This is a genomic window from Paenibacillus sp. cl123, assembly GCF_900101595.1.
Lineage (GTDB): Bacteria > Bacillota > Bacilli > Paenibacillales > NBRC-103111 > Paenibacillus_G.
The window spans coordinates 115,343-173,013 of sequence record NZ_FMYY01000010.1 but is presented as its reverse complement, the minus strand read 5'-3'; the positions used below and the strand labels follow the sequence as shown (position 1 = coordinate 173,013).

At 57.2% G+C, this 57,671-nt stretch carries 39 protein-coding genes (2 of these 39 running past the window's edge); 12 read left to right on the top strand and 27 right to left on the bottom strand.

Going from position 1 to position 57,671, the window contains the following annotated elements; all coding sequences use genetic code 11:
• The 8 genes from BLR08_RS17560 to BLR08_RS17525 all read right to left on the bottom strand — a co-directional run.
• On the bottom strand, positions 1 to 3,048 hold the 5' portion of the coding sequence (locus BLR08_RS17560; protein ID WP_143014396.1) for a DUF5011 domain-containing protein. 2,367 nt of this gene lie to the left of the window's left edge; only the first 3,048 of its 5,415 coding nucleotides appear in the window; it begins with the start codon at positions 3,046 to 3,048; its stop codon lies beyond the left edge, outside the window.
• Between the two features lie 780 nt (positions 3,049 to 3,828).
• The gene (locus tag BLR08_RS17555) at positions 3,829 to 6,588 is read right to left on the bottom strand and encodes a GAP1-N2 domain-containing protein (RefSeq protein ID WP_072333059.1); all 2,760 of its coding nucleotides are present in this window, start codon (positions 6,586 to 6,588) and stop codon (positions 3,829 to 3,831) included.
• A complete protein-coding gene (locus BLR08_RS17550; protein ID WP_072333062.1) occupies positions 6,585 to 7,850 on the bottom strand; it encodes a TRAFAC clade GTPase domain-containing protein in 1,266 nt (421 codons plus the stop codon). The genes BLR08_RS17555 and BLR08_RS17550 overlap by 4 nt, the downstream gene beginning before the upstream one ends.
• Before the next feature lie 22 nt (positions 7,851 to 7,872).
• The gene (locus tag BLR08_RS17545; protein ID WP_072333065.1) at positions 7,873 to 8,508 is read right to left on the bottom strand and encodes a hypothetical protein; all 636 of its coding nucleotides are present in this window, start codon (positions 8,506 to 8,508) and stop codon (positions 7,873 to 7,875) included.
• A 161-nt stretch (positions 8,509 to 8,669) separates the two neighbouring features.
• Complete coding sequence (locus BLR08_RS17540) at positions 8,670 to 9,956, bottom strand: vWA domain-containing protein (RefSeq protein WP_072333068.1); 1,287 nt, start codon at positions 9,954 to 9,956, stop codon at positions 8,670 to 8,672.
• On the bottom strand, positions 9,956 to 12,388 hold the full coding sequence (locus BLR08_RS17535) for a hypothetical protein (RefSeq protein ID WP_072333071.1): 2,433 nt from the start codon (positions 12,386 to 12,388) through the stop codon (positions 9,956 to 9,958). Before BLR08_RS17535 ends, BLR08_RS17540 begins: the two co-directional genes overlap by 1 nt.
• 77 nt (positions 12,389 to 12,465) lie before the next feature.
• Positions 12,466 to 15,855 carry a tubulin-like doman-containing protein gene (locus BLR08_RS17530; RefSeq protein WP_072333074.1) on the bottom strand — a complete coding sequence of 1,130 codons (3,390 nt, stop codon included), beginning with the start codon at positions 15,853 to 15,855 and terminating at the stop codon, positions 12,466 to 12,468.
• Between the two features lie 25 nt (positions 15,856 to 15,880).
• On the bottom strand, positions 15,881 to 17,632 hold the full coding sequence (locus tag BLR08_RS17525; protein WP_072333378.1) for a vWA domain-containing protein: 1,752 nt from the start codon (positions 17,630 to 17,632) through the stop codon (positions 15,881 to 15,883).
• A 240-nt stretch (positions 17,633 to 17,872) separates the two neighbouring features.
• Here BLR08_RS17525 and BLR08_RS17520 point away from each other — a divergent pair, with 240 nt between their 5' ends.
• From BLR08_RS17520 to BLR08_RS17510, 3 genes are read left to right on the top strand one after another with little or no spacing between them, the layout of a single operon-like run.
• Positions 17,873 to 18,055 carry a hypothetical protein gene (locus tag BLR08_RS17520; RefSeq protein ID WP_072333078.1) on the top strand — a complete coding sequence of 61 codons (183 nt, stop codon included), beginning with the start codon at positions 17,873 to 17,875 and terminating at the stop codon, positions 18,053 to 18,055.
• A 31-nt stretch (positions 18,056 to 18,086) separates the two neighbouring features.
• Entirely contained in the window at positions 18,087 to 19,106 is a 1,020-nt protein-coding gene (locus BLR08_RS17515; RefSeq protein ID WP_072333081.1) for an RNA-dependent RNA polymerase family protein, read from the top strand.
• A complete protein-coding gene (locus BLR08_RS17510) occupies positions 19,103 to 20,821 on the top strand; it encodes a hypothetical protein (RefSeq protein WP_072333084.1) in 1,719 nt (572 codons plus the stop codon). Before BLR08_RS17515 ends, BLR08_RS17510 begins: the two co-directional genes overlap by 4 nt.
• Positions 20,822 to 21,148: 327 nt before the next feature.
• On the opposite strand, the gene BLR08_RS17505 is transcribed toward BLR08_RS17510, so the two are convergent.
• Complete coding sequence (locus BLR08_RS17505) at positions 21,149 to 21,385, bottom strand: hypothetical protein (protein WP_072333087.1); 237 nt, start codon at positions 21,383 to 21,385, stop codon at positions 21,149 to 21,151.
• A gap of 132 nt (positions 21,386 to 21,517) precedes the next feature.
• Here BLR08_RS17505 and BLR08_RS17500 point away from each other — a divergent pair, with 132 nt between their 5' ends.
• Both BLR08_RS17500 and BLR08_RS31185 read left to right on the top strand, forming a co-directional pair.
• Complete coding sequence (locus BLR08_RS17500) at positions 21,518 to 22,141, top strand: DedA family protein (protein WP_072333090.1); 624 nt, start codon at positions 21,518 to 21,520, stop codon at positions 22,139 to 22,141.
• Positions 22,142 to 22,322: 181 nt separating this feature from the next.
• Positions 22,323 to 22,469 carry a hypothetical protein gene (locus BLR08_RS31185; RefSeq protein WP_176835546.1) on the top strand — a complete coding sequence of 49 codons (147 nt, stop codon included), beginning with the start codon at positions 22,323 to 22,325 and terminating at the stop codon, positions 22,467 to 22,469.
• A gap of 74 nt (positions 22,470 to 22,543) precedes the next feature.
• Here BLR08_RS31185 and BLR08_RS17495 read toward each other — a convergent pair whose 3' ends face one another.
• The 5 genes from BLR08_RS17495 to BLR08_RS17475 form a co-directional block, all read right to left on the bottom strand.
• Positions 22,544 to 24,106 carry an ABC transporter substrate-binding protein gene (locus BLR08_RS17495; RefSeq protein ID WP_072333093.1) on the bottom strand — a complete coding sequence of 521 codons (1,563 nt, stop codon included), beginning with the start codon at positions 24,104 to 24,106 and terminating at the stop codon, positions 22,544 to 22,546.
• Positions 24,107 to 24,176: 70 nt separating this feature from the next.
• A complete protein-coding gene (locus BLR08_RS17490; protein WP_072333096.1) occupies positions 24,177 to 25,061 on the bottom strand; it encodes a carbohydrate ABC transporter permease in 885 nt (294 codons plus the stop codon).
• Positions 25,062 to 25,079: 18 nt separating this feature from the next.
• Positions 25,080 to 26,021 (bottom strand): ABC transporter permease, encoded by a 942-nt coding sequence (locus BLR08_RS17485; RefSeq protein ID WP_072333099.1) that lies wholly within the window; start codon positions 26,019 to 26,021, stop codon positions 25,080 to 25,082.
• A 225-nt stretch (positions 26,022 to 26,246) separates the two neighbouring features.
• Positions 26,247 to 27,845, bottom strand: coding sequence for a helix-turn-helix domain-containing protein (locus BLR08_RS17480; RefSeq protein ID WP_072333102.1), 1,599 nt, complete (start codon positions 27,843 to 27,845; stop codon positions 26,247 to 26,249).
• 12 nt (positions 27,846 to 27,857) lie between these two features.
• The gene (locus BLR08_RS17475; RefSeq protein WP_176835545.1) at positions 27,858 to 29,621 is read right to left on the bottom strand and encodes a sensor histidine kinase; all 1,764 of its coding nucleotides are present in this window, start codon (positions 29,619 to 29,621) and stop codon (positions 27,858 to 27,860) included.
• A 316-nt stretch (positions 29,622 to 29,937) separates the two neighbouring features.
• Between BLR08_RS17475 and mgrA the strand changes: the two genes are divergently transcribed.
• Positions 29,938 to 30,930: an L-glyceraldehyde 3-phosphate reductase gene (gene mgrA / locus BLR08_RS17470; protein WP_072333109.1), complete on the top strand. Its 993-nt coding sequence runs from the start codon at positions 29,938 to 29,940 to the stop codon at positions 30,928 to 30,930.
• 161 nt (positions 30,931 to 31,091) lie between these two features.
• Here the strand turns inward: mgrA and BLR08_RS17465 are convergent, their stop codons facing one another.
• The 3 genes from BLR08_RS17465 to BLR08_RS17455 all read right to left on the bottom strand — a co-directional run bounded on the left by BLR08_RS17465 (position 31,092) and on the right by BLR08_RS17455 (position 38,980).
• Entirely contained in the window at positions 31,092 to 36,350 is a 5,259-nt protein-coding gene (locus BLR08_RS17465; RefSeq protein WP_072333112.1) for a lamin tail domain-containing protein, read from the bottom strand.
• 392 nt (positions 36,351 to 36,742) lie between these two features.
• Positions 36,743 to 38,125, bottom strand: a complete 1,383-nt coding sequence (locus BLR08_RS17460) for a discoidin domain-containing protein (RefSeq protein WP_083537332.1) — start codon at positions 38,123 to 38,125, stop codon at positions 36,743 to 36,745.
• 255 nt (positions 38,126 to 38,380) lie between these two features.
• Positions 38,381 to 38,980: a nitroreductase family protein gene (locus tag BLR08_RS17455; protein ID WP_072333115.1), complete on the bottom strand. Its 600-nt coding sequence runs from the start codon at positions 38,978 to 38,980 to the stop codon at positions 38,381 to 38,383.
• A gap of 266 nt (positions 38,981 to 39,246) precedes the next feature.
• Between BLR08_RS17455 and BLR08_RS17450 the strand changes: the two genes are divergently transcribed.
• On the top strand, positions 39,247 to 39,861 hold the full coding sequence (locus BLR08_RS17450) for a DedA family protein (protein WP_072333118.1): 615 nt from the start codon (positions 39,247 to 39,249) through the stop codon (positions 39,859 to 39,861).
• A gap of 101 nt (positions 39,862 to 39,962) precedes the next feature.
• A complete protein-coding gene (locus tag BLR08_RS17445; protein ID WP_072333121.1) occupies positions 39,963 to 40,481 on the top strand; it encodes a metal-dependent hydrolase in 519 nt (172 codons plus the stop codon).
• 27 nt (positions 40,482 to 40,508) lie between these two features.
• Here BLR08_RS17445 and BLR08_RS17440 read toward each other — a convergent pair whose 3' ends face one another.
• Both BLR08_RS17440 and BLR08_RS17435 read right to left on the bottom strand, forming a co-directional pair.
• A complete protein-coding gene (locus BLR08_RS17440; RefSeq protein WP_072333124.1) occupies positions 40,509 to 41,114 on the bottom strand; it encodes a rhomboid family intramembrane serine protease in 606 nt (201 codons plus the stop codon).
• 27 nt (positions 41,115 to 41,141) lie between these two features.
• Entirely contained in the window at positions 41,142 to 42,098 is a 957-nt protein-coding gene (locus BLR08_RS17435; protein ID WP_072333127.1) for an AraC family transcriptional regulator, read from the bottom strand.
• 246 nt (positions 42,099 to 42,344) lie between these two features.
• Between BLR08_RS17435 and BLR08_RS17430 the strand changes: the two genes are divergently transcribed.
• The gene (locus tag BLR08_RS17430) at positions 42,345 to 44,336 is read left to right on the top strand and encodes a beta-galactosidase trimerization domain-containing protein (RefSeq protein ID WP_072333130.1); all 1,992 of its coding nucleotides are present in this window, start codon (positions 42,345 to 42,347) and stop codon (positions 44,334 to 44,336) included.
• 93 nt (positions 44,337 to 44,429) lie between these two features.
• On the opposite strand, the gene BLR08_RS17425 is transcribed toward BLR08_RS17430, so the two are convergent.
• The 8 genes from BLR08_RS17425 to BLR08_RS17390 form a co-directional block, all read right to left on the bottom strand.
• Entirely contained in the window at positions 44,430 to 45,371 is a 942-nt protein-coding gene (locus BLR08_RS17425; RefSeq protein ID WP_072333132.1) for a glycoside hydrolase family 43 protein, read from the bottom strand.
• 28 nt (positions 45,372 to 45,399) lie between these two features.
• Positions 45,400 to 47,067, bottom strand: coding sequence for an MGH1-like glycoside hydrolase domain-containing protein (locus BLR08_RS17420; RefSeq protein ID WP_072333135.1), 1,668 nt, complete (start codon positions 47,065 to 47,067; stop codon positions 45,400 to 45,402).
• Between the two features lie 88 nt (positions 47,068 to 47,155).
• The gene (locus BLR08_RS17415) at positions 47,156 to 48,514 is read right to left on the bottom strand and encodes an ABC transporter substrate-binding protein (protein WP_072333138.1); all 1,359 of its coding nucleotides are present in this window, start codon (positions 48,512 to 48,514) and stop codon (positions 47,156 to 47,158) included.
• A gap of 49 nt (positions 48,515 to 48,563) precedes the next feature.
• Positions 48,564 to 49,397 carry a carbohydrate ABC transporter permease gene (locus BLR08_RS17410; protein ID WP_072333381.1) on the bottom strand — a complete coding sequence of 278 codons (834 nt, stop codon included), beginning with the start codon at positions 49,395 to 49,397 and terminating at the stop codon, positions 48,564 to 48,566.
• Positions 49,398 to 49,461: 64 nt separating this feature from the next.
• Positions 49,462 to 50,370 carry a carbohydrate ABC transporter permease gene (locus BLR08_RS17405; RefSeq protein ID WP_072333141.1) on the bottom strand — a complete coding sequence of 303 codons (909 nt, stop codon included), beginning with the start codon at positions 50,368 to 50,370 and terminating at the stop codon, positions 49,462 to 49,464.
• Positions 50,371 to 50,460: 90 nt separating this feature from the next.
• Complete coding sequence (locus tag BLR08_RS17400; RefSeq protein WP_072333144.1) at positions 50,461 to 52,071, bottom strand: response regulator; 1,611 nt, start codon at positions 52,069 to 52,071, stop codon at positions 50,461 to 50,463.
• A complete protein-coding gene (locus tag BLR08_RS17395) occupies positions 52,064 to 53,866 on the bottom strand; it encodes a sensor histidine kinase (RefSeq protein WP_072333147.1) in 1,803 nt (600 codons plus the stop codon). Before BLR08_RS17395 ends, BLR08_RS17400 begins: the two co-directional genes overlap by 8 nt.
• A 182-nt stretch (positions 53,867 to 54,048) precedes the next feature.
• Positions 54,049 to 54,933 carry an SMP-30/gluconolactonase/LRE family protein gene (locus BLR08_RS17390; protein ID WP_072333150.1) on the bottom strand — a complete coding sequence of 295 codons (885 nt, stop codon included), beginning with the start codon at positions 54,931 to 54,933 and terminating at the stop codon, positions 54,049 to 54,051.
• Between the two features lie 385 nt (positions 54,934 to 55,318).
• Here BLR08_RS17390 and BLR08_RS17385 point away from each other — a divergent pair, with 385 nt between their 5' ends.
• The 3 genes from BLR08_RS17385 to BLR08_RS17375 all read left to right on the top strand — a co-directional run.
• Positions 55,319 to 56,095: an ABC transporter ATP-binding protein gene (locus BLR08_RS17385; protein WP_072333153.1), complete on the top strand. Its 777-nt coding sequence runs from the start codon at positions 55,319 to 55,321 to the stop codon at positions 56,093 to 56,095.
• A 151-nt stretch (positions 56,096 to 56,246) separates the two neighbouring features.
• Complete coding sequence (locus BLR08_RS17380; RefSeq protein WP_072333156.1) at positions 56,247 to 57,113, top strand: ABC transporter permease; 867 nt, start codon at positions 56,247 to 56,249, stop codon at positions 57,111 to 57,113.
• Between the two features lie 117 nt (positions 57,114 to 57,230).
• On the top strand, positions 57,231 to 57,671 hold the 5' portion of the coding sequence (locus BLR08_RS17375; RefSeq protein ID WP_072333159.1) for an ABC transporter permease. The gene runs 417 nt beyond the window's last position; 441 of the gene's 858 nt are visible here — the first part of the coding sequence; it begins with the start codon at positions 57,231 to 57,233; its stop codon lies off the right edge, out of view.

The window sequence follows — 57,671 nt, the reverse complement described above, 5'->3', positions numbered from 1 at the left end:
CGTGCCGTTTAGCGAAGCGTCCGCAGGAATTCGGTATTCGTATCCACCGATACTGCCTTCATTTCCTTCTACAGAAGTATAGGCGCTATCGTCTCCAGGTCTGGCAGAGCTATCATGGAAGGCATATTTTACCTCGTAAGGCAGCGCAGTCAATGCCATGATCCCCAACCCGTAGGCCGAGCCAGTTACAGTTGGTGCATAGGTCGAGTACGTAACCGAGCTTACCGTTAATGGAACAGGACGGTTCAGGTAAAACGTCACATCATGACTCTGAACGAACGCTGTCCCCGAGTTGTTCGAGAAACTGCCCTTCACTTGGGCGGTAGAATCTACTTTGGCCGGTGAGCTCAAGGCATTGGTCGATTCATTGCCCAATACATCGGTCGCTTTAATATGAAGGATATAATCGCCGTCCTCAGGCACTTCATTTCTGGTGCCTACGGTAAACTGTCCCCCGCTCAGCATAATCGGCTTCCAGTTGATATCTTCCGGCTCGCTTCCAGCCTTCGCCCATTGGTAGTAGCCTTCTTTGAAGCCGCTATGTTCGTCGGTTATGGTGGTTGTGACTTCCACATTCGCGGTGCCGTCATTCAATTTGTTTGACAGCTGAATCGAAGGGCCTTTGTTGTCAATCAGGATCGGAGCTGATTTATAAGACCAGTTCGAGTCGTCCTGACGGAAATTTTCCAATGGCCACAGCTGCATATCTTCATATTGTGCTGCCGCAATCAAAGCCTTGTTATTGGCATAAAAAATCTTGTCGGCTTCCGAGCCGGAGAATTCATCCATCCAAGCCTTATACTGCTGCGGGTATTTGGTCGGAAAGCTTCTCATGGCCGCATACTGCATAATTTCTCTGGCCGTATCCCAGGTCATATCCGAGGTCCAGGTATGCAAATACCAGGTTCCGCTGCCCGCTTCAGTGAACGCTTCTGCAGGAGGAGCGATCATATTGGTCTTGTTATTGACTACACTTAGATTGAAGTTTTCAAAAGCAGGCACATTCGGATACAAATCTTCCTTCGGCTGCTTGGCTGTCAGGGAAAAGCGCTTGATAGCCGCATAGTGTTCCTTCGCGATATCGGCAGGAACCGTATCACTCCGAGACCACATGTAGTAGACCAGCCCGACTGCCGGCGAGGCCGGTCCCGACATATTCGAAGGACGGTAAATCCCCCGGCTTGGTCTTTCAAAATTGGTAATTGGCTCATAATCCGGATCAAGCGTCGGAATCGGAACCGGAGGATCGTTGACGTCGATCGTAATCTTGCCGCGCTTTTTGTATAAAGTATCCGTGGCGCCGTCATTCTCATAGTGGAAATCGATGATCGGGTCCGTATTATCCACGGAGAACTTGGCCCAGTCGATCAAGGAATTGACATTGGATGTATCCCCGTCTACATGAACACCCAAGTAATTAGCCGGCTGAATGAGCAAATTACCGGCATAGTCCTGGATCACTTCTTTATCTTTTGCCAAGAAATCGGTGTCCGGATAGTTATCCTTCCGATCATGAGTCAGAGCCAACACCTTGAGCAGCGGGGTCTCCACCTGCACGCCGTCCGGAATCACCATCCGGAATCTGACGTTTGGCGTCTGGTAGCCTAACTTCTCCTTGGCCGCATCATTGTCTCCCTCATAATAGTAAGCTCGCATCCCATTGTTGAATAACAAGTATACTTTATCATCCGCATAAGCAGGAGAAACGCCTTCCCGTCTGGCGATGACTTCTTCGGAGAATTGAACCGTGAAGTCCATCACATCATGGTTGTTGACCGTTGCACCGGTCACAACCTCCGGCTGAATGCCATTGCCGACCCGTGAATACTTGGGAGCCACTGCGTCGACGATAACCCGGTAACCGGAACCTTTATGGTCGAAAGGATTTACAACATTACCTTTCAGGTTGGTCAAGCTTGAATTGCTCGCCTTAACGGGCAACGTAATCGGCTTGGCTACATTGCCTGCCGCGTCTACAAACACGGCGTCATTGAGCTTTTCTTCCATACTATAATCGATAGGCCCGCGATTGATGCCGGGTAAGCCATCCGATGCTTTCATACGAGGCTCGAGCGGCAAGTTGTCGCTATGATGATATTTCTGGGCCGTATAGGTATAATTGATCTCTTGTTTCAGCGGAACATTAAGAAAATTACCGGAGAAATCCGAGGCCTTATACGTTCTGTTCGTCATAAACTGTTCCAGATTGGCTGTCGGAAGTCCGTCAGAAGGGGTCGTAAACAGCGAGTGACGCAAGAAATGGTCATGGTAGCCGGAGGACAATGCCGATGGCCTGACCGGCTCGCTGAAGTTATATGTAAGGGAAATATCTTCTCCAGCTTTGGCATAAAGCTCATATTTTTGTTTCTTATTGACTCGCTCTACCCCTGTACCATTGAAAGTATAGCTGCTTAGCTCGGGGCGTATTTTGTCTTGGAATTTAATGAAGATTCCTTTGACAGCAACATCTTCGTCTTCGATCTTTACATTGATTACAATTGTAGAATTAGGTTTAATTGTTGCTGTTGTTTCCGTATAACCTATGGTACGATCATCATCACCACTATGTCCCCTTAACACTTCAACACCATCTACATAAAAGTAAGCTTCTGTAACGGAAGTGGAGCAGAAGACAAGGAAGCAGCTTTCATCAAATTGAAGCTCATCCCAGCCCACCACGATTTCTGCCTCTCCGCCTGCAGCGACCGCTTTAAGAACGGGATTATCCAGAACCTTGACTTCAAAAGTAACGGACGCTTCGTCATCCGCAGTCATCGTCCCATCTGCATAAATCGTGATATCTTTATCCTGCTCCGTCTGCTTGAAGCCCGGAGAGCTGGCAAACCCGCCGCCACTGACATTAAAATTCCGAAATGCATTGTCGGCCTCTACAGTCGCATTGCCAATTTTCGTACCATCCATCAAAATCGTTTTATCCGATTCCGCTCCATAGACGGTTACCGGCATCCATGCCGATAGCATGGATACCATCATGCACATGATCAAAAAGACGGATGTCCATTTGAATAACCAATTGTTCTTAATCACGAACAAGATCCCCCTCTTAAGTCTTAATAACTAGTTCTTAGGACACAATATATCATTCGGGATTTAGTAGGCATAAAGACTAACCGATACCTAACATAACAATTGGCCTCCTTTTTACTCATGCCCTCGATGAATTCTAACCAATCTTTTCTTGCATTATAAACAATCGGCACTAAACATTTTCTAAACAACCAGGTCAAAACAACTGTAATTAACCGGATTTTTTTAAATTATAATCGAAATTTGTCGTTTAAATCGGCAATATCAATAAAATTTAATACTTCACGCCTATCAAAATCGCAAAGTTCCTCGAAACTTATCACTCCAGCAACAAGCAGCCTTAATTGATGTTTACAATAGTTTTATTTCGTTGAATGCAAAAAAACACAATGCGCGAATGAAGTCGCATTGTGGAGAGAATGACCTAATAGATTACAAACCTAGAGATTAGACTTGAAATATGCAAACGTGCAAAGGACTTATTTATGTTATATGAACAATTATAAATATGAACGGTTACAAGCAAAACTAAACGGCCTCAGTCCGATAAAATTCAGAACAAAGGCCGCTTACCTGAAATAATTGAAATTACCCCAGACATCTTTGTATTAATTATATAAAATTGATTAGGCTTTCTCACACTACTCTTTGCTGTCCAGCTTGTTTACCATTATACAATACATCGGGACAATGGCAGAGAGCCGGAACGGCTTGCAATGCCGGCAAAAAAAAACAGCCCTCCGCTCCATTCAGGAAGGCTGTTTACAAGGGGTATCAGCGTCATCGGCTCCCCTTCGGAGGCGTCGACTCCCCTTTCACGTTAGACGTCTCCGTGCGGGCAGTATCTGAACCCGCCGCTCCGCCGGCGCCGTTTGTCGGCCCGGCGGCTGCCGGAGGCGGCAGCTTCGGTCCGATCGCAGGCTCCAGAATAACGGTGCGGGTCACCGTCTCGGGGCTGCGTCCGTATTTGTTCTCCGCTTTGACCGTAATCGTATTGATGCCCGCGGCAAGAACAACCTCGCGGCTTACCTCGCCTTGGCCGGCGAGCACGCCGTTGACATAAATTTTCGGCATCCGGTCGTAATTATCCGCGGCTTGCGCCTTCACCGTTATGGTATCGGATGACGTCCTCTCGGGCAGCTCGGCTACTTGCAGCTCCGGCACAGGCCGCGTGATGAACGCCCCGACCGGCGTCCAGATCAGCGGGAGCACGATCAACAGCGCAGCTGCCAGCAGCGCCGCCAGTATAAGCGGCTTGCGCCGCTTCCACAGAAGACGCTGCCAGCTCGGCGCTTGACGGGTATTGATCTCGCGGAACAAGGCGACGAACGCCGGGTTCCCTATAGCCATCAGGCGCTGCCTGACCGGCTTCTGGCGCAGCGCGCCGCTGTCATATCTGTCGAAGTAACGGTTAAGCGCGGCCCGGTAATGCGGATCGATACCGCCGCTCGGACCTGTAAACCGTTCATCCGACGCACTCCATTCGATAAATGCATATACCGTCTCCTTGCTATCCGCCGACTCCGCCACATAATCCAGCATCGGATCGAAATCGAAGGAGCCCCAGCCGCCGTGCTCAGCCCCTCCCCGGTAGAAGCTGTACGCCACGCCGGAGAAAGCCGTGCGCGGCATTCCGTTTCGCCATACTCCGCGCAGAAAGGCCTGCGCCCGCTCCAGCTCCAGCGGCCCGAGCTTGGCCAGCGCGGCCGAAGCTTTGGCTTCGCCGCCCCGCTCCAGCGTAAGCACCCGATATACCGCCGCCCACAGCTCCAGCGTCAGCCGATGACCCTTGCTCAGATGCGGCAGCAGCTCCGGCGCCGGCGGATCGAGCATAAAGCCTAGACGCGACACATGCTCCGCCTCCAGCTCGGCCAAAGGCACCTCTTCCAGCAGCATCAGCTGAATTTCCAGCTTGAGCAGTTCGCAATAGTCGGCGTAACGCTCCAACCCCCGCTGCTCGGACAGTTCATCGAAGAAGCGGAACAACGCAGCGCCGGTATCCACCTTCCGAGCCGCCCCTTCCTTAGCGAGCAGGCGCTTAACAGCCGCGACCGTCTCTCCCGCGAAGAAGTTTAGCGAAAGCATATCCGCGTTTGTCAGCCAAAAGGCCAGGGCCGACTGCAAGACGCGCGTGTTGTCCGCTCGTCCGATCGCATATGAAGCGCAGCTTTCGGCGGTTCTCGGAGACAGCCCGGACAGCTCCCGGAAAACGGAGCGGAACAGCTCCGGCTGCCGCTGGATCGGCTCCAGCAGCGGAGCGGTCGCAGCCGTATCCCCTGCCGAAGCCGCACGCATCACGAAGAGAGCGACGGTCCGGCAGAGCAGCGCCCGCTCCCCTCGCTCCGCATAAGCTTCGCAGCCAAGCATAGCGTCGATCACCTGCGGACTGCCGGCTCTCTTCACATCGCCGGTCTCCAATCGGAGCAGCCGGACAACAAGCTCATGCAGCCGAGTCTTAGCGGTCTCCTGCGTTTCCCCTTTCAGATAGGTGCCTAGCGACCGCCAAACGCGGGCTCGATCGGCGTCATACAACGCGTCTCCAGCCGATCCGCCCTGCTCGATCGTAAACAGCGTACACAGCTCCTCGTAGGAGGACAAGGATAAGGACAAGCCGGGCTCCAGTCCCGCAAGCGCCTGCTCGCAGAAATCGAATAATGCCTGAAGCCGTTCCGGCTCCTCGCGCAGCGTCCAGATCGTCTCCAGCCACCGGCCCGCCACAGCTGCGGGTTCCGCTCCGGCGAGCTTGCCTGCCGATAGATCGAACACCATCTCGCGTTCAAGCTGCCGGTCGGATTGCCGCAGGGCGCCCTTTTCGAGAAAGGTCACATGCAGATGCTGCTTGCCTTCGGCCTCCCCGGCAAAAGTTAGGACGCCAAGGCGCCTGCGGAACGCATAAGGCATGCAGCTCCAGAGCAGCCGCATCAGCTGGCGTGCGTCTCTCTCCGCCTGGGCCGGTTCTCCGTCCAGCACAATATATACTTTGCGCCGATTGGTCACCGAAGCCATCACCGAGACGAGCAGCTGCTCGAACGAATCGCGCGTCAGTCCGAGTCCGGCCAGCAGCTGATCAGGTTCCGGACTAGCTGCCGCTCCAGGCGTCGGCGGCTCTTGCAGCTCGGGCAGTTCCTTCCCTAGCCGGGCATCATGATGCACGGCAAACTGCTCAGTGGCGAATATCCGCTCCGGATAACGCACCCACTCATCCTTGAGCGCCGCAGGGACGACATACTGATGGGTGAAGAAAGCGCTGCGCTGTCCGGTAAAATCAGCCGGCACATACACGGTCTGTCCGACCACGAGATCCCCGTTATCCGCATGGTACACAGCGAGCGCAGCCGGATACTCGGCCCCTTCCGCCCCGTCCGGCTTCTCCCGCGGGCCTTTATAATAGCAATACGGATGAAGCGCCGACTTGATAAACAGCGCATCCAGGCCGGGCGATGCCGCCACCGTATCGAAGCCTTCATTTGTCCGGAAAACGCCCTCGCGCGCACGCGTAAAATAATGCTGCTGAATGCTGCGCTGTCCGTTCGCGATCACGTGGCATCTCTCCTGTCGATGTAGTCGAGCTGGTTCAGCAGCCAGATGAACGGCTCATCCACCCGCACGGGGCTGATTACGCCCGTCACCTGCCGGTTCACCGGGTTCGTGCCCAGCGCTGAGACGGCAAAGTACGCCGTGTTGCGGAAATAAACATCAACCGCATCCTTGAACGGCCGGTCTACCTTCTCGATAAAGCGGCGAATTTCGCCGTTAATATTTTCAAACTCGGTGCGATCCAGATATCCCCTGTGCCTTACATCGCGGAACACATTGCTGTTAGGCTGGATATAGTCGCTGTCTTCTTCCTGGAGATGCTGCAGCATATCGCTTTTGGTCAGCACGATAGCGGTCGGAATATCGGTTTTGCCGCTCTGCTGATGAGAGATGAAGTTCTCGTACAAGGAGATGACGACCTCCCTCGGCTCATCGTAGCGGCTGGCAAACTCGCCTTCGTCCTCGCCCAGATTCAGCCGGATCTTATCGCGGATCGTACGAACCTGGAGCGGATCGACGAGGAACAAAATGCCCGAGGAATTCTGAATATGAGACGCATAGATGTCCAAGTACGCCCGTTCGACCATTCCCTCGCCCGCCACGTCGAAAAACACGAGCAGCAGCGGCGGCTTCGTCTCATCCTTGAACACGAATTGGAAAATGAACGGCTCCTGCTGCTCATTCGGATTCGTCGACTGCAGCATGCTGCCTCGTTCGAAGATCGGCTCGTGATAATAATGGCGGAACTTGCGGGAGATGTCGGCGCTCAGAGGCATGCAGGCCGCCTGAAAGTGAGCGGCGGTCTCGGTTTGCAGCGTGTGGATGAGCGAAGTCATATAGACCGACTTGCCCACTTGGGAGGCGCCGACGATCGAAATAATATTGCTGGGCACTTGTCCGGCCGTGATCGGAAGCTCATTATGGCAGCTCGGACACAGCCTGCGGCGCGTTGTCACCCCATACCGGTCCGTTACCGCTACCAGCACTTGCCCGGCATAGATCCGGCTGTCCTCCGGAATCGTCTGAGGATCGATGACCGCCTCCATATCAGGCAGCGCCAGGCGGAACTTCCGTCTCCATTCATTCAGCCGCTCGTCCTCCTGCAGCGCGAATTCATCGTCGTTCTCCTTCACATGGGCGGCGCGGAACACGACATCGGCCGGCTCGCATTTGGCGAAGCAGTAGGGACAGACGATGCTGTAAAACGGCGGTCTTTCCTTGACAGGAGGCTTCTTATCGAATAAATTTTTGAAAAAATCCAGCATGCATATTTCCTCCTTACCCCTTTTATTCGGGCACAACCTCGAACTGGTCGCCGTAGCTCCTGCCGTCCGACAGAAAGACGCGAACATGCTCGGAGCGCCCGACTTGAATCTCCGGCATCTCGCTGCGTCCGGCAGGCAGGTCCCTTAGCAGCGGATACCTGGTGCCGTCATCCGGATGCAGCGGCACGGAGCCATGCTTTTTGACGTAGCACAGCGCCTCCTTGGGCACCGGAATCTCGCAATGCAGCCGAATATGTACAGATCTATGCTTGCCGAACCAGCCCAATCCGTACTGGATGCTGTAGCGGATTTTGGCGCGTCCCCCGCTCACCCGGGCGAGATTGTCAGCATCGCTTTGCCGGTACGCCAGCAGCTCGCCCTGCTCCATCCTGCACGCATAGATCCGGAAAAATCTGGACCCGATAAAGTCCGCCGGCAGCCGATACCCGCCGCGGACCTTGTATTCTTCTCTGGTGTACAGCTTCATGCCCTTTTCGTCCGGCTCCCGGCCAGCTTCCTCCCCGCCCGGGCCGAAGCTGTGAATATATACATACGGAATGTCGGCAGGCCAATGCCAGGTAACCAGGCATTCTCCTTCCGCAAGCCGTGACGAGGCTTTCGTGATGCGATGCCGGTCATCCGGCGTGGTCCACAACATCTGTGTGCTCCTTCCTACCAGTTCCAGCCGGGGGCGCGCCGGCTTACCGCCGCTATGCGCCTCCAGCCTCTGGCGGCATGATCGTCGCCGCCTGTCGCCGCTTCCGCCTATCTCTCACAGATCACTTCAGACGCAGTACAGCACAGGCTCCCTAAATCCCCTTACCTGAACCGCTTGCCTGTCCGGCTGGCCGGTGCTCCGTCCGTACGTTCCGGCAAACGGCCGTAGCCTCCCCTGCGGAAGGGCGAAAGTCCTGCTCCGCCCCCGTTTTCCTTTACGGCAAACAGCACCGTTGACAGGGTCAACAGCAGCACCAGCGCCAGATCGGCTATCGCCCGGACGAATGCCGGTTCCATGGACGGCAAGCCGCTTTCCAAGGCCCATCCGGCGAGCAGCCCGGCAATCAAGCCGCCGAGCAAAAAGCTTTTGGCCAGAAACCGGTTGTCGAACACAATGCCAAGCGCAAGCCCGAGCAGGCCGCCCAGCAGCAGCAGCGCCATTACGCGCAGAGCCGCTCTGAACATGCTGTCCTCCGCGGCCCCCGTCCGCTCGCCCAACAAATGCCAATGCTGCTGGTTCGCGTAGATGGTCCCGATCGCTTCCGAGATGCCTTCCGCATCCTGCACCTTGCGGTATGTGCCTCCCGTCGCCTCGGCAAGCTGCTGCAGCAGCCGGTTGCCCTGCTCGTTGCCCGCCGAATCGAGACCGACGGTATATATCCCGTAGCGCTGGGCCACATATGGAGCCGTTACTTCAGCCAGATTCATCTCGCTGTACCCGTCCGAGATCAGAATGACGGCGCCGCGGCCCTCCTGCGTGCCGGAGGACTTCATCTGCTCCATCGCTTGACCGAGCGCCTTGCCGATATCCGTCTGGCCGACAGGCTCGGGCGCGCCGGTCAGCTTGTCGGCGATAAGCTGACGCGAGGCCGCATCCCGCAGACTGGTCAGCGGCTGCAGCCAGGTCGTATCTTCATTAAAGATAGCCACACCGGCTCTCTTGTCGCCCGACATGCCGGTCACAAGCAGCGCAGCCGCTTTCCTGCTCTGATTGTCCGGATCGTTCTGCTTCATGCTCTCCGATGTGTCGAGCAGCAGGACATAATCCCGCGGAGCGGATTTCCTGCCGAGCTCCAGTCCGTACAGCCATTGAAACAGCGCGCCTCCCGCGAACAGCAGCAGCAGCGAAGCCGGGACCAGCCATTTCCAGCCGTCGGCGGCATAGCGCAGCTTCCAGTTCGCTCCGTTCAGGCGCGGCGACAGCGTTTCGGCGAGCAGGCAACCCGCCGCGACGAACAGCGCAAATACGCCAAAGTACAGTCCCATCAGAACGGTTTCATGAACGCTCCCGGTCAGTCTGTCCAGCATCCATTCGCCGGCAGCATAGCCTGCAAGTCCGCCCGCCAACCCTAACGCGACGAGCAGACCGTTCCATTTGCGACGCTTCATCAGTCACCCCTTCTTTCTCCGTGCTCGTGCTCCGCGGCACCCTCCGGCTGTCCCGCTGCAGCAGCCTCCGGTGCTGCCGGCTCCCAATCCGGTTTATGAAAACGGTAGCCGCTCTCCGCATACGTCTCATAAAAACGCCGGCCGTTGCGGTAAATCATCAGATCGTCGCGCCGGAAGCCGCCCATAAGCCTGAGCAGCTCCACGCCGCCGCCTTTGCTTACATGAACGCAGCCCAGCTTGGATTCCCCAAGCTCCCCCGCGTCCATCGCGTACCGGATCAGCTCGCTGTCCGGGTCCCCGAACAAATAGCTTTCCTCGTGGCGATGGCGGTGCGTGAACCGGTATACATCGGCCCGTACGGCCGATTCCTTGTCCAGCGCGCGGCACAAGTCGCGGTACAGCTCCTCCTTGGTGAGCACCTGACGGTTGTCATAGCTGACCGTCACATTCGCACGCTCCAGCAGCTCCTGTTCGAAGGCCTGACTGAACAGGGGATGAGCAAACCAGTCATTCTGCGCCGTCTGCATCAGACGGGCGATATAGGCGTCGTCTCCCTGCTCCAGCAAGCCGGCAAGCGAGCCCATCCGCCGCTCGTCAAACTCAAAACGCTCGCCCCATCGAGATTCCAGCTCGGCCGAGATTCTATCAACCGCCTGCTTGTAATACTCCTCGACGTTGCGGCCCATCTCATCGTTTGCTTCCCTTATGCTCAGCCGGCATGCCTCCGCTAGCCTGCCGGTCAGCTGCTCCAATCGATCGACATACCGCTTAAGCAGCCCGTGCAGCTCCTCCAGCATATGCTCGTAGCGCAGCAGCAGCTCGCGCTTCAACTCCAGAAACAGCAGCTCGCGCTTCAAACCGTACACCCGGTCCAGCAGCGCGCCGACCGTGGTTTTCAGTCCCGCCTTGGCTCCGCCGAACAACCCGAACAGACCGCCGCGGCTCCCGGGAAGCCCGTCCGCGCTTTCTTCATAGACCGCTTCGAGCTCCTCGCGCCCTGCGGCAAGACGGCGGTCGTTCTCCAGCCGCCATTCGCGCACCGCGCCGATCAGACCATGACGCTCATCCGGCGACGTCCAGCGGCAGACGGCATAAACGCCGTAACGCGAGTCTTCGACCAGCCGCTGCCAGATAGCCTGGCGCAGCCTGTCCGCAGGCGCGCCCGCGGACAGGCTCTCCTTCAGCCGCTGGCTCTGCCGGCCGAAAAAATCCCGGGCATTGCTCCCGAACAAGGCGTTCTCGGCCTGACGAAGCGTTTTGCCCCGCAGCGCCGCCGGAGACAACGGCTCATACAGCAGGCCATGCATTTCCTCCACCGGATCGGGCAGCCGGTCCATCGCGGCTTGCGCCAGCGAATCCGTCTGGCCCGCTTCCAGACCAAGCGTCTCGAGCACCTCACGGCCGCTCATGCCCGAGCCGTTTTCCTGCAGCAGTGCGAGCAGTCTGCGATGCAGCGCCAGCAGAACCGTCAAGGCCACCGCCCTGTCCGGCCGCGTGACCTCCGCAAGTCCCGCCGAGGCATAATACGCCTCAGCCGCACCGGGAGGCATCATGCTTTGGCGGAACAATTGATGATTGTAAGGATGAAGACGATTCTCGCCGTCTGCCGTCTGCCGGCAGCGCAGGAAGCTCAGCCGGCAGATGATTCGCGCGCATGCGAGCGTGTCGTCCTCGGCGAACAGCCCCCGTTCGTCCTTGTCGCCCAGCATATAGGCCGTATCGAACAGAGGGCCCGGCCCATAAGCGGATGGAAGCCTGAGACCGTCGCTTGTCACCTGCAAATCCGCTTCATACCTGAAGCTCCGTCGCTGCATGCGATCCAGCTCGTCTAGGAAGGCGACGCTAAGCGCCGCATCCAGCGCATAGCCGCTCTCGGATTGCTTCTCCCGCAGCAGCGTGAACAGATCGGCCGACACAGACCGGAAGCTCTCCCCAAGCACGGAGCGCAGCAGCACCATCACCTCGGGAAGCAGCGCATTCGCCGGGTCCTCGGCTCTGGTAAGCACGGCGGCGTGCACCTGCATCAGCGAGCCGTACAGCCGGCCTCGTTCACCGATCCGCCCGACGAGCTGCCGAAGAACGAGATTCAGCTCCTGCAGCTTCTCCGCGCTGCCGATCATGGCGCGGGACAGCTCGCTTCTGGACGTACGCTTGTCCTGTGCGTCTGCGGACGGCGGCTGCCAGCACAGCAGCTGGCTTCCGGGCACACCATCTGGCGTTCCTGTCCCAATGTATATATACAAGATCCCGTCGGCATGTGTCCACTGCGCCCGGTTCATCTCGAACAAGCGCTCCAATGCCGTCTTCGACCGGTCGCCGACAGCCAGAAACACCAGCGGATGACGGAGATGCCTCCGCTCATCCTCCCCCGGGGACGCGCCGTCCCTCCGCCCCGCATACCGATCTGCAAAGGCTGTCAGACGCTCCTTCATACTCGCTACCTCCCTTGGACCGGACTGCCTGCTTCATCCGGTCCTCTCTCCTACCACTATATAAAGTTTCCGCGCCCCTATTTAAGGCTCCTCACCATCTCGTTTACCTTAACGGCCAGTTCCTTGTAGAAGCGGTACATCTCTTCGCCGTCCGCATAATCGCCGCGGTCATAGTCGAGCGCCGACTTGGCATCCTGATAAACGCCCGCCATATCCTGCAGCTTGGCGACCAGACCGGATACGTCGTCCGAAGCCGTCAGCTGCCGGATGCGGTCGTCCGCCTTGCGCTTCAGCTGCGCCAGCCGCTTGGGCTCAAGCGCCCGTAGCTTGCCGTACATTTCATAGTCCACGAAGCGGCCTGCCTGCATAACGTTCGCCAGCGGCTCCCACGCGTCTTCCTCCGCGCTGTGATCGTAGACATACAGCGCGCCGCGGCGGGTAATCGTACCGGTGTAGATCGCTTCGATATACTGCTTCAGCAGACGCTCCTCGTCCTGATGGGCGGCCAGCACCTGCTCCAGCGCCTCCAGCCGTTCGCGGATTCGCTCATACTTGGCCAGCTCCTCACGCACTTGGCGGAGCTGCTCCGGCGAGCGGATCAGATTCTCCTTCGCCATCTCCTCGCTCACGCTGCCAAAAATATCCTTTACGCTCTCCGTTTCCAGTCCGCGCTCCAGCAAACCGCGCAGCTCCGACACGCAGCGCTTGATCTCGCCGAGATTCGGACGTGCGTCCTGCAGCCGCATATCGTAGCCGGCCAGCCTGCGGTCCAGATCAAACGGTCCGCTCACCGCGCATTCATACCGGTGAATCGTGCCCGAATCGGCCGTTTTCTCCCGGATAATCCCCTGCTTGACCGCACGGTCGAATACGCCCCGAACCTCCGCGTTGTAGCTGCGCACCCGATTGTTCACATACGTATCGCCCCACGACCGCTCGGGAATCGGCGACGGCAGATACGTCCAGTTGATCCGGTCCGTCTGCACCAGATGGCGTCCGATGCCCTCCGGCTCCAAAATCGAGCGTTCGTAGCTTTCCTCATATACCTTAAGCGGCGTATAAAGGAACAGCGGTACGCCGTTTTGCGTGTTCAGCCAGAAAATCCGGTTCTTCACTTCGCTTTCCTTGATCGTAAAGCGCGAGTTCGCGATCGCATTATCCTGGAACGCCCGGATGCCCTTGAATATATTCGGCGCCTTCACCGGAACCGACACGAAGCCCCATGAAGGAAAGTTGAAGTGGCCGGACGAGTTCGACAGATGGAACACCGGCTTCGCTTCCTCATACAGCCGCCCGGCGATGCGCTGCTCCACCAGCTTCTCGATCGAGTCCTCATGGCCGTATTGAATCACGAGGTACTCCTCCATCGACTTGGTGATCAGCTCGCCGAACTGCTCCGTGAGGAAATCCGAGATCGAGCCGACGATATCTACCTCCTGCTCCTTTACCCACTGGTTGGCCTTGGCGAGCAGCTCCTGCGTAAAGTCGCGGATCAGCTCCTGCGAATTGCGGTCCTCCGTCATCCGGCTGATCATCTTGGCCATATCAGGCACGCTGACTACATTCCAATAATACGTTTTATTGCCTTTATGGTCGACCTGCTCTTCCCCGTTCATCAGCAGCTGGCCGTTCTTCTCGAAAATGCGGTTCAGCTCGTTCAGCAGCTCGGTGAACACTTGGTAGATCCGGTTGTTGTCGTTGTTGATCAGCGTATACAGGTCTTCGTAAAATTCGATCATCTGCTCCATTCGCTCGCGGTCGGCATGCATCATATATTCCTGAATTTTAGCTTCGATGTAAGCATCCTTTTTGCGGTCTCTGGAAATAAACGCGCTTTTCGCTTCGCCCAGCTTGTCCCGGGAGCTTTCCTGAGCGGCTTCCAGATCCTGCGGCAGACGCAGCAGATTTTCCTTGAGCGCCTCGATGTACGAGGAGATCAGCTTCAGCAGGCAGAAGCCCTTGTCCTGCAATATGATCCGCGACGCATAAAACGGCCCCTGCTCCGGATGGAGAAATACGCGGGTAATCTGCTCGGTGAACTTTTCCTTGATCTCGCCCGGCAGCTGCTTGCGGCACTTGATATACTCCTCGCGCGCCCGAGACAGGTAGCTCTGCTCCAGCTCGGTGTCGACGTTCACAACCTGCTGCTTCACCACATTCGTATAGCTCAGGCGTTCGCTGTTCTTGTGACCCGGCAGCGGCTCCGGCACCCGCTTGTCGAACTCGCGGTGGATGGAATCCGGATCAAGGCCCAGCTTGTGGGCCAGCTTCTCGACATCCTCCTGCGTAGGACCGGCCTTGAACATCTGATCCATCCGCTGAAACACCTTGTAGGCGAGGAACGTCGTCATCTCCTCAATCGGCAGAACGGCGGACGAAGCGCCCAATATATTGTACTGATAGTTCGCCGCATACGCCTTCGGCATCTGGTTAATGTTCGTGCGGATGTTGCTGATATAGTCATGAATGGCAAATTCTTCGCCCGACGCCTTCTGCTCGCTCGCCATGAAGTTCGTGATGTTCTCCGCCGTCACATTCATGCAGTAGTCGTAGGCGTTCTCCAGCAGCTTGCCTTCCAGATTTGTCGCCGAGATCAAATGGGCCAGATTGAACGGCGGCATCGGCGATTGGACGTTCAGGATGTTCGCGTACTGCTGGCGGAACCGCTCTCCGCGCTCGTCCACGTTCATCCAGTAGTCCAGCTCTTTGAGGGCCGCATAGCCGTTTTTCTTGATATATTCGCGGGAATGCTCAGTCAGGCTTTTGTTGGCCAGATTGACGTCCGGCGTGAACAGATAGCCGAGAATGCCGACCTTGTCAACGCCGGCCGAGCCGTAGTCGCGCTCCAGAATCCCCCGGACGATATACGAAATGTCCAGGAAGCATCCGCTCCCCGTGCCGCCCGACAGGCCCGTCAGGACGAACACCATCAGCTTCTTGTTCGTGCCGACCATCAGCGACTTGATCTTGCGCTCGATCGTCTGGACAACCTGCACGATCTTGGTAAACAGCAGCAGGCGGCCGGCTTGACGGACGCCGGAGGCTCCGTTGATCCCGTCCGTGATTGTCAGCTCAGGCGACAGCCATTCCTTGATGTACGGCTCCAAAATGCTGCGGTTCTGCAGCACGCTGCCGATCTCGGCGTTCGCCAGCAGGACGAACTCGGTCATCGGGTCCAGCCCGACTCCCTTGTAGCGCTTGCCGCGGTCATGCTCATTCGTCTCGAAAGCGAGGAACTCAATATTGTCCGGCTTCTCGCGTTTCTTCTTCGTATGCGGGTCCTCCGGAAGCTTGAAGCGCCGGTTGACCTGGTACTTCAGGCGCAGCAGCGCGTCGATGCCCGTACCCCCAAGACCGATGACCAGCATCGGATTGTCTATCGTGTCGACCCGGATCTTCTCGCTGACGATCCCTCCGCCCAGCGAAACGTCGAGCTGTTGAATATGTTCTCTTACGACTGCTTTCATCGCGCAACCCCTCCTGTGGGAACATTCACTTGATATATTCGAGTGTCACCGAACGGTGAACGCCTCCTAGCATGATGCGGATGCGATCGCCGGCCCGCAGCTCCTTGCCCTGCGCGGCCTCCAGCACGCGCCCGCCCTTCTCGATGACGCAGGCGGTCCCGTTCTGCAGCAGCAGATTGTCCCCCGGCGCCGGGCGGAAGACGATATCCTTCGTTTCGGCGAATTCGGGCGCGAGCTGGAGCAGCTGATGCAGCGTAACCTTGCCCTTGAACGTATTCAGCTTGCGGTACTGCGGCGATGTCCGCTCGCCCGTATCCTCATCGCGCACCTCGATAACGACTTGTCCGACGAAACCCTTATTGGCTTTGCGCCACTGGCTCAGCGCATACAGCGCCGCTGCCGCCAGGACCAGCACGCCCGCTCCGACGGCCGCCCATCGGCCGGCTCCAAGCCCCTTCTCCGCCGCTTCGCCGCCCTCCGCAGGGGCCGGGCTTGTCGGCTGCGCCGGTGCGCCGGAGAGCGCCGACAGCTTGACCGGTTCAGTCTCCCTGACGTAACCCGCATCCTCCGCTTTCACCACGAGCTCATACTCATGCGCCTCGGGGAGCTTGTAGCTTCCCGAGATGCCTTGGGCGCCGGCTGTCAGCGGTATCTCCTCCGACTTGCCGCTCTGGATATCCTTAACCACGAGCGTTGCTTTCAGGTTTTTGTATAGCTCCGCATCTGCGGCCTTCTGCCCGCCGGACTCCAGATACGCCTTGACTGCAACATCTTCCCCCCGTTTCCACGTCTTAGAGGGCAAAGGCTCCATTTGCAGCTTCAGATCGTAGTTATAGACCAGGCTGATCTTGATTTTATCCTTGGGCAGGCCTTTGACCTGCAGCTTCCAGGTTCCTTGCGCCGGCTGCACGATCTTGAGCAGCGTGTAAGCCTTCGAGGAGGTATAGACGACCTTGTCCGATGGAATCGCGACCGCCTTGCCCTGAGGATCGGCCAGCTTCACCTCGACCGGAGAGCCGGATATGAGCGAGATGTTAGCCTCCCTGACGCTGGCATTCGGAATATCGATTGTGACCTCCTGATAAGCGCCGTTAGCCGTCAGATCCTGGACCGGCACCACCTTCAGATTCAGATGGCGGGCATAAATTTCGCTGAGAATGCCCGGCAGATCGTCGGCCGAGCTCGTGACGAACGACTTGGCTCCGGTGTCGGCGGCAATTTTGTCCAGCACGGCTTTATTCAGCTGCCCGTCGGCGTTCAGGCCGATCGTGTAAACAGGGATGCCCTTTGCCTTGGCGCGCTCCACCGCAGCCGCCAGCTCCTTATCCGACTGCTCCTGCGTCCGGCCTGCCGGCAGCGAGTTGTTGCCGTCGGTGAGGAGCACAACGACCGGGGTGTGAGCCGGATCGGCGCCGTTTTCCAGCACCTTGACCGCCTCGCTCACGCCGACGGCCAGATCGGTGTAGGGGCCGCGGTCCAGCTGGTCGATAAATCCCTTCAGGCTCTGCTTGTCCGCCGCCGACTTCATCTCCAGCAGCGCCTTCTCGCGCATAATGCGGTCCGTGTATGCAACGACGCCGATCTTGTCGCCCTGCACCGACGCCATATCGACGAACAGCTTCACGGCTTCGAAGCTGACCTTGTTCACATCGCTCTCATTCATGGATGTGCTGACGTCGACCGACAGCACGGCATCCATTCTCGCATCTCCGGCCGGAGAAGCGGCAGTCGCCGCAACAGCCTGCAGAGGGAGCAGGGCCAACAGCAGCGGCAGCATGGCACGAAGCCATAAGCGGTTTATATTCACAGCGGTTCATTCCTCCATCGCTGGCGCCCCTTGATGTCAAGCGCCGGTCTTGTAGTATTTTGCCGAATACGGTTGTACAATGAGTAGGACTACCGTTTGTAACTTTATATATTATCTGGTCCTAAATTAAAACGCTACTTAAACATTCCTTAAAATTTGCTAAAGATTTTCAGGAGCATATTTCCATATTCGACCGAAATGGAGGTTCTCATGCTGACTTTGCTCGTTTTGCTGGCGGCCGTCCTGTTCGCAGGGTTCCGGCTGCTGACGTTCGTCTACTACAAAAAACACGATATTTCGCTTTCCCGCATCGACAGCGAGCTGGCCGAACGCTTCGCTCATCCCGATAGCGCCGATCGTTCCGAAAGCGGCGATCCGGGCCGGATATCTTGAGTCTAACCGAACCTCATGACGGAGGGAACCCATGAATTCGAAAAAAACCGTACGTTTTAGTAAGACGGTGCGAACGGACTATTTGTTTCAACGTTTGCGCCAATGTTCGCGCTGCGGCTCCTATACCTCCCTCGAGCAGGAGGACTGCTCCGGGTGCGGCTCCCGGAGCTCCTGGATGACCCTGCCGAAGCCTGCCGAAGCAGCGGCCCGCCAGCGCGGCTACACGGATATGCTGGTGATCGGCATCCTTGCCGCCGCCGGCGTCATCGTGGCCCGCAGCTTCACGGAGATCGCGGCCGCTCTGGCCGGCGGACTTATCCTGATCGCGGGATACGCCAAAATTCGCCATGCGTACGAGCCCTATATCTTTAGACGTACGTTATCCCGCCTACTCCTGCAAGAGCATGAACAAATTCGTCTCGGCCTGCTGCAGGACATCGACAAGGCGGAAACCGCTCTGAAAGGCGAGGACTTCAAGACGGCGTATGAGAAGTTCCGCGAAATCGGCTATTTCATCCCGGACAACCCGATCCGGCTGCTTAAGCTGATGTGCCTGGGCCGGTTTATTTTGCGCAGCGACATGGAGCTTGAGCTGACCACGCTCATCCCGAACCGGTTCGACACGGACTTCACCGCCTATTTGCTGGATGTCGGACGGATCAAGCCCCGGCTGATCGAGCGCCCGGCTATCGATTACGTCGTCAAGTACCGCAGCGAGATCGAGCGGCTGCCGTACGGAGCGGAGATTCTGACGGCGGCGGCGGGAGCCGCGCTGCGCATCAAGAGCCATCTGCTCCAGTATCGCGGGCTTGTGCTCGACTACATCGATCTGCTCCCGGATGAACGGCTCCAGCGGCTTCAGCGGCTGGCGGCCGAGCTCGCGGCTGACCATCCAGAGCTGCTCCAGCGCGTGCAGCAGGCAGCCAGCCGACGCTCCGGCGGCTCGATTCCCGCCGGCGGTGAAGCCGGTCCAGCCGCTTCTCCGAGCGCCGACCCGGACGCGGAAGCCGGCGGCCATCACCAATATGATCAAAGGCGGGAACGTTTGTGAGTGGTTTTACGTATCAACGTGCGTACCGTTTCAGGAAGGCGGCGACCGTCCTGCTGGCCGTCACCGCTGCCGCCGCCGGCTGGAAAACCTATGATGCGGCCCAAGCCGCGCGCGCCTTCGATCAGGCGCGGTCGCTGCATATGGCCGGGCAGCTGCCGGAAGCCGAAGCGCTGTATGTGAAAGCCGGTTCGATCCGGGGCTTCGACTATCACCGGGACGAGATCGCCTCCGCGCTGGCCGAGCTGCAGCCCATCGTCCATATGATGCGGACGGTACAGAGTCTGTCGCAAGCCGCGGCCTCCGCAGCAGCCGCCAAAGACGTCTCCGCGCTGGCGAAAACGCATAGCGATTGGCAAGCGGCGAGGCAGCAGATAGCCGCGCTGGGAGCCGCGCACGCGGAGCGGTTCGCCCAGGCTGTGCAGGAAGCCTCGCTGGAAGCCCAGCTTGCCACCGGCTTTGCCGACGCCCGCAAGGCGGCGGAGAAGCGGATCGCCGGCGCCAAGGCCGCGGACGATGTCAGCACGGCCGCAGCCGAGCTGATCCTCATTCCAGCCGTGTACTATGGAGGCGATCCAGCGAAGCTGAAGGCAATCAACGCGCTGCTGCAGCCGCGCGATATCGCCCGGCTGGACACCTTGGCCCGGACGAAGCCGTATGTGGAGGTATGGAAGCAGGGCGAGGAGCTTCGGACCTTCTACGAGCGCCAAGGCTGGGAAGCGGCGTGGATGGCTCCGAAACTGGAGAAGCTGGCCCTCGGTACGCTTTCCATTCTGGAGAAACAGGATCTGGAAAAATTTCTCGAAGCTGCCCGTCAGCTGAAAGCTTACCCCGTCTGGGCCGGACCCGGCAGCAAGATCGAAGCGAACGTTCAGTCGGTCGTCGAAGCCCGGATGAAAAAAGCGGCTTCCCTATCGGCCGGCGGCAAGCATGCGGACGCCATCGCGCTGTACAAGACGCTGGGCAGCTACCGGGACACGTCGGCAGAGCTGCGGGCGGCGGAGCTTCAGCAGCTCGCAGCCGACCCGGCGAAGCTGCTGACGGCGGCGGGCGCGGACGGCAAGCTGACCGCCGTCACTGCCCTGAAGGCCGCGGCAGGTCAAGTCCAGGCGGCTGCGCTGGACGGCGCAGGGACGCGTCTGCTGCTCGCCCAGCTGGCAGCAGACGGCGGCCTGTCGCTGCACGAGGCTGCCCTCGATACCGCCGTCCGCCAAGTGACTATCCGTTATTCCGAGCTGAGCGGTCCGGACGGCAGCAAGCTGCTGCTGCTCGAAGGATCATCCGCTCGCCGCAGCGCCAGATATGTGCTGCTGCTGGTCGCGGAGAACGGCTCGCTGCGCCGGGTGCTGGACGTGGAAGCCGACGCTTTGTCCTCGAACGGCAAGGGAGAGCTGACCGCTACGCGTCCCTGGATCGCCCCGGATTCTTCCGGGAACGTCCAGCCGGATCGCGGGCACTACAGATTCGAGGATGACCGGTACCGGCTCATCCGCACCGAATCCGAGCCTCGCGAGCCGGAAGACAACCGCAGCGGCCGTCCGTCCTCCGACTCTGCCGCGAACCCTTCACCCGGCTCGCCCCCGGCCGGCGGCCCGGCGGAGCCCGGCGGCGGCAACCGGCAGAAGCCGCCTCGGGAAACCGCCGAGCCGGGAAGCCCGGCTTTGGACACGCCGGCCGGCGGCAAGCCTGCCGCAAGACGGGATGCGCCGGCCGGGTGAGCGGCCGTACCCGGCCCCCGGCGCAGCGGGATAAACGCCTTACGGCGTCTTATAGATGCCGTGCGTCTGCTAAAAATCGGACAATCATTAAAGTCTATTTCTGTCAATTTAAGAAAGCCTGACGCAAAGAAAAACGTGAGGCTGATGGTGCGGAACTGTATCGGAACTGACTGACTCTTAAAGCCTCCCGCGACTTTGTCATTCTTACGGAACTCAGCGACCTTACTCGGGCAAATAGAGCGAAAAGGGAATTCCGATGACGCTGCCCCGGAATTCCCTTATGTGGCGCCTGTACCGGTCTCCCGGTCGGCCAGGTATGTAATATCGTCAGCCGTGATCGGCGGCGGCCCTGAGCTGCAGCGCCGAGCGCATACATACACGCCTCAGCACACCGGGACGCTCATTCGCATCCATTCGCAGGAAGTCGTCATGCGTCCAGAGCTGCAGCAAGGCGTTTTTGGCCGCACGGACCGCCATGTCCTCACTGCGCAGAATCATCAGGCATATCGCGTAGCAATCATTCTCATGCTCTCTCAAGATGGATAATCGGTGATCCCTGTTCATGCCGGCTTCCCTCTTCTCCTTAACCCTTGCTCGCATCAGTGCATGCTTGAAGCCATTGTAGAATGTGGATCGCCAATCTGTGTAGTACTATCTTTATCTAGTACCTTTTATATACCGCTTAAGGAGGTCTTCATGCAAAACTGGATTACAGCTTTCATGGAGCAGTACGGCTATGCCGGCATCCTGTTCATGATTGCGCTGGAAAATGTATTCCCGCCCATTCCTTCGGAAGTCGTGCTCACGTTCGGCGGCTTTATGACGACGACATCCGAGCTGACGGTCGCCGGCGTCGTCGCAGCCGCGACCGCCGGCTCCGTGCTTGGCGCCGTCATCCTGTACGCGATCGGACGAATTCTCGATGTGGAGCGATTGGAGAGCATCGTTGACCGCTGGGGCGGCTGGCTCCGCGTCACCAAGGACGATATCCGCAAGGCGGACGCCTGGTTCGACAAGTATGGGTACTGGACGGTGTTGTTCTGCCGGATGATTCCGCTGATCCGCAGTCTGATCTCCATTCCCGCCGGTATGTCCGGCATGAACTTCTGGATGTTCCTGCTGTTCACGACGATCGGAACGTTTATCTGGAACATCGTGCTTGTCTCCGTAGGCGCCGCCGTCGGCGATTCCTGGGAGCAAATCGTACATATGATGGATGTGTATGCCAATATCGCTTATGCCCTCATCGCCCTTGGTCTGCTGGCTGTTCTGTATATGCTGCTGCGCCGCCGGCGCGGTGCCGGGAAGCCGCGGAAGTAGGCGCGCAAAGCTGCTTTCGGACGGCACCTCGGTGATTCGGGCCATAGTCATGGCGGGCCGGCGGGCTTACCTTGGGTCGCTCAACCGCCGAAGGAGCCCGGTCCCTTCAGCATCGGAGCGCATAAGCTGAAGCAAGCACCGGCTATTCGCTCAGCCCGCTCCGGGAGGCAGGTGAACCGCCATGATCAAATTCGAGCATATATTGAAAGTATTGGCCGACGACAAGGACATGCAGAAGATGTTCAAGGATATGGAGAAGCTCGAGAAGGAAATGACCTCGCTGCACAAAAGCATGCAGGCATTGATCAATAAACAAAAATTGTCCTGACTGGCGCAGTGATCCGTCCGCGCCAACGGGCAACAGGGCTGCGCGATTACCGCGCAGCCCTGTCTGTGCTCTGCTTATTTCTTCTGGGTTTTGGCCCATTCGTCCAACTGCCTCTGCTTCTCGGCGATGATCTTGTCCAGGCCGGCCGCTTTCAGCTTCTCCACGAATTTCGGGATGTAGACCTCCGGATCGAGCGTACCTGTGTACAGACCGCCGGTGAATTCAGTAACGACGTTATTGGTGGCGGCAATCTCGTTCTTGACCTTCTCCGGATCGAAGACGAAGCCGAGAGCGATGGATTTTTGCGCGCCTTCGTTAAACTTCTTGTATTTATCCCAGATTTGCGGATCTTCTGTCTTCCAGATGTAAGAGTTCAGCTGGTTGCCGAACATCCACGGCAGATTCAGATTGTAACCGACACTGGCGGCATCCACGCCCGGCGGATAATCTATTATGTTATCGCCGGCCTTGGCATAATGCTTGCCTTCGATCCCCCAATCCAGCAGGTTCAGCAGGTATTTGTCCGTGTACAGCAGGTTCAGGAACATCATCGCTCTGTCCGGATCCTTGGATGTGTTTGGAATGGCGAACATCGCGCTAGTCGTATCGCCTGTCGTCGTGTATGGCTTAGTCAGCTCGACCGTCGTCATCGGCATGCCGGTATTGCGTGTTTCCTGCATATCGAAGCCCGGCTTCATGGATTCCCCGTAAGCGAATGCTTTGCCAGCCTTGACCGCCAGGAACTCGCTGTCTTTATTCGTAGAGCCGTCTTTGTTAATGTAGCCGAGCTTATACCACTTGTGCATCAGCTTCGTCGCTTCCAGAAACTGCGGAGTTTCAAACATATTGATAACCTTCAGTTCCTTGCTGTTGCGGTCGAGCACGCCCGGACCGTCCCCAAGCATATCGAACATGCCGTAGCCAAGGATAGCGCTTGCCGGAGAGCGGTCGCTTTTAACCTGCAGCGGGGTGATACCGGGCTCGGATTCCTTGATCTTCGCGAAGATCGGCTCCAGATCCTTCAGCTCCTTCACGGCCGTCAGATCGAATCTATATTTCTCGACCAAATCCTTCCGCATGACGACGCCCTTCGTAGCCGCAAACTCCTTATTCGCCACTACGCCGTAAGACTTGCCGTTCAGCTTGCCGCCTTCGACATAAGCCGGGTCGAGCACACTCTTGATGCCTTGGCCGTGCTTGGCAATCAGATCGTCAAGCGGGATAATCTGGCCCTTGGCCGCCTGCTGGCCAAGACCGTACCAGGATGCGGTGAACATCAGGTCGAACTGCTCTTGCGAAGCGAACATCAGGTTCGTCTTATTTTGCCATGCGCCCCAGTCGATCGGACGGATTTCGATAGTTGCATTGATTTTTTCGGTCAAATACTTGCTCATTTCGTCCTGGACCAGAGGCAGGTCCTTAGGCACGACGCCTGACGGGAAGATCATGACCAGCTTGTAAGGCTTAAGATCCGATCCGGTTCCGGTTTGCGCCGAATTCGCCGTCGTTTTCGGCTCTTCCTTGGCCGGAGCCGAGCCTTGCTCGGCAGGTTTGGCCGTGCTGCAAGCAGCCAGCATGGTGGACCACAGCAGCATGGTGGATAGAGCCAGCTGAGTCCCTTTTTTGATACGTAACATGGAATAACCCCTCCGTCAACTTGAAATTGGCTGATCCTTTTCTATGATAAACCGGCCGGTTAAGCCGGCATTATCCTTTCACAGCGCCTACCGTGAGGCCTTTGACAAAATATTTCTGGAAGAACGGGTAAGCGAGCACGATCGGACCGATTCCGATAATCGCCATCGCCATACGGACCGTTTCGGTCGGGAGACTGGCAATAATTTGCGAAGCGTTATTGTTGCGCGTGTTCTGGGCCAGAAATTGAATGTTCAAAAGGATTTTGTTCAGCAGGTACTGCAGGCTGTACAGCTTCGAATCGGTCAGAAAGACCAGAGAGTTGAACCAGTCATTCCAGTAAGACAGCGTATAGAACAGTCCGATCGTGGCGAGCACCGGCGTCGAGAGTCTTATGACAATTTGGAAAAATATCCTGAATTCCCCCGCTCCGTCCATGTAGGCCGATTCGATAAGCGCCGGCGGAATCGAAGTGCTGAAGAAGGTGCGCATAATCAGGATATAGAAGCCATTGATCAGCAACCCCGGGATAATGAGACTCCATACGGTATCCTTCAAGTTAATCAGCTGCGTGAAGACGAGGTACCAGGGCACCAAGCCGCCGTTGAACAGCATCGTGAAGAAGACGAAGAAGGCCAGCTTGTTCCGGTAAGGGAAGTCGCGCCGGGACAGCGGATAAGCAAGAAGAGCCGAAAGCAGCAGCCCTGCCGCCGATCCTGCGATCGTCACGAAAATCGTTACGCCGTAAGCCCGGACAATCGTCATCGAATCGAGAAACAAATAACTGTAGGCCTCCAAGCTCAGCTTCTCGGGGATAAATGAATAACCGTTGCGGGCAATCGTCGTCTCGTCCGTAATCGAAACCATAAAGACGAGCAGAATCGGCAGAATCGTCGAACAGGCGATCAGCCAGAACAGGACATGCAGATACCACGGCGTTTTGCCTTGATGCTCCATGATGTTGAGCTCCTTTCTCTAAAATAGCGCTTGATCGCGGTTCACGCGGCGGACAATCAAGTTCGAGCACATGACCAGCACAAAACCTACGATCGACTGATAAAGACCTGCGGCGGAGGACATTCCCAGATCCCCGAGCTGCAATAACCCTCGGTATACATACGTATCGATAACGTTCGTTACCGGAAGCAGCGTTCCCGAATCGAGCGGCACCTGGTAAAACAACCCGAAGTCCGAGTAGAAGATGCGGCCGATCTGCAGCAGCACCATCGTGATGATGACCGGTGTTACAAGCGGCAGCGTAATGTGGATAATCTGCTGCCATTTGCCGGCTCCATCCATGACGGCGGCTTCATAGTACTCATAATCGATGCCGACGATCGCCGCGATGTAGACGACGCAGAAGTAACCGACGCTTTTCCACGTATTGACGATGATCAGAATATACGGCCAATACTTCGGTTCGTGATACCAGAGGATCGGATCGATATGGAACCAGGCCAGGATGTACTTGTTGATGAAGCCATACTCGGCGCTCAGCATGCTGAAGGTCAGATAGGCGACGATAACCGCGGAAAGGAAGTACGGCAGCAGCAGCGCGCTCTGATAAAACTTTTTGGCCAGGCTGCGCTTCACTTCATTCAGCAAAATAGCCAGCCCTACGGAGCAGGCAAGGGTAATGACGATGAAGGCGAAGTTGTACAAAATCGTATTGCGCGTGATGACAAACGCGTCCGATGTGCCGAACAAATACTCGAAGTTTTTCAAGCCGACCCAGTCGCTTCTCCAGATTCCCTTGGCGTAGTTGATGTCCTTGAAGGCAATCAAGGTGCCCAGCATCGGCACATAGTTGTTTAGCAGCAGATACACGGCACCCGGCAGGACCATGACCCACAGGGCCCAAAATCTGCGCATATGCTTGAAGCCTCGCCCACGGCGCGCCGTGTTGGTTGCATTCATGCCTTTTCCAGCTCCTTTCTTTTCCGATTCGTTTTCTGATTGTTACTCTTTCTTCGCTTGCTCTTCTTTAATTATAGATGGGGCAGTTTGAGCCACCTACCACTATTGAGACATGAAATGACATGATTGTGACTACTGCGCGGCCGCTGCCTGGGAAGCTGAAGCCGGCAAACATCCGGACAGCACAAGGCCGCACGAATTTCTCCATGCGGCTCCTGTCTAACGTTATTTTTTGCGGTATTCCTGGGGAGTGACGCCATACACCCGCTTGAACATCCGGGCAAAATGCGAGAAGTTGCCGTAGCCGAGGTGAACGGCTATCTGGCTGACCGGCTGATCCGTTTCGAGCAGCCAGTCAGCGGCCAGCTTCATCCGCTCCTGCAATACGAAGTCGGAGAGCGAATGCCCGGTTTCCTTGCGGAACAGCCGGGATATGTAGGCCGGATTCAAGAAGACATGCGCGGCCAGATCCTCCCGCGAGAAATCCACATGCAGGTTCTCCGAGATGTAGGCCTTCATCTTGTCCACGATCGAGTTGGTCGGACGCTTCGCGGACAGCAGTCCGTCGACAGTCACGACCATGCTGCGCATCCATAGTCCGAGTTCGCCTAGCGAGCGGGTGGCATGCGCGATTCCGGGCAGCGCCCCTTCCCGGTGCAGCAGCTGCGCATCGATCCCTTTGCGGTGCAGCACATAGTACACCACCTGCAGGAAGCTGTGGTACAGATCCTCCAGCGCTTCCACTGAAACCTGCCGGCGTCCGAGCTCATGCAGCGTCTCATCGATCAGTCCGGTTAGCGTCGCCAAATCTCCCTTCTCGAACCAGTCGGCCCAGTGCAGCAGTTGTACCGGAGCACGGGAAGCGCCCTCCGTTCCTTCCCGGCTTCCTCCGTACACCAGCACGCTGCCGAGCCGCGTCACATTGCGATGCTCCCAATCCAGCAGGCTGTGATACGATTCCATCATGTTCTGCAGCCGGACAACCTCACCGATATAGCAAGAAAGCGTCGCGTACAAATACCGGCTGCAGGAAGCGATGTACGCTTCGCACGCCAGCGCCGTTTCATCTGCGAGGCGCGAAGCTTCATCGGCCGACGCATAGAGGAAAATGACCATGTTCCCCCGGTGATCCTCGACGACATGCCCCGCCCGGCTGCCTACGATCATCTCCTCGGCCGCATTGCGCAGCGCAAAGGTCATAATTTCCTCGTCCCGCTCGTTGAACGGCTGCGACCACTGCTCGACGCTGACCAGCACGAGCAGGATATGACGGCCCAGCTCGACAGGCAGCTGGTAGTCCGTCATCGCGCTATCGAAGGTCTTCTCGCTCGGCAGCAGCCGTTGGCTCAAAATATCCTGCCAGAACCGCTCGATCAGCGCCGTCTTCTTGTTCTCCCAGAGGCTGCGGTATTTCTTCAGATGCTCCGTGGATTCGATACTCTCCCGTTTCTCGCGGATGCCCTCCAGCGCCTTGGCCACCACGTTCTCCAGCTCGCTGAAAATGACCGGCTTCAGCAGATAATCGTAGCTGCCGAGCTGGACCGCCTTCTGGGCAAATGAAAATTCCGCATGGCAGGTCAAGAAGATGACCGTGACCTCCGGCTTATGAGCCCGCACCCACTCGACCAGCTGCAGCCCGTTCTCCTCCGGCATCTCGATATCGCACAGCATCAGATCGATGGACAGCTGCAGCAAGCTTTTCTTGGCTTCCTCGGCGTGATAAGCCTCGATCACCTCCGAGATGCCAAGCCGCTCCCAATTGACGCCGGACATCATTCCCTTCACCGCAAATAACTCGTCGTCGACCAGCAATACCCTGTACACGATGTCTCCCCCTTATTCTTCTTCTACAAAGCGCGGCACGCTCAGCGTAACGACTGCACCGGAGATGGCGCCGTTCTCGATTGCCACGCGCACGCCGGATTTGTAATAAAACCTGCACCGCCTAACGACATTCCACAGCCCGATATGCTCATCCGGCTGCGAGTCGAAGAACGACGAGGACTGCAGCCGCCCCAGCGGCTCACTCCCGAAGCCCCTGCCGTTATCCCGCACCTCGATCAGCACCGCCGAGTCTCGGGTTTCGTCAGGCTTGACGCATACCTCGATCGTAAACCGCTCGCCGGGCTTGACCGTAAAGCCGTGGACCATTGCGTTCTCCACGAGCGGAAGAATGGTGGAGGGCGGAATCCGGCAGGAAGCGACGTCTTGGTCCAGGCGGATGGTGTAATCAAGCTTTTCGGGAAACCTGACCTGCTGAATGCCCAGGTAGCTGGCGATATGCGTTAATTCTTCCTCCATCGTCATGGATGCGGCATGCGTGCGGATAGCGAACCGGAAATATTTAACCAGATGAATCGCCATCTGCTGGATAATATCGAACTGACGGGTTTGCGCCAAATTGTAGACGATATTGAGCGAGTTCATAAAAAAATGCGGATGAATCTGCGCCTGCAGATGCTGCAGCTCGGCCCGCTGCGTACGGATTTGCTCCTCGTAGACGTCGATCTTCAGCACCTCGATCTGCTTGACCATCGTATTGAACGTTTCGCCGATGACCCGGAATTCCATCAGCCCGCTATTGGTAAACCTAACCGACAAGTCACCTGCGTAGATGCGCCGCATCCCTGTAATCAGTTGGGTAATCGGCTTGTAAATGGAGCGCTGCAGAAACAGCAGATACAGCGCCAGGATCAGCACGGCCAGCAGCGGCACATAATACGTCAGCCGCTGGAACCAGGCCAGCCCCTCCAGCAGGTTATGCTCCGGAATCATCACGACAAGCTGAATATCGGCTTTAGCGGAAGGCTGGATGACGAGCAGAAATTTTTCCCACAGCTGAACGATCTGGTACGGCTTGCCGCTCTCCTTCCCGGTCTCCTTCCCGCTTTCCTTCCAGACAGCTAGCGGTGCGTCTCCGTTGAAGCGGGGATCTGCGGCATGGGTCAGCGGAATTCCTTCCTTGGACAGGAATAGAGCTTGACCGTCCGTGCCCAGATGCAGCAAATTAAGCGGGACCATGAGCCTCGCGATATCTACCCAAGCGCCGACATACGACTTGTAGCCTGTGTCGACAACCCGGACCAGCGAGTACTGGCCGTCATGCTGAATAAGCAGCCACGAGCGAAAAAGCTGTTCGCCGCCCTGCTCGCCCTCAGCCATCAATTGGTCCAGGCGTGCCTTGATCGACTGCTTGCGTTCATGGGCGACATCCTGCTGGGTCGCCATCAGCAGCTCGCCCTGCTTGGCGTTATAAGCGAACAAAGCGTCCACGTTCCGGTAATAGTTCGTATTTATATACAAGTTATTCAATGTCCGGACCTTGGCCAGGTAAGCATCCGGGTTGTCCTTGTCGTACGTGCTGAGCGACAGCAGCTCATTATCCTGGCTGGCCGTCTTAAACACATAGTTTTCAAGGTCTTCCAGCACCTGATCGATTTGACTCATATACATGCGGGTCAGGTTTTTGTTGGATAAGGATACCTGCGAATGCACCACATCCATCGCATAGGTGTTGTTCCACAACAGCAGCAGTACTAGCGGAACGGTAATGTAAGCAAAGCCGAGGATCAGTCTCGAGCGAAGGGTCGCTCTTTTCATGCCCTTCCCTTCTTTCCTTGTTGTACGGTTTTCCCGATTTGAATCGACGTATTCGACACGCTCCCCATAAACCCTTTTTTTACCATCCAAAGAATAAATGTCAGCCGCCGGAGAATGCGATCCCGGTGTCATGCTTCCCCTCTTCCTCGAAGCGCTGAAGGAAGCGGCATGGATAAAATGATAGAAGAAACGCAGCGACAACTAGACGAAAGGGCCAAAAACCGATAGGATATGAAGAGGTGCCTGGCCAACCTGGTCCCGCTCCAAGGAGCCGGGGCTTACAGGTACAAACCAACGAGCAAAGGGGAATGAACGAATGCCTTATCTGGCAAATCCTAACCGATACGATACGATGCAATACCGCCGCACCGGACAAAGCGGCTTGAAGCTGCCGGCGGTCTCGCTCGGACTCTGGCATAATTTTGGCGGGGTTGATGTTTATGAACGGGGACGCGAGCTTGTGCTTCGCGCTTTCGATCTCGGCATTACCCATCTGGATCTTGCCAACAACTACGGGCCGCCTCCCGGCAGCGCCGAAGAGAATTTCGGCCGTATGCTTCGCGAGGATCTGCGTCCTTACCGGGATGAGCTGATCATCTCCACCAAGGCCGGATATTATATGTGGCCGGGACCTTACGGCGAGTGGGGCTCGAAGAAATATCTCGTCTCCAGCCTCGATCAGAGCCTGAAGCGGATGGGATTGGATTACGTCGATATTTTCTACCATCATCGTCCAGATCCGAACACGCCGCTCGAAGAAACGATGGCTGCGCTTGACCTGATCGTCCGTCAAGGCAAGGCGCTGTACGTCGGACTATCCAACTACAAGCCGCAGGAAACGCGCGAAGCCGCTGCCATTCTGAAACGTCTGGGCACGCCTTGCCTGATCCATCAGCCGAGCTATTCGATGCTTAACCGCTGGATCGAGGACGGTCTGCAGGATGTGCTGGATGAGGAGGGCATTGGCTCCATCGTGTTCTCTCCGCTGCAGAAGGGCATTCTGACCGACCGTTACCTGAACGGCATTCCGAAGGATTCCCGGGCTGCGGGACAAAGCGTTTTCCTGAGGCCGGAGGACTTGACGGACGAGCTGCTGGCCAAGGTCGCCAAGCTGAATGACATCGCCGCCGGGCGCGGCCAGAAGCTGTCGCAGATGGCCGTCGCCTGGATTCTCCGCGGAGGACGGGTAACGTCCGCTCTGATCGGCGCCAGCAAGGTGAGCCAGATCGAAGACGCCGTAGGCGCGCTCGCGAACCTGGAGTTTTCCGATGCGGAGCTGGCCGACATCGAAGCCGTGCTGCACGGCTAATGGTTCAGGTCTAGCTTCACAAGCAAGCCTGCATAATAAAAAAAGCGGAACCAGAAGTCGCTGCCACCCGGTTTCAACCTTTGGAGAAGGTGAAGCCGGAGCAATGCCTGTCTGAGTTCCGCTATTTTTATGCAATCCTTGCGGGAAGTTCCGCTGCCCCGTTATTTGAACAGCGCATTGAACAAGGCTTGCGCGCATTCGGCCCGCGTCGCTTCCGATTGCGGGTCAAACCGTCCCTCGCCTTTGCCGCTCAGCAATCCGGCGCTAAGCGCCTTGGCTGCCGCTTCGCCTGCCCACCCGGCAATATCCGCCGAATCCGCAAATGCTGCGTTTGCGTCCCGCTCGATCACATGAAACTTTCGTTCCCATGCCCGTACGAGGAGAACGGCCATCTGTTCGCGCGTAACCGGTTCGTTCGGAGCAAACCGATCTTGCGCCACGCCTTCCACAAGCCCATGCTCGACAGCGGCGCCGATAGCCTGACTGTACCAGGCGCCGGCCTCCACGTCGGAGAAGTCGGCGGCGCCTGAGGCCGAAAGACCGAGAGCCCGTACGAGCATTGCCGTCAACTCCGCTCTTGTCACTACCGCCTCAGGGGCGAAGGTATGCTCCGTTACCCCTTCGGCCACATGCTTCGCCGCAAGCACTTGAAGCGCCTCGCCGGCCCAATGGCCTGCCGGAACGTCCGTATAGGACTTTTTATATTCCAGCACCACATAAGTGCCGAGCTCGTTCAATTCCGCGGTCAGGACCTGGTCCTTCACCGTACCGCCGACATACGCCAGCGAGCCGTCTTTGTTCACGGCGTACAGTCCGAGCAAACGCGGATCGCCCCCGCCATCTACCTGCAGAGCTATTTGGACAGGCTGCTCCGGCAGCTTCACCGCGGCTTCGCTTTCGCCTGCCTTGACGGCCGACAGGCCAAAGGTAAACGCCCCGCTGACCGCCTTATATCCGCCCGCATTCTTCGGCGCTTCGGCCCGCTTGACCTGGACGACAAGCTGAGATTGCGAGCCGTCTGAACCAAGCGCCGCCGACGCAGCCTTCAGCCACTCCGCCGGAACGGTCAAGCTCGCTCCGTCTTTTTTGACTTCAAGAGGCTTCTCTTTCAGAGAAGTCAGCACATCTGCGCCGATGGCAAGCTCGGATTTGCCGTTTTCCAGCTCAAGCTGCGAATTTCCGCCTTCTGTCTTGATGTCGCCAGGCACGATGACTTGCCGGTCCGGCTTGTCCTCCTCCGGTTGTCCGGGAGCCAAGCCGCCGCCGACAGTCGTACTTCCTGTATCGCTGCCGCCACCATTGTTATCGCCACTCGCGGTGACGCGAAGAGAGGCAGTCAACGCTTGACCGTGTTCCGATGTGCCGGTGATCACGACGCTGCCCGGCTTACGAGCCTTGATGCGTCCGCCCGCGCTGACTTCGGCTACGACAGGATCGCTGCTGGTCCACGTATAGCTGCCGGTTACCTGCTCCGGCGGGCTGTACCCCCGGCTTGCCTGCACGTTGGCCTGCGCTTCGCCCCCGGCATGCAGCGACTGAGGGATGCCCGTTAAAGTTCGGGTATCGTAGCTCCGCGCCATATCAAGGTTCAGCTTAATGAGCCGGTCCATGGAATACGACGACATGTAGCGGAAATGGTTGGCGCCCGATTCGAAATTGACATACAGATGATCCGCTCCGTTCTCCCGGCGGATAAACATGTTCTCGGAAGAAGTCGGAACCATGATGGAGCCGGTGCTGTTCAGGCTGTCCAGGAACCAGACAGGAACCACAGCGCCTCCGATGTTCACTTGCGTATCCTTGGTCGACAGATCCGATATATCCGGCATCGCAAAGCGGAGGATGGAATTGTAAGGCCGCCCGTAGTTGTAGGTCAGCAGCACCTCTCCTTGGTTGAACTCAACCCCTTGAATTTTATCGCCGATGCTCAGCACGTACTCCGGCACATACTTCACCATGCTCTCCTCCGAGAAGCTCGGCGTGTTTGCAGGAAGCAGATCGTTTCCGTCAAGCGGATACCCGGCGATCCAGGACAGATGCGTTTCTCCGCTCCTGTTCTGCAGCGTATGCGATGCAGGCGTCGTATACGACGGCGGATTGCTGTACTCTCCGACCCATAGAATGCCGTCGCTGTAAGCGGCAAAGGAGGAATTCGTGACGACGCCGAACGAATCGGCGAATTGGGCGAAGCCTCCGTCTTCCGCATCGATGAGCTTTTGCACCGGCAGCCGGTACATGCGCTTGCCGGAGGACAGCCATATGTTTTCCCGGCTTACGGCAACGCCCCCTGCATGACCGACGTAGACCGAGCCGTCCGGATTTTTCAGATTGACGTATTTCACCATCTCGCCTGTCCGGGCATCCACAACAGCCAATGTGCTCGGGTCGCCGTTGTACTGGTAGGCCGCCATCAGAATCCACTCACGCTCGTCATCCGCGTAGTAAGACATCCCTTGGGGAACATGGCCCTGCACCAACCCAGGGATGACAGGGCCAGGCTGCTCCTGAATATCCCAAGCCATCCGGAATCTCTCCCGCGTCAGCTCATTCGCCGGGCTTGACGGCCGTTCCGTTTGCGTCATGACCGCGTAGGCAGGCGTAGCGGACGCCGTTACGCGAGGCGACTCATTGCCGGCCGCATCCACTGCGCTAAGCGCGAACTTTACGGCAACCTCCCCCGGCAATGACAACGCCGTGAAGGAAGTTTCGCTTGCAGGCAAGGTCAGCTCCAGCTGGCCGTCCTTGTACAGCCGGTACCCGGCCAGGTCGGCATCGGTATTGGACTGCCAGCTGACGGTTGCCTCTCCAGCGCCGGGCGCTGCCTGAAACCCGGACGGAGCTGCCGGAGGCGTCCGATCCTCGCCCGCGTCGCGAGGGACTTGCGCCGGCTCCGCCATGCCCGGAGTCGTCGGCTGCAGCACGCCCGCCATGCGCATCATATGGCCCCCGAACATCGGATAGGCGAAGGTAATGCCTTTTTTCTCGCCAAATTGCCCTGCCGTATATTCAGCCGCAATAAGCACGCTGCCGCCAGGCTCTACGATCTCGATCAGGCCGCCGGAGTTATTCAGTCCGCCTGCGCCGTCAGCCAACAGGATAGCGGATTCCGGGACGTATTTCTGCTCCTGGAAGCCGTAATACGAGAAGTTGAAGCCATCCTTCTTCAAGTATTGGAGTCCTGCGGGACGCACCCATACGTGAACGGTCCCTTTGGGCTCAAGGATCGTCGTTTCTTCGATCGTCCACGACCAGTTTTTCGTCGAATCGCTCGGCTGGGTGAAGCGGACTGTTTTTCCTTTCAGATCAATCGCATGCGCACCGGCGTTGTACAGCTCGATGTATTCGTAAGCATCGTAAACATCGCGCGCTTCGAGCGGCTCCGTGTTCCATGTATCCGGCACCACCTCGGTAATGAGCAGAGCCGGCACCGCATCGGCGACAGGAGTCACGACAGCCGGCGCCGTGAGAGCCGATTCTCTTCCAGCCGTATCGACCGAGCTCAGCTGCACGGATACCGCAACGCCGTTGTCCAGGCCGTCGATCACCGCTTCATGCTGCGGCATGAGCAGCTTTTTCTGAACGACGCCATCGAGATACACGTTCACGTAGGCAACGTCCGGCTCAAGCGCAGCGGGGTCCCATGCCGCCTTTACGCCGCCCGCTCCGGGAGTGATCTCCACACCCGCCGGCGCAGCGGGAGGCAGCTTGTCGGCAGGGTCGGCCACATACTGAACCGGATACAGGTACCCGGGATTCGCCTGGGCACTGAATCTTTCCGCCGATACCGCCCCGTTATTACGGTCGGGAATAAAATTGGCCGTGATGCTTTCGCCGATATCCGCGACCTCATAGGCCACGTCGCTCAGCACGATGCCGTCGGGGTCCAGAAACTTCACGCCGCGCGGAGCGGAGTTCGACATGCCTCCATTGATGACGGTGAACAGCTGGTCTTCCGTAATCGAGCTGCCGTAAGCGATGTTGAATTCCGTCAATCCGACATGCTGAACGCCCGTATTTTTGAACCAGATAATAAATGTTCCCTGCGGCGGCACAATTTTGTCTTCCGAAATGACATATTCACTGGCTACTGCGCTGTACTTCAGCTTGAAGCCCTTGAGGTTGATCGGAGTGCCGGTCGTATTGTATAACTCGATAAATTCGAAGGCGTCGGTTCCGCCCGTTTTATAATCGCTGTTTTTCGTATTCGGCGCCATTTCCGTCAACACGAATGAAGGAGCCGCCTGCGGCTTCTGCGTAACAACGGCCGGCTGCACGGACACAAGGCCCGTCGAGCTTACGCCGTACACGGCAAAGGTAACCGGCTCGCCATTGGTTAGTCCCGTGACGTTATACGACGTTCCTGTGATGGTGCCTGGCAGCCGTACCCCGTCCCGATAAATATGGTAGCCGGCTGCATCGATCGACGAATCCCAGCTCAGTCGCACCGCTCCGTCGCGCGGAAGCGCCTGCAGGCCGGCCGGAGTTGCCGGGATGACCGGAATGCCCGCTCTCCCCTTCACCGGAGCAGAGGCGGGAGACACCTGGCCGTCCTGATAAACCGACGATACGGTAAATTCATACTCGCTGCCGTTGCTCAGGTTTGTGTACGTATACGTGGCGCCTGTTACGGTAGCTGCCGGGAGACCGTTTCGCGAATATATCTTGTATCCCGCAATATCCGGATCGCTGTCCGGCGTCCATGACAGCGTCAGGCTTTGCTCGCCGCCTGCGGCCGTGATCTGGCCTGGCGCAGCGCCCGAAACTTCGTCCGCAGCGACGCGTCCCGGGGTTGCCGTCTTGTTGCCGCCGTTGTGCAGCATAGCGAGGCCGCCGGAAGGCTGCTTGAACGAGATGCCTTGGTTTTTGAATGTATCATCCGCGCCGCTCAAGAAATAGGTGGCGGTTACGATTTCCGTGCCCTGCTGATCCAGCAGCGCGATTTCGATATCTTGTTGGGTTGCGCTTCCGTTGTACAAGCCGGAAACATTTTTCAGCATATGAATACGCTCGTCCGGCAAATCGGCTGCAGAAATGCTGTAGTTGATGCGGAATTGATCGCGACTCAAGGCGGCGTCCGATGAAATCCCGCTTGCTTGGGTCCAGATCAGCACGGTTTCACGGGGAGGGATGATGACATGACCCAATGTGCCTTCCCAGGTGCCGCTTCCCGTCTTTACATTCCCTCTCAGCTTGTAGCCCGTTAAGTCCAGCGCCGTGTCGGTGGCATTGTAAAGCTCCACATACTCATAGCCGTCCAGGGAACCTATATTCTCCGAATCAGGCACCAGCTCCGTAATCAGCACAGCCGGAGCAGGCGATACCGCTTCAGCGCCGGCCGGGGGCAGCCCCGCCGCCGCCGAGGCGGCCAGCATCGACAGCACCGTCGTGCGCGCTGCCGCTTGTTTAAACCCGCGTATCATAAGTCTCCTCCTTGGTCCTATGAAATTCTGTCTGCTGAACCGTCAGAAGACGTCAAAAAGCCGGATGTCCGGGAAGCAGACATGGCAAAAAAAGCTCAGGCTTCCCCCGGCCCGACAAGCACGCGCATTAACGCGCATGCTATCTGGCAAGGAATAGACGCCTGGGCTTTCTCACATGTCTCCACCCATGATCATCCGGCTAAACAAGCTGCAAACGGTTTCAGTAGGACTATTATCGGTCCTATGCGGAAAAAATGCAACTACTTTTTGCCAAGCACTTAAACAACTCGCTTCAGCAGTCCTGGAAATCGCCGCCTGAGAGCTGCAAATTTCCTCATCCCGCCTGTAATCCGGGCACTGGCAGCCAGCCGGAGATCAGCATGGCAAAGGCTTTACTTCACCCAAATTTCCGCCTCGGTGATGCTGTTCCAGGTGTTTACGCTATTGCCGTGCCCGACGATTCGGATATGGCCCGCCAAGGCGTCAGGGAAATCCACCGTTTCCAAGCCGGTCGTCCCTCCGCTGCTTGTGCCGCTGTACACAGTCGTCCATGTCGACCCGTTCATTGAAAGTTGAATATCGAAGGAAGAAGTTCTGGAGCTTCCTTGATGCCAAGCCAGCTTCACATAATCGACCGTCTGCGCTGCGCTCAGCTGATAGGCGATCCATTGCCCGTCTCCTTGGGCCGACCAGCGGGTAGCGAGACTACCGTCTATGGTGTTGCCCGGTACATTGCCATCATGCGTGCTGGCCGTCACGCTGGAGGCCGTCAATGCCGCCTTGGATGCTCCGGAGGCGCTTGCCGTCACGTTCCCCTTGTACATGTTGCCGGAAGGGGTCCGCGTATTGCCGGAGGCCGTGGCGGTGGCGCCGGCATCCGCATTCACCACATAGGCGGCCGAATTGTCCAGATGCAGGACGTTATCGACGAAGCTGGCGTTCTTCCCCCATCCCGTGACGCGTTCATGTACTTGAAAGGCATCGACGATCTTGCTGTTGCCATTGCGGTAGCCCGTATTTCCGCGAATCACGTCGCCATTTCCCTTCACATCGATAAAACTGTCCGCATAGTTCGCCCCGCTGATTCCGGTACCGTTGAATATATTATTCTCAACCAGCGTCCGCTCCGACCCTTCCTTGATATCGATATGCTCGGCCGTTACGCCGGGACCGATCGTATTGCCCACAATCCGGTTGTCATTGGTGGACTTGTTGAAGGTGGACCATTTGCCTTGATCCGAGCCGACATAGACGCCTTCCCCAAACCCGGCATTCACCAGTCCCACATCATGAATATAGGAGTTTTGAATCGTATTATTGGAGCTTCCATCCCGATAGTGGACCCCCTCCTCGCCGATCTGAAACACCTCCGCCCCATCGATCAGCGTATAATTGGCATGATCCAGCACGATGCCCTTTTTCGCATTTTTCACTTTCAGATTTTTAATCACCCAGTGATCGCCGGTCACATGCAGCGTATAACCGCTGCCTGTCCCTCCTCCGTCAAGGGTCGCTTTGTTGGAGACGCTTGCACTTTGCAGGGTGATGGGGGCGGCGGCAGTCCCGTTGGCAGCGGCTACAAAATTTCCATTGAGCTGGGCGCCGGCAGCTAACGTGATCGTGTCACCCGGCGCAGCATTGGCTAACGCGGTCTGCAGACACGACGAGGTGCTGCAGGTGACGGATGCCGCATCGGCCGGTGAAGCGGCAGACATCAGACCCGAGACGGTCAGCAGCAGGGCGGCGGATACGGGAAACAAAGGGTGAATTTTCATGATCATACCTCCTCAAAATGAATGGCAATCCGTTGCTAAACAATCGTTGCTTGAACAACCTCCTCACTTTTTGATAGCGCTTACAAATTGAATTTTATATCATTTCGTTTTGGTCCGCTTGTGATATTTTTATCCTCTATTGGTATTTTTTTGTTTCCGGCAAAAAAAATCAGCAAGCCTGCGTCCGTCCAATCAACGGACCGCTAGCTTGCCGATCGATAAACATCTTCCTTCGTTCTGCGATGCGGATTCCTATTACTTAAACACTTTCAAACGCTCGTCAACCGGCTTGAACTCCTTGTCGCCAGCAGGAGCCGTCGGCTTGCCGAACACGAGCTGAGCAACGAGCGACCAGTTCTCGGGAAGCTTCCACTCCGATTTGACCTGCTCGTCGATCAGCGGGTTGTAGTGCTGCAGGTTCGCGCCCAAACCTTCGGCCTCAAGCGCCGTCCAGATAACAAACTGGTGCATAGCGCTGGTGTGCTGGGACCAGACCGGAAAACGGTCCTGATAAGTTGCGAAAGCTGCCTGCAGTCCTTGGATAACCGACTCATCCTCGAAAAACAGCACGGTGCCGTAGCCGCCGCGGAAGCCATCCATTCTTTGCTTGGTCGATTCAAACTGATCGGCAGGTACGATCGCTTTCAGCGTGGCGGTTGTAATATCCCACAGCTTGTCATGCTGTTCGCCCAGCAGCAGCACCAGACGGGTGCTTTGCGAGTTGAAGGCGGAAGGCGTATGCTTGATGGCCTCTTCAACAATCTCCTGAATTTTTTCATCCGAAATCGTCGATTCCTTGCTAAGCGTATAAATGCTGCGTCTTCCTTTGATTGCTGTCCAGAAATCTGTAGCCATGTTCTTATTCCTCCGATATAGTCAGATATTGGTAGTCCATTAAGAATTATAACCAAGCGGCTATAAAAAATAAAGTGAAACATTTTTAGTCAATGACTAACTAATTGCGTCATGCGTCTGACAAGCGCGATGCCCTCGTCATAGAACTTCCCAAGACCAAAGTCCAGCTGCCAACTAAACCATGGACCGTTATGGTATTCCCTAATATTAGCTACACTATGTAAGGAGAATTGAAACAACGAGACGGTTTAAGGAGAGCAGCTTATATGGAATGGATCACCGCACTTTCTGAGCAGTACGGATATATTGTCTTGTTGCTCGGCTTATTCGCCGAGTCGCTTGCACTGCCTTTTCCGGGGGAACTCGCGATGGCCGTATTCGGACATCTGACGTCGCTCGGCAGCCTTCATCTGCCGGTTGTCATGCTTTATTCGTATGGAGGAGCGCTTGCCGGAACGATGCTTACCTATTATCTGGGCTATCGGCTGGGCACACCGTTCTTCGATAAATACGGCAAGTTTTTTCTGCTTAACGCCAAGCGGATCGAAAAAGTTTCAAGCTGGTTTGCCAAATACGGGGATAAAATCATTCTCATCAGCTATTTCGTTCCGGGCCTGCGGCATTTTACCGGTTATGTGTCCGGCATGCTGAAAGTGCGCTTTACGACGTTGCTCATTTATAACGGCTTGGGAGGAGCGCTCTGGGTTACCCTTTACGTGATGATCGGCAAGCTGTTCGGCCACCGGATCGGCGAGCTGCTGCACCAGATTTCCCAGTATTCCGCCGCGGCTGTTGCAGGATTGGCCGTACTGCTCATCGCCGCGTTCGTAGTTAAACAGAAAAAAACGGCCATTACCAAATGGTTAGGCCGCAATTTATAAATGGAGTCCGACATTGCAAAGTTCGAGGTATTCCCTTAAAATGAAAACTGATACTATGGGAACTGATGTTCCAGTTTGATTTCAGGGAGGTATCGACAGCTTTGCTCCAACCGACACATGGCGCTGCGGGAGTGCTTGCAGCCGAACTCGTACTTCTCCAATTCGATATTCCCCTGATGTCCTGGGAAGCGGCAGCCGGCGTTCTGATCGGGTGCATTGCCGGTCCTTTGGCGGATATTGACAAGCAGGGCTCCATCATGGCCAAAATCTTTTTTCCCGTATCCGCCCTGCTTCGCGTGCTGAAAATCAAGCACCGGACTTTTACGCATTCGCTGGCTTTTCTGCTGGTGCTCGGCGTGCTGGCCGTTCCTATGCCACCGCTCTATTACTGGATTTTTCTGGCCGCGTACGCGTCCCATCCTTTGATCGACCTGTTCAACGAACAGGGGGTGCAGCTGCTGTGGCCCCTGAAGCTCAAGATTCGCCTGCTTCCCCGTTTCATGGCGGTAGACACCGGCTCGACCGGCGAAGTCATGTTCCGCTGGCTGCTGATCGCGGCAGGCGTCTGGCTGATTTTGCAGGATGCGGGGCTGGCATTTTTTACTGAAAACATGCGCTGAAGCTTTTGCCGTAAGGCTTAAGAGGAATCACCTTCTCAGGCGAACCGTCCAGGCCAGCAGCGCGGAAGCCAGCAAGCCTCCGGCAAATCCCCCCGCATGCGCATACAGATCGACGCGCGGGACGATGATCGAGTAGACGAGACCGACGATCACAATCGTCCGTACCGTCTGCTTCGTCTGGTAATCGATCAGATCCTTACGGAACACCGACAGGAACAGATAAGCCCCGTATACGCCATAGATGGCCCCCGACGCTCCCGCTCCGATATACGGCCCCGACTGCAGCCAGGCGCTGACGATATTGCCCGCTATCCCGCTTGCCACATAAAGCAGGATATACCTGCCCGATCCGAGCAGCCGCTCAAGCGGCGCAGCGAATACATACATGGCGAAGCTGTTGAACAGCAGATGCTCGAAGCCGATATGGACAAAAATAGCGGTCACATAACGCCATAGCTCCGGCTGCAAATCCGGCGCTCCGTACATAGCGCCAAATTCCAGCAGCGTCGCATTATTCCGCGAAGAGCCGTACCACTCCATCGCCAGCCAAACGAGCAGCTGAATGGCGATCAAGGAGGCATTGACGGGATACAGCTTGATGTACTGCTTTAAACTTTCTCGTCTGACAAACATATCCTCTCCCCTTCCACGCTTGCCTCGTCACAGCTTTTTCGTGCGAAGCTCTTCCGCATGAGCTTCGTCAGGCGCACCCAGACTGCGCGCCGCCCGGCGGTAAGCTCCCGGCGCCATCCCGACCGTCCGGCGAAACAACCGGACGAAGTAATTGCAGTCCGGGATGCCGACTGCGGCGCCGATCTCGGTTACCGTAAGGCCGCTGTGCGCGAGCAGACGCTTCGCCTCCTCCACCCTCAGCAGCTGCTGATACTGAATGGGACTCAGTCCGGTATGCTTTTTCAGACAGCGGGCCAGGTAATCGAAGTCAAAATGCAGCCGCTCGCTCAGCTGAGCCGCGCGAAATGGAGCGTCCAGCCGCTCGCGCAAATAGCTTTTCACCTGCTCGGACAGCAGATAGGAGCGGCTCTCGCTCCTGCGCCCCTTCAAGCCGTCCTGCAGCTTCGCCAGCAGGCCGTTCAGCGCCAGCTGAAGCTGGATCGCATGCTCCATCGTCAGGCTGTCCCGCAGCTGCAGGATCTGTTCCAGCAGCGGAATAAGACCATGCATGGCGACAGGGCCGTATTTGGGCAGAAACAACGACTGCCGCGGAGGCGTCAGATCATGATCGGAGCCCCGATTCACGAGATCATGCCACGGGATGCTCTGGATGCCGGGCAGACGCCGAAGCGGACGGTTATGCTTGAAGTGGACCCAATAAATTTCGGTCGGCTCCTCCGTCGGCTTATGTCCCGTGTGCAGCTTCCCCGGCTCCAGCAGCAGCGACTCTCCGGCCTTCACCTCGTAAGCCCGGTTCTCTTCGGTCATATACATCGTACCGCTGCTCACCAGCAGCAGATCGTATACCTCAAAACAGCGGGAAAAATGCTGCATTCCCGGCTTCCAGACAGCTCTCCCCGCCGTAAGAAATTGCGGCAGCGGGGGGATGCTCAGCTCCACAATCTCGATAGCGTCTGCCCCCTCTCCGTTCGGCTGCTTGCACAAGCGTTCTTCCTCTGTATCATACCGTTTCTCGGGCGGCCGCACAAATCCTGCCGATACGGGAAGCCCCCCTCGGCACCGTTATCTTTTAGTCGAAATTGTGCTATAGTTTCACGTTCCTGGTTCTACCTTTTCTCCGCTCTCCCGGTCTATAGTTAAGAGACTAGCGCCTGTTCGGTCCGAGTTGACCGCTATACGCCGGCTCTCTACGCCGGATAGGCCATCCTACTACAAGGAGTGTTTTCCTCTATGCGGTTTCGCCAGGTTCATCTCGACTTCCATACGTCCGAAGCCATCGACGGTATCGGCAAGCAATTCGACAAAAAGCAGTTCCAGGAGATGCTGCAGCTAGGGCATGTCGACTCGATCACCGTGTTCTCCAAATGCCATCATGGCTGGGCTTATCATCCAAGCACGGCCAATGAGATGCATCCGGGCCTTGGCTTCGATCTGCTGGGCGCTCAGATCGAGGCCGCACACGAGATCGGCGTCAAAACGCCCGTCTACTTGTCCGCAGGTCTTGACGAGAAGCTCGCGCTCCGCCACCCGGAATGGCTGATCCGCGACGCTCAGGGCTTGACCAATTGGGTCAAAAGCTTCCTGGAGCCGGGCTACCATCAATTTTGCCTGAACTCGCCTTATCTGGACATCCTGATCGCACAGATCGAGGAAGTGGTTCGTAATTATGACGCCGACGGCATCTTCCTGGACATCGTCGGTGTTCGCAGCTGTCTGTGCCACACGTGCATCCAGACGCTGCGCGGCGCCGGCGAGGACCCCCGCGATGCGGATGCCGTATTGGCCCTGGGAGAACGAACCTATGCGAACTATGCCCGGCGCGTGCGGGAAGCGATCGACGCGATCAAGCCGGGCTTGCCGGTCTTTCACAATGGCGGCCATATCCGCCGGGGGCGCCGGGATCTCGCCGCCATGAACTCGCATCTGGAGCTGGAATCTTTGCCGACCGGTGGCTGGGGGTATGATCACTTCCCGCTCTCGGCCCGTTACGCCCAGGGGCTCGGGATGCCGTTTCTGGGCATGACCGGCAAATTCCATACGAGCTGGGGAGAGTTCGGGGGCTTCAAGCATCCGAATGCGCTCCGCTATGAAACTTCGCTCAGTCTGGCGAACGGAGCGCGCTGCTCAATCGGAGATCAGCTGCATCCCGAAGGGTTTATGGACCCGGCGACCTACAGCTTGATCGGAGCGGCGTATCGCGAGGTTGAGGAGAAGGAAGGCTGGTGCGCGGAAGCGCGGGGAATCGCCGATGTGGCGCTGCTGTCAACCGAAGCATTCCGCTCCGCGGGCAGCGAACGCACGGAGGACCGGACAGGAGCAGCCGATACGGGAGCCGTACGCATGCTGCTCGAAGGACATATTCTGTTCGATGTCGCAGACCGGGAGACCGACTTCAGCCCTTACAAAGTGCTGGTGCTGCCGGATGAAATTCCCGTCGACGCCGAATTGGCGGCAAGGCTCGAAGCCTATGTCGCTCAAGGGGGCAAGCTGCTCGCAACCGGCCGCTCCGGGCTTCGTCCGGACGGCAGCGGCTTTGCGCTCGATCTGGGCGTCACCCGGGAAGGGGACTCTCCATTCAGCCCCAGCTACTTCAGGCCCTATTTCGAGCTTCCGAGCCTGAGCGGCTCAGCCTTCGTCTTCTACGGAGCCGGACAGAACGTGCAGGCTTCGGACAGCGCCCGCGTGCTGGGCCATCGGGAAAATCCTTACTTTAACCGGGAGGCCTTCACCTTCTGCTCGCATCGGCATACGCCCAGCGCGCTGCGCAATGACGGACCTGGCATGGTCGCCACCGGACATAGCGTCTATATCGCCTGGGACGTGTTCAGCGATTATGCGACAAAAGGGAGCCTGGCACTCAAGGAAACGGTTCTCTACGCGCTCAGTCTGCTGCTGCCCGCCCCGGCCTTGACGACTACGCTGCCGGCCCAGGGCATCGTTACGTTAACCGAACAGCCGGAAGAGCGGCGGTACGTCAATCATCTGCTGTACGCCGTGCCCGTGAAGCGCGGACAAAATATTGAAGTGATCGAAGATATCGTGCCGCTGTTCGATATCGAGGTGACCGCGCGCATCGGTGCGAAGCCGCGCGGCGTCTATCTGGCGCCGCAGTTGACGCCGCTCAGCTTCCAGGCGGAGGAAGAGTCCGGCACAGGCAGCTTCGCCGTGCGCTATACCGTGCCTCGGCTGGAATGCCATCAGATGGTTGTCATCGACATATAAGGAGCCCTCGCGGCTCATCCCGGCAACAGATAAGCCCGCCTTCTTCCTGCGCGCAGGGAAAAGGCGGGCTTATAGCTTTACAGGTTGTCTACTTTAGAAGGAATGCCGTCTTCGGGACGCTCCCGCCGCATTTTCTGCGCTACCTGCGAGTCTCCAGGCCGTGGAATTATCCCCATTCGGCTCCAGCTCCAGAAACAACGGACGCTCGTACGGCGTCTTATTCGGCGTATGGATGGACAGCATCAGACGGCCGTCGAAAGCCCGAAATACCATCGCATGCCCGCCGTCGTTCCGATATAAGGCTGCAGGCTCGTGTACCCAAGGGCCAAGCACGCTCCCGCCGGCCGACCTGGCAACCCCTAGCGCATAACGGTTGTCGATAAAGCTGGCCCACAGCATCAGCAGACAACCGTCCTCCCCTCGGATAAGAAAAGGGCCGTCCGTCACATAGTTCTCCTGATCCGGGTACTTAACGGCATAGAAGGAAGTGGTCCAAGGCGCCTCGGAAGCGCTGAACAGCACGACCGGCTCGCCAACCGCCTCGCGCAAATCGGCAGACAGCCTGACCGCGCATACTTGTCCGTCCCCGATCTGCTGCCACTCGTGGCAAAATACCATCCACGGACCTCCCGCTTCGTCGACAAACAGCGTGCCGTCAAGCGAGCTCCAACCGGCCGGCGTCACCGGACCGGAGCTGTGCGGCTCGAACGGTCCCTTCAGCGAATCGGACACCAATACCGCCGTGCCGAGCAAGCCGTTATCCTTGCGCCGGAATGTCGCGAACATGTACCAACGTCCGTCATAAGCGTACACTTCAGGCGCCCAGAAGTTCGTGTCCGAATAAAAATCATCGCGCGGCCTGAAAACAGGATAAGGTCCTTCCCAATTCTCCAGATCCTCGCCAACGTACATGTCAAACCCGGTGCCCTTCCCCCAAATATTCGCGTCCGTGCTTCCAAACAAATAGTACTTCCCCTCCGACTGCATCGGCAATACGAACGGATCTCGAATTTGCAGCTCGCTGTTGGGTATCATCGCATAGTCTCCTTGTCTGACAGTTTGGCTACCGGTAGGCAGGTGCAATCACGCCGATCCGCAGCGCTGAATAAGCTGAAAGATCACCATACGGGGCATCCGTACGCACGTCGACCCGCTCGTTCCCGTTAACTTCGACGGCCAGCTCCCGGCCCGCATAACGTACGGTCCCTTTCACCGGAGCGGCCTTCATCCCGATCAGCGACTTCAGTCTTCCGCTGCGATCCGTCACCACCCGCAATCCATGCGGAAATTCCAGATGCAGCCCCCCATCGCGATAAATGGCGGACCCCTCCTCCGTATTAACCAGCTCGTATACGATTCCATCAACCGTCCGGCTGTACGCCGTACCGTCGGCAATCGTCTCCCCGTGATCGAACGGATAGGGCAGCAGTCCGGTGAACCACAGGTCCCCCTCCGGCCGCGGCATAATCCCGCACAACCGCTCGACAAAGTCCAGCACGCACAGAATGGCGGGCGAATACGTTTCTGTAAAGCCTTCTTCCCCCGTCCACGGACTGAGACACTGGGCGAACCGGGTCATCTTGTGGAACGCAGCCATCAGCGGCTGCAGCACCCAGGTCAGCTCCACATACCGGCCGTGAAGTTCAAAGGCGTGCGGCGCCCGTATCAGGCTCAGAAAGTTCGTCGCGCCAGCCCAGCTGTTGTAGCTGGAGAACGGGTCGAAGCGCGGATCGTCCATTGCAATAGACGTGAACGGATATTTCGCGAAGAACTTCCTTGTGTTCAGCAAATACCGGCGCAGCGCTTCGTCGAAAAAGTCGCGGTCGCCCACCTCGCAGGCCAGCACACGAAGCAGAACGTCGGATTGCACCCGCACATGCTCATCGTTTTTATCTAGATCATAGAAGAAATGATCCGCCTCGTCGAAGCAGCAGCGCAGCAGGCTGTCCAGGCTTTCTCCTGCTTTCCCGCGCCAAAGGTCTCCGCTTTCCCCCAGTTCCTCGGCCATCCGGGCAAGATAGAGCCGCTGAATATAGACATTGGCGGTCAAGTCCGGAGCTACGAAGGGCAGGATCGGCGAGTCCGGGCAGCAGACACGCGGATCACCCTTATGCGGCGTATCCGGCACATGCCAGAACCGCGGCGACAAGTCATGCCCCGTATCGAAGGTACAGAACGCCTCCACGCCGTTCGTCCCCCGCGTATTACGGTAGGTGCTCAGCCACTTGTCGTAACGCTGCATAGCCCCGAACATCTTGGACAGGAACTCCTTGTCCCTGCCGTGAAGCAGATAATGATTCCAGACACTGCGTGCCAGCGGGGTAACCAGCTGAATCTGCCGGTAGGACGGTCCGGAAGCCGTCAGCTTATACGGCATCAGTCCGTCCTCCCGCTGATAGTCGGCGAACAGCTCGTAGGTCGATTGCGACACCTCCGGCATAAAGCGGGATAGTAGCTCCGCATTGATCGTCCCCGTGCTTTCCAGCCAGCAGCCGAGATATATGCCGCCCTCCTGGAGCACCGGCCTCTCACCGCATATCGGGACGATACAATCAAGCAGCTTGCGAAGGGCCGAGTCGTAGACGCTGCCGATCTTGTCGGAGGAAGCGGCAAACTTGACGCCTGAGTTCAGCCACTGCCCCAGCACCGGCCCATCGGATGGCTTCTTCAGCGCCCCTGCATTCACCGTTATGTCCGCTTCGCGCAGTTTGCGCAGCAAAGCTTCTCTCATAAAACGCCACTCTCCCGTCTGTCGTTCGTACAGGTCGGTCAAGCGAAAACAGGCCGCCTGCAGCCTGCTTCGCTTTCCAACACGTCATCTACTTGTTGTTGTTGAATATTTTAACCGTACCGTTGTAGAAATCCTCGACGCCTTTCTTCACATCTTTCTTGCCAAAACCGATTTCCTGCACCGTCGTTTCGAACAGCTTGTTGTATTCCGTAAAGCCGGGAGGGTTGTAGCTGATCGCGAACGGCTCCTTGTTGACTGCGGCGGAGACGCGGCTTGTATAGTCGTAGATTACCTTCTCGACTTCACCCGCATTCTGCTTCAACAGGTCGCGCATTTTGGACGTTACCGGCACGCCGCGGTCGTTGCCGAGAATTTTCGCCGCATCCGGATCGTTGATCCAGTAGCTCATCAGCATGGCGACTTCTTTCGGATGCTTCGTTTTACTATAACCTGACAAACCTTGGCTGGATTCGAAGACGACGCCGGTGCCTTTTGGGCCGCGCGGCACCTGGACGAGCGCCAGCTTATCCGGAATCAGATTCTGATGGGCCCCAAGCTGGTTGGAAGCCATCAGGCTCATGGCAACCTTTCCTGTCACGACCAGTGACTTGCTAGTGTCGGCAGGCGGATTGGATACTTGCAGAGCCGGCGTTACGACGCCGCCGGCCTTCGACATGCTATCCCACAGGCTGAACCATTCCTCGGCATCCTTCTGCTCGAAGCCCAGCTTGGCGTTATCCATATCGTAAAGCTGCTTGCCTCTTTGCTTCAGATAAATATCCATGCCGTCTACCGTGAAATTGTATGTGCCGAACACATCCTTGCCCAGCTTCTCGGAAATTTCCTTGCTGATGCGCGCGTAATCTTCCCAGTTCCAGCCATCCTGCGGAAGCGGCATACCGGCTTTCTTGAACAGCTCGGTGTTTACGGCGATACCCCGTGCGTTGGCTCCTGCCGATATATGCAGCAGCTTGCCCTTGAGCGTCCCGTACTGAATCATCGACTTGTCCATATCCGTCAGATTCAATTCCTTGCCCACATAAGGGTCAAGCTCCAACAGCACGCCTTTGTTCGCATAGTCGACCACGTTGCCGCCGAGGAAAAACACATCGGGAGCCGTGCCGGAAGCAAGCTGAGTGTTCAACTTATCGAAGTAGCCGGTGCTGGGAGCGAACTCTCCAACGACCTTGATGTTCGGATGCTTCTCCTCAAACTTGCGCAGCGCTTCATTCGTGCGGTCGGCGCGCTTCTGATCGCCCCACCACATAATTCTCAGCTCGACCGGCTCTGCCTTAGCGCTGTCCTTGGCTCCTGCGTCCGCCCCCGCCGCCGGTGTCCCGGAGCCGCTGCCGGTTCCGGTTCCTCCTCCGCAAGCCGCCGTAAATGTCATCAGCAGCGCCAGAGCCGAAATTGCCATACCTTTTTTCGCTGAACGTGATTGTCTCATACTCAATCTCTCCCTGAAATGAAATTGATGAAGCCTGGTCAGTAGCCCTTTACTTAAGACCTGTCGTGGCGATGCCATCCAGAAAATATTTTTGGAACGTCAGAAAGATGGTCATGATCGGAACAAGCGACAGCACGGACATGGCCAGCAGCGCACCCCAATCCGATTCGCCCGACGGATCGAACAGCGAGCGGATGCCGAGCTGTACGGTGAACAGCTTGATGTTATTCAGGTAAATCATCTGGGAGAAGAAGTCATCCCACGTCCAGATAAAGGTGAAGATGGCTGTCGTGATCAGCGCGGGAACGAGCAGCGGCAGGATGATGCGGAAATAGATTTGTCCTTGGCCGCAGCCGTCGATGGTCGCGCTTTCGTCCAGCTCCTTCGGTATGCCGCGAATGAATTGCACCATCAGCAGAATAAAGAAGGAATCATGAGCCAGCCATTTCGGCACAATCAACGGCAGGTAAGTGTTGATCCATTCGAACTTGTTGAAAATCACATATTGCGGAACGAGCGTCACATGGTAGGGCAGCATAATGGTAACGAGCATGAGGCTGAACCATAGCTTCTTAAAGCGAAAGTCTAGCCGGGCAAATGCATAAGCGGCAAGTGAGCAGGTGATGATATTGCCCAGCACCGACATAATGGAGATCTGCGCCGAGTTAAGAAAAAATCGCCCGAACGATATCCCCTGAAGTCCCTGCCAGCCCTTGATATAGTTATCCAGCGTCACCCGCTTCGGCCAAAGACTCGTATCGGAGAAAATGAGCTGGTTGGGCTTGAAGGAGCTGCTCAGCAGCCATAGCACCGGGTACAGCATCAGCAAACCGAAAGCGACGATCAGCAGATGCTTGAGTATGTTCGCGTAAGCCTGGCGCATAGAACGCGTACGGACCGACGTCACCGCAGCTGAGCTTGTATGAACGGCCATGTCATCGCCCCCTTCATGATTTTCCGTCTCCATAAAATACCCAATACTTCGAGGTCAGGAATACGACTGCGGTCATTGCGCCGATCACCGCAAGCATGATCCAGGCGAGGGCCGCCGCATAGCCCATATCGAAAAACGAGAAGCCCTTCAGGTACAAATACAGCGTATAGAACATCGTCGAGTCGACCGGTCCTCCCCGCCCGTCCCCGATGACGAAACCTGGCGTAAAGACCTGAAAGGAATTGATAATGCTCATAATCAGATTGAAGAAGATAACCGGCGACAGCAGAGGGAGCGTGATGCTGAAAAACTGCCTTGCCTTGCCGGCTCCATCCACCTGCGAGGCTTCGTACAGATCGGCTGGCACCTGCTTCAAACCGGCGAGGAAGATAACCATCGCCGAGCCGAACTGCCACACCGCCAGCGTGATGATCGTGGACAAGATGTAATCCGGATGCGCTATCCAGGCGGGGCCTTCTAGGCCGAAGATGCCGAGTAACTGATTAAACAACCCGTCCCCGTCGAAAATCTTCCTCCACACAATAGCGATCGCCACACTTCCGCCGAGCAGAGACGGAATATAATACACCGTCCGGTACAACCCGAGCGCCCGTATTCCCTTGTTCAGTGCCATCGCAATGAACAGGGCGAAAGCCAGCCGAAGCGGCACGGACACCAGCGCGAACTGAAAGGTCAGTCCCAAGGAATGCAGGAATGTCGCGTCTTCCGTAAAAATTTGCCGGTAGTTGTCGAGTCCGAGCCAGCGGGGCGGATTCAACAGATTGAACTTGGTCATCGACAAGTACAGCGAACCCAGCATAGGGCCCAGCGTGAGGCCAAAAAAACCGATCAGCCATGGCAGTAAAAATAAATAAGCGATGCGGTTTTGCCGCCCAAGGGCGGGTTTGCGCAGAGTTGACATGACGAACGCCCCTCCTCTTCCATGATCCGTTACATGTTGCTCGCTTAAGCTGTAACATCATCATATCGATTTGGGGCGCTGCTTTGAATGCTATTTCTTCGGGTGTTCACTATTCATTTTTTCAGGTGACCGCCGCTGCCGGTAGTCCGACGGCGTCATCCCGTACACCTTTTTGAACTTCGAGCTGAAGTAACTTGCGTTGGAGAAGCCGGTCAGCTCCGCGATATCCCACAAGCCGAGCATCGTTTCCTCCAGCAGCTGCACGGCCTTGGCCATGCGGACGTCGGTGAGATATTGAATAAACGTTTTGCCGGCCCTCGCCTTGAACATTTCGGAGAAATAAGAGGAGTTGTAATTAAACCGTTCGGCCAGCAGCGTCAAGTTAATATCCGCCATATAATTGTCCTGGATAAACTGCATGGCGGCTTGAATCATGGAATAGTCCGCATCGGCCATCTCGTCCGCCGTGCTGCGGACTGTCTTGCGGGCCAGCCTGACCAGAAACTGCCGGGCCTTGTCCACGGTATCGAAGCCCCACACCTGCTCCGGTCGAATCCACAACTGTTCTCCGCTGTCCAGCGTTACGCCTGCCGTGTACGCCATCGCGTCCAGCAGCAGATACAGCTGGAAGATCAGCTTGACGAAGCGTGCTTGAGACGCGGCGAATGCGGCGGACAGCTCTTTGCTCACCGTCTGCTCGAACGTTTCCAGCTCACCGCGGGACAAGCAGCGCTGCAGCATCCGGACAGTATCCTCGCTTAGAGCAACCTCGCTTCTGAACTGGACGGAGCCGGCATAGCGGTCCTTGTTGCTGCGCAGATTCCAGTCCAGCAGCGCGGACAGATAGCCGTCCTTCCACTGCTCCAGCCCGGTCACCTCCTGTCCCGTACCGACGACCGGACAGAAGCCCAGATGCTTGGTCACCGCAGCGATCAGCGATTCGGACAAACGCGCCGACTCCGCTTCCGGTCCCTGAACGATAAACTGCATGAGACCCGGATAACCGGCATCGCGGAATACCTGCACTCGCTCGGCAAAGCCTGCCGCCACCTCCCGGCAAACGAGCTCGAACGGCAGCCGCAGCTTGTCCGGCGTTCGTACCTGCTCGCCGGAGGCTTCCGAACGCTCGGCAAAGCCCGCCGTGAGAAAGCGGACCGGCAGTTTCTCCCAGCCGTCCAATTGAAACTGTCTGACCCGATCCCATACCATGCTCCCCCGCTCCGGCTTCTCCTTGACCAGATGGATGAGAAAATGCTCCCTCATCTCCTTGTAATATTCGGAAAGCCGCCATTGCAGCACGGCTTGCTGATCCACCTCCCGGCGCTCCTCATCCAGCTCGCGGACAACCTTCGCCAGCGCCTCCGTAAGCTCGTCCCGGGAAACCGGCTTCAGCAGGTAATCCCTGGCCTGATGACGGATGGCCGCTTTCGCATAGCTGAAATCCTCATACCCGGTAATGACCAGCAGGCGCAGGGAAGGATGATGCTCGTGACAAGCTTCCAGGAATGTCACCCCATCCATGACGGGCATATTCATATCCGTCACCACGAGCTCGACCGGATGATTGGCCAGCCACTCCAGCGCCTCAAGACCATGGTCCGCCTCTCCGGCGATCGTCAGGCCAAGCGCCTCCCAATCCGCCTTGAGCTTCAATCCCTGCCGGATCTCCGGCTCATCGTCGACGATCAGTACCTTATACATCGTTTACTCCTCCTTGGGCCGGCAATATAAGCTCAATACAAGTGCCCTGTCCGGGGACGGATTGAATATGAAAAGCAAACAAAGCGCCGTAATACAGCTGGCAGCGGGCCAGCACATTGCGCAAGCCGATCTGCTGGGAGCGACTATCCAGAATCTGTGGGAATTGCGAGGAGCGCGCCTCTGCCTGAAGCCTCTGCGCCAGCTCCGGCTCAATACCCGGACCATTGTCGGATACGGAGAGATGCAAGCCGTCCGGCAAGCTCCATGCCCGGATGCCGATACGGGCCTCCGCCTGCTGACGGAAGCTGTATTTGACAGCATTCTCAATAAGCGGCTGCAGGATAAACTTAGGAATGGATAACCGTCCTGTCTTCTCTTCCTCCTCCAAACGGATGTACAGCTTATCGCCAAAGCGGATCTGCAGTATGGCAACGTAGTGGCGCACATATGTCAGTTCTTCCTCGAGCCGGATCAGATCGTCGCTGCTCCGGAGGGAGAACCGCATCATTTTGCCAAGCGATTCGATCACGCTTACTGTCTCATGCGTTCGCCGCTGCATCGCCAGAGAGCTGAGCAGCTCCAGCGTATTGAACAGAAAGTGCGGGTTGATCTGCATCAGCAGCGCCTTGTACTCCGCTTGCTGCCGCAGCAGCTTAAGCTCGAATTCCGTCTGGATATGCTGCCTGAGCCTACTCACCATGTTACGGAACGTTGCCGTCACGTAACCGACCTCGTTGCGGACTTTTCCTTCTGCAGGAATGCGGCTCTCCGCCCCGTCAAAATCCCCCATCTGCACATAACGCATCGCTGAAGCGAGCCGGGACAGCGGCCCGGATATCCCGTAAGACAGCCAGGTGGCCGCCGCGATAGCTCCGACAAGCAGCAGGGAGCCGAGCACCAGCATCGTCGTGCGAAGCTTGTACAGCTTGCCGTACAGGTCAGCCTCGGGAACAAGACCTACGAGCAGCCAGCCGCTCTGCTTCAGCTTCTTATAAACCAGGATGTCCTTGCTGCCCTGCGCATTCCCGATATGCGTGACCCCCTGCTGCCCGCTCTGCGCCAGAATCTGCTCCACCTGCTGCGCCGCTTCCGGATGGGAAGCGTATTCATGCTGATTCAGAATAGAGCGGCCCTGCTGATCCAGCAGGAAAATCGTCCCCGTCTCCCCCAGATGAATCCGGTTCAACGGCTCCAGAAAGAAGTCGGCGCGAACATTGACCTTCATCATGCTTTTCGCCTGCGAGGGCTCGAACGTGCCGATCGGCAGCAGCAGACTGACGACATCGAACGGCTTGGCGCGCCGCACCTCGGCCGGGTCCTGATGCGCGGGAACGAATCGCTCGCCCTGCTGGTAGAAGCTGTTATACCAGGCTGCCTGCTTGAACGCGGTGTCCGGCATGCCGGGATTATCCGCTGCGATCCACAAGCCTTCCTGGCGGTAAATAGCGACAGACGACACGATGGAGTAGCTGTTTGTAGTCCGGGTCAAAAACTGGCTAAGCTGAATGTTTGCAAGCGTTTTCTCTCCGGCGGACAAGCCGGGGTCCGACCACGCATTATCCCATGCTTTGGTCGTATCGCTATTGAATACGACAGAGCATAAATCATACATCTGCATGAGTCCCATATTGACGAACGAGCCGTACTCCTCCATTTTCTCGTAGGCGGATGATTCGATATATGTGGCGATAATTGAACGCGATTCGTTGAAGAAGAGCACCGCCATAGTGCCGAACGAGACAAGCAGAAGGACGACGAAAAACGCGATCAGACGCCTTTTTAGCGAGTACAGCATGAGACTTCCCCCTTAGGTGCGCATGGTGGACAACATGTCCGTATAGAGTTCGGTATGCCGCATCGGCGTCCAGGTTGTATTATCATCTAAGCCGAGCAGACCGGTTTTGTCAACTGGAAGAACCCGGCGCGCAGTTTGCGCCCGGGCTCATCGTTCCGTGATCGGTATTCGTTTGGTCGCCGCTACACCCGGCAGCGATGCGTCTTTGCCCCCTTGAGGTCCGTCAAGATTCGGAACAGCGAGCCTGCCTGCGGGTATTGGCCGCGTTCCTCACCGCTCATTCCTTGTGCCGCCGTCGTGACGTACAGCTCGCTGCGGTCCTTGCCGGCAAATACGCACGAAGTCACGTTAGGAGCAGGAAGCCTGACCGCAAACAGCTTGTCCCCTGTAGCGGGATTCCAGCGGCTGACCTGATAACCGGCATAATGGGCGATCCAAAGCATGCCCTCCTCATCCAGCGTCATGCCGTCAGGCCAGCCCTCCTCGCGGGAGAAATCGACTGCGATCCGCTTGTCGGCCAGCCTGCCGGTATCGGGATCATAGTTGTAGGCGGCCACCTGCTGCGTCGGAGTGTCGATATAGTACATCGTTCCGCCGTCCGGACTCCAGCCGAGACCATTGGATACGCTCACGCCCTCCTGCACAGGGCGGAGCGCATCGCCGTCCAGCATGTACAAGGCGGCTGCTCGCTCGCGGTTTGTCAGCGACGTGGTACCGACCCACAGCCGGCCTGCCGGATCGCATTTGCCGTCGTTGAACCTCAGATCCGGGTCGCCGGGCGTCAGCTCGGCAATCGTGCTCGTCGTTCCCGTGGCAGGATCATAAGCCGCGATACGCTGATGTCCGGCGAATAAGATACCGCCCTCTTCACGCGTAACCACAGCCCCGACATACTCGTCCAGCTGGATGACATCCGACCGGCATCCGACCGGGTCAAAGCTATGTATCCGTTTGCCAAGCGTATCGACCCAATACAAGACTTGCGCGCGGTCATCCCAAGACGGGCCCTCGCCAAGGGCGGCGCTGGCATTCACCATGACTTCCGGCTGCCATAACTTGCTGCTCATCTGCGCTCTCCTCCTCCTGCCCTTCTTTAGCGGGCGGCTATCTCTCTATGCTTATTAAACCGTCCGAACCGTTTTGCAACGCTCCCTTGCCCGAGATCGATTTCGCTGCCCGGGCTGCTCGTATGGCTCATTTCCCTATTCCCCCTCCGCTCCTTGCCAGAGGCAGAAGTTCTTTCAAAAAGGCCGCCTCGGGCCAATGACGCCTTTTCATTTTTTCATTGACAGAAACAGAGGAGGTTGATAAGATAATCAAAACATTTAATTCACACCCGAAAACTATGAATTAAAACTGCATACTAGTCTACCTTACCGAACGGAGACATTCTGAATGTTTGCTATTTAGAATGAGCTCCGTTTTGCGTTGGGTGCGAAGGAGAGGAAAAACATGTCTGAGCCGTTGCTAAGCATTAAGCATGTGGGCAAAACGTTTCATTCCAGCAAGGGGGCCGTACAAGCGCTGCACGACATCGTCCTGCATGTCAAGGAAGGAGAGTTTCTGACCGTCATCGGGCCGAGCGGCTGCGGAAAAAGCACGCTGCTCAAAATTATCGCCGGCCTCGATACCCAATTCTCCGGCGAAGTGTTGCTCGGCGGTCAGCCCATCCAGGGACCGGGCATCGACAAAGGCTTCATCTTTCAGGAGCCCCGGCTCTTCCCCTGGCTGACCGTAGAAAAAAACATCGCGGCCGATCTGTCGCTGCGCGACCCCGAGGTGCGCCGGAAGGTCGATGAGCTGATCGCGCTCGTGCGGCTGGAGGGCTTCGAGAAGTCGTTTCCCCGGGAGCTGTCGGGAGGAATGGCCCAGCGTGTCGCTATCGCAAGGGCGCTGCTGCGCAATCCCAAGGTGCTGCTGCTCGACGAGCCTTTCGGCGCGCTGGACGCCTTCACCCGGACGCATATGCAGGAAGTGCTCATCGATATTTGGCAGAAAAATAAAACGACGATGATCTTTGTGACGCACGATATCGACGAAGCTATTTACCTGGCCAACCGCGTCGTTATCCTGAAGCCAAGGCCGGGCGCAATTCGCAATATCGTGCCGATCGATCTGCCCATACCGCGGAAGAAAACGACCACCTCCTTTCAGGAGCTGCGCCTCAGGGTACTGGGTGAGTTTGAGAAAATTGAAGAGCTTGAGCTGATTGACAGCTCCGGGATCTAGAAGTCCGGTGAATCGGAAGCCGGAGAACCGATGGGGAGTTGAAACTGCGAGTGGAACAGCAAATGGAACCAGCGAGCGGAAACCCTGATTGGTCTCAGGCCGCGTTTTGTTCACCGGACTTCTATAACAAAGCTGCAAAGGAGGCATTGACATGAGTTTACAAGGAGCAACGGCAGCAAAATCCGCAGCCGTATCCGTACCGCCGGAATATGAACGACAATCGCCTTCATCAGAACGCCGTCTCAGAATCAGGCAGCAAACCGTACGCATTCTGCTCGGCTTGCTTCCGCCCATTCTGCTGATCGCCGCTTGGCAAGTGCTTGGTGACCTGGGGGTAATCTCCTCCCTGCTCTTCCCCACGCCGCTGCGGATTGTTCAGGCCGGCATCCGACTGGCCCAGACCGGAGAACTGGCCGGCAATCTGCGGATCAGTGTGCTGCGGGCCTTGGCCGGATTTGCCCTTGGCGCAAGCCTCGGACTCGCCTTCGGCATCCTGGTCGGCTTGTTCCGCCGGACTGAGAGGGCGCTCGACCCTACTGTCCAAATGATCCGCATGGTGCCGCACCTGGCCATCGCTCCATTGTTCATCCTGTGGTTCGGGATCGGTGAAACGTCTAAAATTTTGCTGATCGCCAAAGGCGCGTTTTTCCCGCTTTATATCAATTCCTTTATGGGAATCCGAGGCGTGGACAATAAGCTGTTCGATGTGACGCGGGTGCTCGGCTTCAGCAGATGGAAGCAAATCGTGCGGCTCGTCATACCGGCTGCGCTGCCGAACATCCTGCTCGGCGTCCGCATCTCGCTGGGCGTGTCCTGGCTTGGCCTTGTCGTGGCGGAGCTGATGGGCTCCACGGCAGGCATCGGCTATCTGATGTCGGATGCGCGGCAATTTTCCAAAACGCCGATCGTGTTCGTCGGCATACTGATCTTTGCTTTGTTCGGCATCCTGACCGACCTGCTGGTCAGGGCGCTGGAGCGCAAATGGCTGAGCTGGCGGGACAGTTATCAAGGGCGCTAATTGTTTTCCTTCGGAAAACTTTGGGCTCATGCTTACGATGCAGTTTTCCTTCGGAAAACTTGGAGCTTATGCTTACGACGCAGTTTTCCTTCGGAAAACTTGGAGGAGGTTAACGAAATGAGTAATGTGATCAAGGTGCTGAAGCCCTCTGCTTCGCACCTCGAACGAACAGCAAGCACAGAGCTGGCCGCCCATCGCGCTAAGCTGCTTCAGGGAAAGCTGAGCGACTTCGCCGTCGGCTCGCTAATTCCCGTGCTTGTTCTGGTGATCTGGCAGGTAGCCGGAGATCTTGGATGGTTCGCCAGAGAATTTCTGCCGACTCCGCTGCATATCGCCGGGGAATTCCGGACGTTGATCGTTTCGGGGGAGCTAACCGACCATCTGGCCATCTCCCTGCAGCGGGCGGCGGTCGGGTTTCTGATCGGAGGTTCGCTGGGGCTGCTGTTCGGCTTTCTCGTCGGATTCGTGCAGAAGCTCGAATTCATGCTTGATCCGTCGTTCCAGATGCTGCGCGTCATTCCCCATCTGGCGATCGCACCGCTTATTATTTTGTGGTTC

What these genes read in the sequence shown, in the direction of transcription:
- BLR08_RS17550 (WP_072333062.1), bottom strand. Translation starts at nt 7,850, where the DNA reads ATGCTGGATTTTTTCAAAAATTTATTCGATAAGAAGCCTCCTGTCAAG.
- BLR08_RS17545 (WP_072333065.1), bottom strand. Translation starts at nt 8,508, where the DNA reads ATGTTGTGGACCACGCCGGATGACCGGCATCGCATCACGAAAGCCTCG.
- BLR08_RS17540 (WP_072333068.1), bottom strand. Translation starts at nt 9,956, where the DNA reads ATGAAGCGTCGCAAATGGAACGGTCTGCTCGTCGCGTTAGGGTTGGCG.
- BLR08_RS17535 (WP_072333071.1), bottom strand. Translation starts at nt 12,388, where the DNA reads ATGAAGGAGCGTCTGACAGCCTTTGCAGATCGGTATGCGGGGCGGAGG.
- BLR08_RS17530 (WP_072333074.1), bottom strand. Translation starts at nt 15,855, where the DNA reads ATGAAAGCAGTCGTAAGAGAACATATTCAACAGCTCGACGTTTCGCTG.
- BLR08_RS17525 (WP_072333378.1), bottom strand. Translation starts at nt 17,632, where the DNA reads ATGCTGCCGCTGCTGTTGGCCCTGCTCCCTCTGCAGGCTGTTGCGGCG.
- BLR08_RS17520 (WP_072333078.1), top strand. Translation starts at nt 17,873, where the DNA reads ATGCTGACTTTGCTCGTTTTGCTGGCGGCCGTCCTGTTCGCAGGGTTC.
- BLR08_RS17515 (WP_072333081.1), top strand. Translation starts at nt 18,087, where the DNA reads ATGAATTCGAAAAAAACCGTACGTTTTAGTAAGACGGTGCGAACGGAC.
- BLR08_RS17505 (WP_072333087.1), bottom strand. Translation starts at nt 21,385, where the DNA reads ATGAACAGGGATCACCGATTATCCATCTTGAGAGAGCATGAGAATGAT.
- BLR08_RS17500 (WP_072333090.1), top strand. Translation starts at nt 21,518, where the DNA reads ATGCAAAACTGGATTACAGCTTTCATGGAGCAGTACGGCTATGCCGGC.
- BLR08_RS31185 (WP_176835546.1), top strand. Translation starts at nt 22,323, where the DNA reads ATGATCAAATTCGAGCATATATTGAAAGTATTGGCCGACGACAAGGAC.
- BLR08_RS17495 (WP_072333093.1), bottom strand. Translation starts at nt 24,106, where the DNA reads ATGTTACGTATCAAAAAAGGGACTCAGCTGGCTCTATCCACCATGCTG.
- BLR08_RS17490 (WP_072333096.1), bottom strand. Translation starts at nt 25,061, where the DNA reads ATGGAGCATCAAGGCAAAACGCCGTGGTATCTGCATGTCCTGTTCTGG.
- BLR08_RS17485 (WP_072333099.1), bottom strand. Translation starts at nt 26,021, where the DNA reads ATGAATGCAACCAACACGGCGCGCCGTGGGCGAGGCTTCAAGCATATG.
- BLR08_RS17475 (WP_176835545.1), bottom strand. Translation starts at nt 29,621, where the DNA reads ATGAAAAGAGCGACCCTTCGCTCGAGACTGATCCTCGGCTTTGCTTAC.
- mgrA (WP_072333109.1), top strand. Translation starts at nt 29,938, where the DNA reads ATGCCTTATCTGGCAAATCCTAACCGATACGATACGATGCAATACCGC.
- BLR08_RS17465 (WP_072333112.1), bottom strand. Translation starts at nt 36,350, where the DNA reads ATGATACGCGGGTTTAAACAAGCGGCAGCGCGCACGACGGTGCTGTCG.
- BLR08_RS17460 (WP_083537332.1), bottom strand. Translation starts at nt 38,125, where the DNA reads ATGAAAATTCACCCTTTGTTTCCCGTATCCGCCGCCCTGCTGCTGACC.
- BLR08_RS17455 (WP_072333115.1), bottom strand. Translation starts at nt 38,980, where the DNA reads ATGGCTACAGATTTCTGGACAGCAATCAAAGGAAGACGCAGCATTTAT.
- BLR08_RS17450 (WP_072333118.1), top strand. Translation starts at nt 39,247, where the DNA reads ATGGAATGGATCACCGCACTTTCTGAGCAGTACGGATATATTGTCTTG.
- BLR08_RS17440 (WP_072333124.1), bottom strand. Translation starts at nt 41,114, where the DNA reads ATGTTTGTCAGACGAGAAAGTTTAAAGCAGTACATCAAGCTGTATCCC.
- BLR08_RS17430 (WP_072333130.1), top strand. Translation starts at nt 42,345, where the DNA reads ATGCGGTTTCGCCAGGTTCATCTCGACTTCCATACGTCCGAAGCCATC.
- BLR08_RS17425 (WP_072333132.1), bottom strand. Translation starts at nt 45,371, where the DNA reads ATGATACCCAACAGCGAGCTGCAAATTCGAGATCCGTTCGTATTGCCG.
- BLR08_RS17420 (WP_072333135.1), bottom strand. Translation starts at nt 47,067, where the DNA reads ATGAGAGAAGCTTTGCTGCGCAAACTGCGCGAAGCGGACATAACGGTG.
- BLR08_RS17415 (WP_072333138.1), bottom strand. Translation starts at nt 48,514, where the DNA reads ATGAGACAATCACGTTCAGCGAAAAAAGGTATGGCAATTTCGGCTCTG.
- BLR08_RS17410 (WP_072333381.1), bottom strand. Translation starts at nt 49,397, where the DNA reads ATGCGCCAGGCTTACGCGAACATACTCAAGCATCTGCTGATCGTCGCT.
- BLR08_RS17405 (WP_072333141.1), bottom strand. Translation starts at nt 50,370, where the DNA reads ATGTCAACTCTGCGCAAACCCGCCCTTGGGCGGCAAAACCGCATCGCT.
- BLR08_RS17400 (WP_072333144.1), bottom strand. Translation starts at nt 52,071, where the DNA reads ATGTATAAGGTACTGATCGTCGACGATGAGCCGGAGATCCGGCAGGGA.
- BLR08_RS17395 (WP_072333147.1), bottom strand. Translation starts at nt 53,866, where the DNA reads ATGCTGTACTCGCTAAAAAGGCGTCTGATCGCGTTTTTCGTCGTCCTT.
- BLR08_RS17390 (WP_072333150.1), bottom strand. Translation starts at nt 54,933, where the DNA reads ATGAGCAGCAAGTTATGGCAGCCGGAAGTCATGGTGAATGCCAGCGCC.
- BLR08_RS17385 (WP_072333153.1), top strand. Translation starts at nt 55,319, where the DNA reads ATGTCTGAGCCGTTGCTAAGCATTAAGCATGTGGGCAAAACGTTTCAT.
- BLR08_RS17380 (WP_072333156.1), top strand. Translation starts at nt 56,247, where the DNA reads ATGAGTTTACAAGGAGCAACGGCAGCAAAATCCGCAGCCGTATCCGTA.